This window comes from Deltaproteobacteria bacterium (genome assembly GCA_016874755.1).
GTDB lineage: Bacteria > Desulfobacterota > Binatia > UBA9968 > UBA9968 > DP-20.
Window position 1 is genome coordinate 1 of record VGTH01000013.1, and the last position, 57671, is coordinate 57671.

Below are 57671 nucleotides of genomic sequence, written 5' to 3' on the forward strand. Positions count from 1 at the left end.
CCTCAGTGTGCTTTTCTCTCATCGGCGTATCCTTTCCTGCCTGCGCCAACAGGCAGCCTTTCGTTTTTAGATTCGCGAAAGGGTACGCCTACCTATTTCCTATTTCCACACGCTTTGATCATAGCTCCTATGGAGGTCTTATGGAAAGCTCGATGCAATCGACTTCCCAAGCGTCTTCGGCGAGCCGAACTCAGGAGCGCTCGCTGGGCGTGCTTGAGGACGGCATCTTGACCGGTATCGTCGGTGCAGCTGTTGTCGCCCTCTGGTTTCTGATTCTTGATACCGCGCGCGGCCAGATGTTCTTCACTCCTGCGCTGATTGGCAGTGTTATCTTTCTTGGCCAGAGCCCGGACCAGGCGGTCTCGATCAACCCTTACATCATTCTCGCCTACACCGGTTTGCATGGCGTGCTCTTTCTGATCGCCGGTTTGATCATCGCGCGTATGTTTGCGTTGTTCGAGCACAACCCGCAATTCGGCATCGTCATCCTGCTTTTATTTGTGCTCTTCGAAGCGCTGCTATTTTCTGCTGCGGCTGCGGTTTTCCCTTACTTAATCGGCACCCTTGGCGCCGTGGCCGTGGGTGGTGGCAATCTCTTCGCCGCCATCGCAATGTTCGCGTTCTTGATCCGGCGCCATCCCCAGGCCATGTCGCAGTTGCGACTCGCTTGGCATGAACCATAGCAGAACAACAACCCAAACCCGCTTCTTGTGATTCCTTTCCGGGGCGTCTCTTCCTCGGCCGATGAACAGGTCTGCCTTTGCGCGTCGATTTATTGCGCGATAAAGTCACGGAATCACGACACGCGCTTTACCGCAACGACTGGCGCTGCTTCTTTACAGCTTTGCGATCGGTTTGCTGGCGACAGTGATTGCACCACCGGAATCCCTTTCTGGCTGCCGCGACCCTGAGGTCGCGCGCAAGTCAGGCTCGGTCGCCTATGCCGCGAGTCCCGACGCGACGATCCAATACTTCGGTCACAATTTTTTTCTGATTATTAGCAAGTCCGGCACGGAGCGGCGTTTGTCTACGACCTCGGCACCCTATGTATTGCCCATCTCGGCGACTTGAGTCAGAAACTCAACGCGCAACAGCTCAAAGCCACGCCTGTTGGCTATGATCAGGTGGTTGCAGGTCCGTTTCGCTCTGTTTGGACTGCGCCCGTCTGATGCGCCCCTGCCTTCGGACCTCTTCGAACCGATAAACGAGCAAACTAAGCATGCTTCGAGGTAAAGTCCCCGCACTTTTTTGCCGATAAGATGACAAAGGGGACTCCGATGAATTTACTGCAGGAATCACCTAAGCGTGAATGGCTCGGCGCGCCCATGTTGGTGCTGGAAGTTATGACTTCCAAGTTGATTACGCTAACTCCAGAGCAGACTTTCGGTCACGTCGTCGAACTGCTGACGCAACATTCTTTCCGTCATTTTCTCGTCGTCAACCCGGACCATACCCTGGCTGGCGTGATATCTGACCGGGATGTCCTGTGGGCGATTGCTGGCATGTCCGAGTGGCAGACCAAACCCGTGTCGAGCGTGATGGCACGGCAGCCAACCACCGTTAGTCCTGAAACACCGCTCTCGGCGGCCGCTGAAATCATGACGGCCCGGCGCATCAACTGTCTGCCGGTGGTCGACGCCAGCCGCATCGTTGTCGGCATCGTGACATCCACCGACCTTTTGAAAAACTACAAACAGTTGCAGCGTTCCATAGAACATCGCGCTCAGCTCTGACCGCCGCTGGCGCGCTGCTCGCGGAGCGTAGAATCGGTACTTCTTGGGTTGCGGTTGACGACCGAAGATGCGGTCGTAGAAACGAAAATCGAAGAGTTCTTCGGCGGGCACCCGGGTTCGCGAAAGCCCCATGCTCACCTAAATACGGTTGCAAGTTTCAGCTCCTTGCACGAGAGCGTAGGGACTGCTGATCCAGCGGAGCGCGGGCGAGTCGAGGGCTTCGCGGGCCACATGCACCGGCAAGACGACGGCGCCGATTTTCCTGGAAATTAGCCGCGCGGCCTCTTCCCGCTCTTCGGGAAAACCACAAAGGGGTTGCGTCCATGCTTAGCTCACAAGGCGGGCAAATGGCAGAAATTGCTTTTGGGGTCCGATTGACTCTAGTTAGATGAAACGATGCGCTCAATCGTCTGTGGTCATTTCTTTAAGGATCTGACATAGGGACATAACGCTGCTGACTAGCTGGACTAGCTTGAGTTTGTCCAGCATATCAACAGCGTCCGCCATCGGGCCCGTGCTTTTTTGGCTTCAGCGGCTTGTTTGGCTGATGTCGATAATGCCCTGCACCTCAGCAGTGGCGCCACGCCCAACGCATGTGCGTTGAGGCGTGGTCTGAGGCCGGTGTGTTGGCTCGCTGGTTTCAGCGTCCGAAGACCTCGGTCAGGAAGCCGCGCACTTCCAAGATTGCTGCGTCGCGCGCCTTGTCGTTGCCTCCGAAGCGGGCCCCCTTCTTGCGGCACTCCCGAAGCCAAGCGTCGGTCGCCTCCTTCGTGGCCAGAGTGATGCCGCTGTCCACTCGCCGAATAACGCGCGTGTCCACGTCGTACACTGCCTCGCAGGCGTGGATGCCGACGTAGTTCCGATCAAATACCACCGGCGACTGCCGATCGAATCCATGATGAGCATCGGGGAACACGACCACCCGCACCGACACTCCGCGTTGTTTCAGCTCGGCCGCGTAGTGCTCGCAGGCTACTGGTTCCGTCATCTCGTCGGACCCGCCAAGCAGCATCAGCATCGGCGCGGTCGCGAGTCCTTTCCCCTTGTGCCGGAAGTTGCAGTACGGATACAGAGGGATGTAGGCCGCGAACCGGTCAGGCGCGGTGCCGAGTACGACCTCACGGAAGCGCTCGAAGATCGCGTTCACTGCCACCTCGCCTCCGCGCGAGAAGCCCATGATGGCAACGCGCGAACCGTCGATCTGCGGGTGCGTGCCGAGGAGCTGCAGCGCCACGTAAGCGTCGAACAGGTGGGCGACGAAGTGCGTGAACCCTGGTTGATCGGAGTAGATCGGCGGCTTGATTCCGCGTCCTGTGAAGCTGTCCAACACGAAGGCGGCGATACCCCACGAGTTGAGGCGCTTCGCCCAGGCGCCCTCGCGCTCGTCGGAGATGCCGCCGACCCCGTGCGCAAGGATGACGGCCGGACTCTTGCCCTCCCGCTCCAACGGCCCGCCAGCCTTCGGCATGGAGAGCCTGCCGCTTACCACGACTGGTGGCCCACTCAGGTATGCGCGGGTGATCAGCGGCGCCTGCGACGTGGGTGTGTAGGTACGGAACTCGATCCTGCCGGTCGCACCGTCGGCCAGCGTAGTGCGCGGCTCGGCGTGAGCCAGCTGGCTTCCGGCACACAGCACCGCCACGAGGCCACACGCCAGGATGTTGACGCCTCTCATCGTGTAACTCTTATCAGACCATTCCACGCTTTGATGTTTCACCGTGGCGACACTTCCAATCAGATGGCCTTCTACCGGCACGCGCGCGTCATTTCGAACCCTTCGGCGCCGCCTCACGATGACACGTTGTCGCCCTCCGAACTTTGCGTCCTTGGCGCCTTTGCGCGAGGAATATCTTACTTGGCTTTTTTGTAACTCTCCGGATCGAACGCCTCGCCGTTCAACTTAAACTCCCGCGTCACCGGCGTCGGATTCAGGATTGTCTGCATGATGTAGCAGCCGGCCTCGGCGTTGCGCATCAGTGCGGCAACGCGGTCGGGCGGTGCGCTCGATGAAATCTCGCTCTTCATCTCGACGCCGACGCCGCCTGATTTGATCGTCTCGCGCAGCACCGAGCCCTCGGCTCTGAAACGCGTGGTCACGTAGATCTTCATCTTATCGACTTTCACCTTCATCATTTCCCCGTACCGGGAAACTTGGGTGAGTAGTCAAAAGGCCACCGATAGGGCGAAGTACCCCATCGGCGATGGTGCCGAATTGTCGCCGCCGGTGCGCGCCTGCTCGTCGCAAAATACCGTAAAGCCACGCACGTGGCCTTCCTTGCGCATGCGCTCGATGGATTCGGCATCGGCTTCGATCACAATATCTCGACTCACTTGCATCTCGTCTGTCATTCGCATCTCCTCTTCTGAAATTTAGTGGTCTTTTTTCAAACGCCGATCGATCACAAACGGGCCGAACGGCAGCAGCGCCGCAACGAACACCAACGCCGTCCACCGCAGCGGCCAGCGCCGCTCATCGTGCGCCACGTAGAGACAGACGCAAAACGCCATGAACAACAGTCCATGAATCCAGCCGGCGACTTTCACTGCCTGCGGCATGCCGGCTAGATACTTCAGCGGCATCGCCACCCCGAGGAGCAGCAGAAAGGACACTCCCTCGGCCATGCCCACCGCGCGCAAACGCCCAACAGTCGTTGTCAACATCGTTTAAGATCAGTTCTCGCAGGGTAAATCGGCTTCGTTAGTCGAGACAAAGGGAACGCGGCTGCTCCAGTGGCCGTGCACCGCGGGCTTGCCCGGAGGCAAATCGTCCAGCGTTCCCGACGGCACAATCACCCGCGTGCCGTCGCGCGACGCATGAGGGATCGGACAATTGCACGTGCTGCAAATCTGCCGCGCAAAACTCTTGGCCTCCGGCAGATCGTAGCGCTTGATCAAATTCTCCCCCTGGGTCCACTTGAACTGCGCGATCGGCACGGCGATGTTGGTCGAACGCACCCCGCCGGTGGCCTTGCGACAGCGCGAGCAATAACAATGGCCAAAGCGCATGAACGGCGTCGACACCTCATAGCGCACAGATTTACACAGACAACTTCCTTTCAAGGTTTGTTCCGCCATAGAACCTCCTCGTAATGGTTGTAATCGCACCTTGTGGTTGCCCGGAGTCTATTTAGATTGGCGGGTGATGGCAAGGAGAAAGAGATTTCACCACGAATCGTGCTCGTGTTCGTGGCTCGTGCTCGCTTTTCGGCGCTGTCCGGCGAACACGAGCACGAGCGACGAGCACGATCTCAACTCTTTCCGAACTTCGTGACCTTCGTGTGCTTCGTAATGAGGTAAGTCTTCTGCTCCACCCTTTCACGCTATCGCCGACTAACCGATGGCGCCGCGCACGCCGGTGTAGAGCAGTTGCAAAGCGAGCACCGTCAAGGTGACTTTGAGCGCCATGCGAAAGACCGGTTCGGGCAAACGATTGAGCGCTAGCTTGCCGGCGTAGCTGCCCAAAAAGCTCAATGAAACCAAACCCACGAGCAGCGCCAAGTAAGGGCCGAAAGCAAAACCGATCAACGCAAACGTGATGATCTTCAAGCCATGCTGGATCGTCATGACAACGGAATGCGTGCTGACGAACTGATTTTTCTCCGGGCACGCCGGCGATACGAAGGCGCCGACCAACACGCCGGTGCCGCCGACGAACATGGTGACGATTGTCGTAATGATGCCGACGAAAAAGAATTTCACTTTGCTCGCCGAGCGGCTCTGCAAATTCGGCAGCCAGGTCGACGCCAAGATAAAAACCGCGATGATGGTCTGCAGCAAATACTTTGGCAACGCGACGACAAACTGCGCGCCGATGGCCGCGCCGATGATCGTGCCGACGAGAAACGCCGGAATGATCGACATCAGGGTATAGCGCCAGCTCAAAATCGCCCGGCTAAAGTTCGATGCCAATTGCACCACGCCGTGAACCGGCACCAGGGCGATGGGCGGCAGCAGATTGGCCATCGTCGCCAAGACGAGCACACCGCCACCGAGACCCAATGCACCGGCGATGAAGCTGCCGAGAAACGACACAGCGCAGAGAATCAAAAAACCGGTGAACGAAAGGTTAGTGCCAGCAATCAAGAAATCTATCAGGCTATTCAAGTCACCCTCAGCGCGATGGATTCCAGCTGGTCTACTGCGTTTGGCGCGACTTAACAACCGCAGCGGAGCCGGTTGCCAGCCCCCGCCCAGCCAGCGCGCGGTCGAGCTTGGCGCGGTAAAGCTGCATCAATTGCGCCTTGACGTGATCGCCTTCGATGACGCCCAGGCCGTGAGCGATCGCTTGCAGCGTCGCCATGCCTTCGGGGCGATGCTGCGCGCGCAGCGAGTACATCACCGCGTCCGGCTTGGCGATCTTCACCCGCGGCACTCCGGCCAACTCAGTCTGGCGGTAATGGACTTTGCTGGCCTGGCGCCAGGTGCCGTCGGGAACGATCAGCTGGATCGGCACCGGCGATTGACGAACCAACTCGCCGGTCAACTCCACCGCGTCGGGCGCGGGATAAAACAGAAACGTACGATAAGGAGATGCCACCAAATCGACAAGATCGAGACCCTCTCGGCCTTCGCCGCGCACGCGCATCTCGCTGTTCACCAGCGCGCGCAGCGCCAACAATCCGGTGTTGCTACTGCGCAACAACTCGCGATGGTGAATCACCAGACACACCCGCGTCGTTAAGTTTAAGCGCGGGATTTCATCGCACAGACATTGCGGTTGGGTCGAATGGCAGTTGGGACAGATGTCCTGGGGCTTACGCATTTTGGCTGTGAACCTTGCGCTGGCGTCGAGACTTGCGCTAAGGCAGAGACTCCGCCGCGGCTGAGCTTGCGAAATGAATTCTATCACAGGAAGGACGAAACCGGCATGGCAGTGAAAAAATGCCCGGAGTGCGGCCAGAGTCCGAGCGACCACGAGTACGAAGAAGCGTTGCGCAACGTCATGGTGCCGCACCTGAAGAAAGACCCCAACAAGTGCGGCGTCTGCGGCAAGTCGCGCGAAACACGGCACCAATGATGGGCCTTAGACAACTATTGCAAGAGCTGCTGGCCGGCGCTGCGCGCGAGCAGCCCCAAGCGGCGCCCGATCCGCAAACCGAAAAGCTGTTTGCCGAGACCGTCTGGCTGGAGGTGCAGAAACAAACCTTGCTCGGCGCAGTCAAGAAAGTCGAAGACGGCGCCTAGCAAGTGATCACCCTGGCGACCTTTCTCGGCGGCGCCTATTTTGCCGCGGTGTCGTTTGCCAAACTGGGCGCGGTCGAGAGCCCCTACCTGCGTTGCCTCTTGATCGCGCCGCTCATATCCTGGCTGATAGCCATCGGCTGCGCGATACCGGCCATTGTGCCAACCCGGCTGCATGACTTGAACTTGGGCGACTCGCTATCGAGCAAGCTGTTTTTTGTCCGCTTCGTCGGCAGCAACGTCAAACTTCTTCGTTGCGCGTTGTTGTTTCAGTTGCTCGGCATCGCCGCCACCATGCTGGTTTTGTGGGCCGTGATTTCCGGCTGGGTAAGCTACACCGTTGAGCCCGTGCGATTGAGCTAGATTCCCAATATCCGCAGATCCAACTAGCCGCCCGGCATCGGTGGACGCCAGAAATAGCTGCCGCTGATCGGCCGGTGTATTGCAACAGACCGTCGACCATCCCGTCTGCGGCAGTTGCCCGGTTCGTTCGAACCAAAGCGCCATTTCTGTCGACGGAACCGCCAAACCTCCGCGTCTTTCAAGCAACGAACTCGGAATAGAGTACCAACAGGGAGAGGCAACACAGTCAGCGTTTCTGTTTTCGTGATTTTCGTGTGTTTCGTGGTTAGTTCTTCTGTGTTTCGCGCTTTTCGTGTTTTTTTTCTTGAATTTCGACGTTGAATCGTAAACACCCAAATTTGACAGACCCTCCACTCGGTCGAAATCAAGGTTGAACCAGCAACCTTTGCGTGCTTCGCGACATCTAAGAACCGTCACGCTGAATCACTCGGCGGCACCGAAATCTTCACGGAGGTTCTGTAACTATGAACAAGCGAAACGCTGCAATCGGATTAGGAGTCATCGCTCTTGCGCTGGCCTGGTACACCTTTCGGCCCGAGTTGTTGTTTGTCGATAAGCAGGTCAACGAGCAACTCCCAGCGACCCAGGCTGCAGGCCGCCAAGCGGCGCTCTCCGTCGGCCAGTTCAAGAGTTTTGCCCACGAGACCCGCGGTTTGGCATCGATCTATCAGCTGGCTGACGGCAAGCGGACCTTACGGCTGACCGATTTCGAAACCTCCAATGGCCCCGATGTCCATGTTTACTTGTCCGCTGCCATCGTTGAGAAGGGCGGTGACGCCATCGCGGCCGCCGGCTTTGTCGATCTGGGCTCGATGAAGGGCAACAAGGGCGATCAGAACTACGATATCCCGGCCCACGTCGACTTGAACAAATACAAACATGTGACTATCTGGTGCGCCCGCTTTGGCGTTAACTTTGCCAGCGCACCGCTGGGCGCGGCACAAAGTTAATTAAACCGCGCGGCGCATCGCTTTGGCTTTCTCAGGCATCTAACAGTCGAGACATTGTCGCGGAGAGACGCTCATGTCGAACAACCACTACGACATCATTATCATCGGTTCTGGCGCGGGCGGCGGAACCCTGGCTCATAAGCTTGCTCCTTCAGCGAAACGGATACTGATTCTTGAGCGCGGCGACTACGTGCCGCGCGAAAAAGACAACTGGAATCCGCGTGCGGTCAACCTCGAAGGCAAATATCAAACTAAAGAGAAGTGGCGCGACAAGGACGGCAGGGAGCTGCATCCGCACGCCAATTACTACGTTGGCGGCAACACTAAATTTTTCGGCGCCGCGCTATTTCGCCTGCGCAAGGAAGACTTCGGCGAGATCAAGCACCAGGGCGGCATCTCACCGGCATGGCCGATTGGTTATGACGAATTAGAACCGTTCTACGGCGAAGCCGAGAAACTCTATCACGTCCACGGTCAACGCAACGAAGACCCCACGGATCCGCCAGCATCCTCCCCCTACTCCCACCCTGCGGTCAGCCACGAGCCGCGCATCCAGCAGTTGTCCGACGATTTTACGCGGCTCGGACTGCACCCATTTCACACGCCTTTGGGGGTGATGTTGGATGAAAAGAATCCGCGCCAAAGCAAATGCATCCGCTGCGAGACCTGCGACGGCTTCCCTTGTCTAGTCTACGCCAAGTCCGACTCGCAAGTTTCTGCCGTCGACCCAGCGCTCACCCATCCCAACGTTTCGCTCATGACCAATGCCTATGTCGAGCGCCTCGAAACCGACAACTCAGGACGACGCGTCGAGAAGGTGATCGTGCAACACAATGGCAACCGCGCAGAGCTATCGGCCGACATCGTGGTCTCCGCCTGCGGCGCAATCAACTCCGCGGCGCTGCTCTTACGCTCGGCCAGCGACCAACATCCGCGCGGCCTGGCTAACAGCTCCGACGTTGTCGGGCGCCACTACATGGGCCATGTGAATTCCGTGTTAATGGCGTTGTCGAAATGTCCCAACCCGACGATCTTTCAAAAATCCCTATCGATAAACGATTTTTACTTCGGATCGGCCGACTGGCACTATCCGATGGGCCATATCTCTTTTGTCGGCAAGCTCGACGGCGAGACGCTCAAAGGCGGCGCGCCGGCATTCACACCGGGCTGGACCCTCGACAAAATGGCGCAGCATTCGCTCGATTTCTGGCTGACCTCGGAAGACCTGCCCGACCCGAACAATCGCGTGGCTCTCGATCGCGACGGCGGCATCGTGTTGAGCTACCGGCCCAACAACGAAGAAGGCCACAAACGTTTGATCGCAAAGCTCAAAGAGCTCATGCAAAAGCAGACCAAGTGCGCCGTCCATGGCCACGAGTGCCACGAAGGATTGTTCTCACGCAACCTATTCGTTGGTCAGCGCATCCCCCTCGCCGGCGTCGCCCATCAGGTCGGCACGGTGCGCTTCGGCAAAGATCCGAAAACCAGCGCGCTGGATAGAAACTGCAAAGCGCATGATCTTGATAATCTTTACGTCGTCGACGGCAGCTTTTTCGTCTCCAGCGGCGCGGTCAATCCGGCGCTGACGATCATGGCGAACGCGCTAAGAGTCGGCCAGCATATTATCGAAAGGATTCGATAATATGCTGGCTGACAAATTCAAGATTACAATTTCACAATCACAAATTTCGGAGCGACGATTCGAAGGTTCGTGCTGGCTGGCAGTCTGCTTTTTTAATTTTTGCTTTTTAATTTTTAATTCCCCTTCCCCCGCACAGCTTGTGAAAGCGGTCGATGCCGTCGGCATGACCGTCGCCGACATGGACCGCTCGATAGACTTCTTCAACAAAGTCCTTTCTTTCGACAAGATCTCCGATGTCGAACTTCATGGCAGCGATTATGAAAAACTCCAAGGCCTCTTTGGCTTGCGCATGCGCGTGGTGCGCATGAAACTCGGCACCGAGACAATTGAGTTAACGCAGTATCTGGCGCCGGAGGGGCGCCCGATTCCACCGGACTGGCGCAGCAACGATCACGCCTTCCAACATATCGCCATTGTCGTTAGCGACATGGACAAGGCATATCAACACCTGCGCAGCCACAAGATTCGCCACGCATCGACCGGTCCACAGACGATTCCGGCTACGAACAAAGCCGCCGCCGGCATTCGCGCTTTCTATTTCAAAGATCCCGATGGCCATCATCTGGAGATCATCTATTTCCCGCAGGGTAAAGGCGACCCGCGCTGGCAGCAGAAAAACGACCGGCTCTTTCTCGGCATCGACCACACGGCCATCGTAGTTTCGAGCACCGCCAATAGTCTAAAATACTATCGTGATCTGCTCGGACTGAAACTTGCCGGTGAAAGCATGAATTACGGCGTCGAACAGGAACATCTGAACAACGTCGCCGGCGCGCGCCTGCACATCAGCGGCCTGCGCGCTTTGAGTGGGCCGGGCATCGAGTTTTTGGAGTATCTAACACCGCGTGACGGGCGTCCGGCGCCACGCGACACGCGCGCCAACGATATTTGGCATTGGCAAACTACGCTGACGACAGATAATGCGCTCGGAGCCTGGCATAAGCATCCGTCACTGTCGCGCTCCGCTGCAACGCGAAACCCGAAACGCGAAACCCGAAACGCTCTCCTCGCCTCCCCTGGGGTTGCCGAGATCAAAGAAAAACAACTAGGATTCGTCAGGGGTTTCCTGGCACGCGATCCAGACGGGCATGGGCTACAGTTCGTAGAAAGATGAGTAGGGACGACCGGCTGGTCGCCCGCGCCCTCACCCCTACCCTCTCCCGTCGAAATGGGCGAGGGGGTCGGAAAATTGTCATTGACGAAACGACTCCAGAATGAACTTCGATTCAAACCGAAAGATGCACGACGAGTGGCTCGAAGCCGACGGCCTAGGCGGTTTCGCGTCGGGCACTGTCAGCACCATGCGCACACGCCGATACCACGCCCTGCTGCTGGCGGCGACGCAGCCTCCGTCCGGTCGTATCGTGCTCGTCAACGGCTTCGATGCCACGATTGAAACCGCCAACGGAACGACGGCACTTTCTTCACAAGCCTACCCAAGCGAAATAGTGCATCCGGACGGCGCGAACAATATCGTCGAATTCTCCCACGACCCTTGGCCGCGCTGGGTTTTCGCGCTTGCCGATGGCAAGCGTGTCCAACAAGAGATTTTTGCCGTGCACAATGCGTCGATCGTCGTCGTCTCATGGCGGCTGCTCGGCCCCGCGACAAAGGCGCAGCTTTCGATTCGACCGTTTTTTTCCGGGCGTGACTACCATTCTCTGCATCACGAAAACGGCGGCTTTAACTTCCAACCTTTGCACAATGGCAAGCGGTTGGTCTGGCAACCCTACGCGGGGGTTCCGGGTATCATCGCGCTGCACAACGGCGAGTACAGCCAGCAACCCGATTGGTATCGGGATTTTGTCTATGCCGAAGAACGGGCGCGCGGCTTGGACTTCGCTGAAGACCTCGCGGCCCCCGGCGTTTTTCGTTTCGATCTCACTGCCCAAGAGGCAACGTTAATTTTCGCCGCCGATGGCTTTGACGACGGCCGGCTTGCTCGCGCCGCCGCTGCGGAGCCGCTGCTCCAAGAGCTGCGCGCGAGCGAACAACGCCGGCGCAATCAGTTTGCGACCCCGCTGGATCGCGCCGCGGACAGCTATCTGGTCAAGCGCGGCAAGGGCAAAACCATCGTTGCCGGCTATCCCTGGTTCACCGACTGGGGGCGCGACACGTTTATCTCGCTGCGCGGTTTGTGTCTCGGCACTGGCCGCTTCGACGAAGCGCGCGATATCTTGCTCGAATGGTCCGGCGTGGTTTCCGAAGGCATGCTGCCCAACCTGTTCCCCGATCGCGGCGATAAGCCCGAATACAATTCCGTCGACGCGTCACTCTGGTTCATTGTCGCGGTGCATGACTTTTTCGCTGCCATGAAAGCGCACGGACGCATGGTGTACGAGTGGCAGCGCAAGTCCTTGCAAAACGCCATCGAGGCAATCCTCAGCGGTTACTCGCAGGGAACGCGCTACGGCATCCGCATGGACAACGATGGCCTGCTCGCGTGCGGCGTGCCGGGAGTCCAACTCACTTGGATGGATGCCAAAGTAGGCGATTGGGTGGTAACACCGCGCATTGGCAAGCCGGTGGAGGTTCAGGCGCTCTGGCTCAATGCTTTGTGGATCGCCAGCCAGTTTGCCTCGGCGTGGCAAGATCCCTTGGCGCGTGGTTTGACGGCGTTCCAACAGCGCTTCTGGAATCAAGCGAGGCACTGTCTCTACGACGTTGTCGACGTCGATCATCAAGCCGGCCAACTGGATGGGAGCTTTCGCCCGAATCAGATCTTCACGGTGGGTGGACTGCCGCTGCCGCTGTTCGATGACGCGCGCGCCAGGGCTATCGTCGATGGCGTTGAGCAAAAACTCTGGACTCCCTTGGGCCTACGCAGCCTGGCACCGGGAGAAAATGGCTACGCCGCGCGCTATGAGGGCGGCGTCCGCGAGCGCGACGGCGCCTACCACCAAGGGACAGTTTGGCCGTGGTTAATCGGACCTTTCGTCGAAGCCTGGCTGCGCGCGCGCAATAACAGCGCCGAAGCCAAGCGCGAAGCGCGGGCGCGGTTTGTTGCACCGCTAAAAGACCATTTGCAGCAAGCCGGCCTCGGCCATGTCGCCGAGATCGCCGACGCCGACGCGCCGCACACGCCGCGCGGTTGTCCGTTCCAGGCTTGGTCGTTGGCCGAGTTGGTGAGAATCGAGCGCGTTGTTCTTGCAGATGATGGGGCTCCGAACTCGAGCCAACGTTGAAGCCTGAATTTTCACTTCCTTTGTAAAAGGGGAGATGTGAAAAAATCAAATCCCCCTGTGTCCTCCTTTTTCAAAGGGGGGAGTCTAGGGACAACACAAAAACGCGCACCTAAAGCGCGACAACTCGCGTCCAAACAGTCATGCAAATCGTTTCCATCAACGTCGGTCAACCGCGCGAATTTTTCCACGAAGGCCGGTTGATCCGCACCGGGATTTTCAAAGAGCCGGTTGCCGGTCGCGTGCGCGTCAATGCGCTCAACATCACCGGCGATGAACAGGCCGACCTCGCCGTGCATGGCGGACCGAGCAAGGCGATCTACGCCTATCCCTCCGAGCATTACGTCTATTGGCGCAAGCAACTGCCCATGATCGAATTTCATTGGGGCATGTTCGGTGAAAACCTTACCACCGAAGGCATCCTCGAAAAGGACTTGAACGTCGGCGATCGTTTCTGTCTGGGTCCCGTGGAAGTGCAAGTCACCGAGCCGCGGCTCCCCTGTTACAAATTGAACGTGAAGTTCGGCCGCGACGACATGGTGAAGCGGTTTTTGAAAAGCCGCCGCACTGGTTTTTACTGTGCCGTGCTGCGCGAAGGCGAGATCGCCCCGGGCGATCGCATCGAATTTCTCAGCCGCGACGAAGAAAAAGTTACCATCGCCGATATCACTCGCCTCTACGCTTTCGACAAACACGACGTTGCGGGCATGCGTAAAGCGGCCCAGGCGAAAGCCCTGTCAGAAAATTGGCGACAGTATTTCCTGGCGCAGAGCGAAAAACTCACCGCGCCGTCGAGGACGTGATATAATGGCCGCTGCAAATCGAACCGCGACAAGGAAGCGCCGAAACTTGACTCAAGAAGAACTCCGGCTCCAAGAGGATCGCCTGCGCAAAAAGAACTGGAAGCGCTGGGGGCCCTATCTTTCCGAGCGCCAGTGGGGCACCGTGCGTGAAGATTACAGCGCCCAAGGCACCGCCTGGGACTATCTGCCCCATGATCAGGCTCGCAGTCGCGCTTACCGCTGGGGTGAAGACGGCCTGGGCGGCATCTCCGACCGTCACCAATTCACTTGTTTCGCGCTTGCTTTATGGAATGGCAAAGATCCGATTATCAAGGAGCGGCTCTTCGGCCTCAACGGCAACGAAGGCAACCACGGCGAAGACGTCAAGGAATACTATTTTTATCTTGACAGCACACCGACCCATTCCTACATGAAGTTTCTCTACAAGTATCCACATCAGGAATTTCCCTACGGGAAACTCGTGGAAGAAAACCGCCGGCGCGGCAAGCCAGCGTCAGAGTACGAGCTGATCGACACCGGAGTGTTCGATGAGAACCGCTACTTCGATGTTTTTATTGAATACGCCAAAGCTTCACCGGACGATATTTTGATTAAGATCGAAGCGATCAACCGCGGCTCCGCAGCGGCGCCGTTGCATCTGTTACCGACGGTTTGGTTTCGTAACACCTGGTCGTGGGGCCTAGACGAACGGCGGCCGCGGCTGCGCCGCGAAGAGTCCGTCGAAGTGGCGGCCATCAAGCTAGCGCACTCCTACTACGGCAACCGTTGGCTCTATTGCGATGGCGCGCCGGAGCTGCTCTTCACCGAGAACGAGACTAACTTTCACAAACTCTTCGGCCTCGCCAACGAAACGCCTTACGTCAAAGACAGCATCAACGACTATGTCGTCCACGGTAAGAAAGACCGTGTCAATCCAGCGAACTCGGGCACCAAAGCCGCAGCCCACTATCAAACCACAGTCGCGGCCGGAGACCGCGTCACGTTGCGTTTACGGCTGAGTCCCACTGAGCCGAGCGGAGGCTTGGCACTGGACGGCGAATTCGACAAAGTAGTCGCCCAGCGGCAAGCCGAAGCCGACGAATTTTATCGCACCGTCATCCCCGATACCCTCACTGAAGATCGCGCGCACATCATGCGCCAAGCGCTGGGTGGACTACTCTGGAGCAAGCAGTTTTATCACTTGGACGTCAATCGCTGGCTCAAAGGCGACCCCAGCCAACCGCCGCCGCCAGCCGAACGCGCCAAGGGGCGCAATCGCGAGTGGCGCCATCTGTACAATGCCGACGTGATCTCGATGCCGGACAAGTGGGAGTATCCTTGGTACGCCGCCTGGGACCTGGCGTTTCACTGCGTTGCGGCGGCCATCGTCGATCCGGACTTCGCCAAAGAACAGCTCCTCTTGATGACGCGCGAATGGTACATGCACCCGAACGGCCAGTTACCCGCCTACGAATGGGCCTTCGGCGACGTCAACCCGCCGGTGCATGCCTGGGCCGCCTGGCGCGTTTACAAAGTCGAAATGAAGCGACGCGGCGAAGGCGACCGCAAATTTCTCGAACGGATTTTTCAGAAATTGATGTTGAACTTCACCTGGTGGGTCAACCGCAAGGACGCCGAAGGGCGCAACGTCTTCCAGGGCGGCTTTCTCGGCTTGGACAACATCGGCGTCTTCGACCGCAGCGCCCCGCTGCCCACCGGCGGCCACATCGAGCAATCCGACGGCACCAGCTGGATGGGCATGTTTTGTTTGAACATGCTGGCCATCGCACTTGAGCTCGCGAGAGGAAACTCCGCCTACGAAGACGTGGCGAGCAAATTCTTCGAGCACTTTGTCTACATTTGCGACGCCATGAACAACCTGGGCGGCGAGAACATTGAATTGTGGGACAAGCAGGACGGCTTTTACTACGACGTGTTGACCCTTCCCAATGGCAAACGAACGCCACTGAAAGTGCGCTCGATGGTGGGTCTGATCCCGCTGTTCGCCGTTGAGACCCTCGACCCAGTGCTGATCGACAAACTGCCGTCATTCAAGCGGCGCATGCAGTGGTTCATCGAAAATCGCCCTGAAATGGGCGAACACATTGAGACCGAAGCCACCGACGATGGGCCAAAGCGTTTTCTCTCGCTGGTCAATCGCCATCGTTTGAAACGGGTGCTGAGTTACATGCTCGACGAAAATGAGTTCTTTTCGCCCTACGGCATCCGCGCTCTGTCGCGCTACCATGCTAGCAACCCTTACAAATTCGGTGTCAACGGCACCGAGTACCGCGTCGACTATGAACCATCGGAATCGAGCACCGGTCTGTTCGGCGGCAACTCCAACTGGCGCGGCCCGATCTGGTTCCCGGTAAATTTCTTGCTGATCGAATCGCTGCAAAAGTTTCACTTTTTCCTCGGCAACAGCTACAAAGTCGAGTGCCCCACCGGTTCCGGCAACATGGCCAACCTCTGGGATGTCGCCGGCGAAATCTCCCAGCGGCTGACCCATATCTTCATGCGCGACAACAATGGTCGCCGCCCGGTCTTCGGCGCCAACGAGCTGTTTCAAAAGGATCCCCACTGGCACGATCTCATCCCCTTCCATGAATACTTCCACGGCGACAACGGCGCCGGCATCGGCGCCAGCCACCAGACCGGTTGGACGGCGCTGGTAGCCAAGTTGATACAGCAGTATGGAGAGTGAGGTGGAACCGGGCGTCCCGGCGGCTCTTACAAGCCCGTCGCTTCGTGCTATATTTATTTCGATTAGGGAAGCGCAGTCTCATGAATTATCCCATCCTCGTACGAGTTGAATCCGAGCACCGCTACGTTGCACCGCCGTGGGGCATACCCGATTGAACAAGAAACAGTTCATGCCCCAAGCGGAGGTTTGAGATGCGCACACCATCATCGCTGATCACCCTCGGTACGGCCGGAGGCCCTTCGGCCCGCCCGGGCCGGGCACAGTGCTCAAATCTTCTCACCGTCAACGGAACCCATTATGTCATTGACGCGGGCGACGGCGTCTCCCGCCGTCTGTCGCGCGCCGGTATCGACTTTCGTAATATCGGCACGATTTTCATTACGCACCACCACGACGATCATACAGCAGGCCTCGGTACGCTTATTTCGCTGTCTTGGGATCGCCAGCGCACGCAACCGATCAATGTTTACGGCCCGCCGCGCACAGAGGAATTGGTACTGGCGGCGATCCAGTATTATGGCATCAGCGCCGAAATCAGAATCGCCGACGGCGGCCGCAGCAAGCCAATCGCCCAAGTTTTCTGCGGCCACGACAAAGGCATCGGCAAGTTCTACGAAGACGAAAACATCAAAGTAACCGCCATCGAAAACACCCATTTCAGCTTTCACAAAGGCGCCGCCGCGGGCAAACACAAGTCCTACTCATACCGCTTCGAAACCCCAGATCGCGTCATCGCCTTCACCGGCGACACCGGCCCCTGCGCCGCCGTCACGGCCCTGGCCAAAGATGCTGACATACTCGTCACCGAGACGTCATCATGCGAAGACCGCAAACAAGCGATGATCGCCGACGGCCGCTGGCAGGCGATGACGCCCGCAGAGCAAATCGGCATCATGCAGCAAGCCACCCAAGGCCACATGTCGTTGGAAGCCATCGGCAACACCGCAAGCCAGGCAAAAGTCAAAACAGTCGTACTATCACACCTGACCACGCGCCCAGGCCTAACCGACTACTCGCCCTGGGCCGACGAAGTGAGAAAGTATTTCGCCGGCACCGTCGTGGTGGCAAATGATTTGATGGAGTTTTGAGCTTGGTTTTGGCTGGTTCGCTGCCAAGACGTCAGGAGCGACTCGTTTTGGCTTGGGCGGAACTGCACCAACAGGAGTTGGAGGCGGCCTGGCAGACGTTGCAACAAGGTCGTGCGCCGATTAAATTTGATCCGTTGACGCAAGAGCGTTCAATCAGGACCCACGAAACGGGAACGCAAGCCGGCAAGCAGGCAACTGTATACAAAGGTTTACACACTATGCACGATTGGATACACCCAGCTTTACCTAGCGACACGTTGACAAGGCGCTCCGAGCGCAGGGCTTACCAAGGCAGGACTGCGCTGAGCCACGGTTTCGGCCAGGGTACATGCAACAAGTAATCGTAGATGCCATAGAGAAATCCCCAGGTCAGAGCGGTGAGCACAATCGCGGTGAGCCAACCGCCGCCGTAGAATTTTACATAGGCAAACACAAACAGCGGCAACGCGATCGGAAAACCGATCAAGTGAATGGCGAAATAGAGCCCCCACAGCCAGGCCCAGATTTCCAGGCTGCCCCATTTGCCTTCGTGCTCGATGGCAGCGACTTCGAAAGTCGGCCGCACAATGCCAACGCCTTCGGCATGAATGGCACGGTAGTCTTTGAAGAGCTGCACGGCGGCCAGTACGACACCGAGGCCGCCAAGCAAGAAGATAATAATCGCGGCGCGCACCGGCCAATCCTTCGCCACCCACAGTGCCGCCAACATGACCAGGGTGATGAAAGCAGTAAAAAAAATCGCTTCTCTCCCGCGCGTCATGCTCAATCCTCAGCCGGCAATGCGGCGGCGCGCCGCTTGCTCGTATATATCGGATACAAAACCGACGCCAGCAGCAGTATAATCAGCACGATCACTGCCGGGCGTGCCAGCCATTCAAACCCATAGCGCGTGTACGACAGCCAGAGGTAAAGCTCCATCTTGTCGCCCAGCACCATGCCTAAAACCAGCGGCGCGCGCGGCCAACCGTAGCGGCGCATGAAAAATCCGAGCGACGAAAACATCATCAAGCCCAACAAGTCGTAGTTATGAAAATTGGCGGCAAAGGCGCCGATGAAAACAAACGCGACGATGGGCGGCACAATGGCGTAAAACGGCATGAAGCAAATCTTGGCGATCGGCCGAGCGAAGACCATGCAGATCGCGGTGGCGATGATGTTGGCGATCACCAGCGTCCAGATCACAGCAAACGTAAGGTTCAACTGCGAGGTCAACATGTCGGGCCCGGGCTTGATGCCGACGGCGATGAACGCGGTCAGCACCAGAGCCGAAGAAGTGCCGCCGGGTATGCCGAAGGCGAGCGTCGGAATGTAGTCGCCGCCCTCTTTGGCGTTGTTCGAGCCTTCGGAGGCGATCACGCCGCGCACGTCGCCGCGGCCGAAGTTCTCGCGATTTTTCTCGGTCTGCACCGCATGCGCGTAGGCGAACCAATCCGCCACCGAGCTGCCCAGGCCCGGCAGGAATCCGACCCAGACGCCGATGATCGACGTGCGCAGCAATAGCCACCAATGCGTGAAGACGTCGATGATCCCCTGCACATAGCCGCGGCCAAACTCCTCGGCCTTGGCGATGGTGCCCTTGCGGCCGGCCAGATCGATCACTTCGGGAATCGCGAAGATGCCCAGGGCGACGAGCACAAGATCGATGCCTTCCCACAAGTACGAGACATTGAACGCGAAGCGCTCGACGCCGGATTTGGCATCGAGGCCGACCGTGGAGATAAACACGCCGAGGATGCCGGCCAACAAACCTTTGATCGGCGCGTTGCCGCTGAGAATGCCGACCATGCTGACGCCCCAAAGCGTCAAGATGAAAAACTCCGGTGAGCTAAACGATAACACCAGCGGCCGCAAGATCGGCAGCGACGCGAACAAAACCAGCGCGCCAAAAATACCGCCGAGCAGCGACGCGACAAACGACGCACTCAGGGCGCGCGCGCCTTCGCCATTTTTCGCCATCGGGTGGCCGTCGAGAATCGTCGCTTGGGAACCGGAGCTGCCGGGCACGGAAATGAGAATCGAAGTAAACGCGCTGGCGGTGTTGCCGACCGCATCCAGGCCGACGAGCAGTGCGATCACCAGCAGCGGGTCCTTCATGGTCATGACGAAGGGCAGCATGATTGCCAGCGTGCTCGGTCCGCCGATGCCGGGGAGAAAACCAACCAGACTGCCGATGGCCACACCCAGGCACATGAACATGAAGGCTTCGGGCTGGAGGACGCCGATCAGACCTTCAAGCGCGGCTTCAAACATGGAGGGTCTCGTCTCGTTTCAGTGGCGCAGTTCAAAGACGGATTGCGATTTATAGATTGCAGAGCGTCAGGAGGCTTTTTCGCCCAGCGGCAAATTGTATTTCTGGCGCAGCTTGGTGATGAAGCCCTTCGCGTCTTTGGGTATGTCGATCTGCTCGCGAATCAACTGTTCGACCCGCTGCGCCGAGATCGGCTTCCAGCCGTCGCCAAAAAACTTGTCACCCTCTTTGTCGACTTCGGGATCTTTCATCACCTGGGTGAACGCGTCTCGTAAAGCCTTGAGCAGCGGCTCGGGCGTGCCCGGCGGCGCGACCAAGAATTTATCGAAGTCCGGCGAACCGGCCCAACCCATGAACGCTTGCCACGACAACCCTGACGGCTTCTTCGCGCCGAGGGTTTCAACGAACGTCGGCACATCGGCAAAATCCTCGCGGCGCCGCTCGTCCTCGGCTAGGACGATCTGAACGATGCCCTCTTTCTGCAAATCCTTGACGAGCTTGACGTTGGCCGTGGCCCACATGTCGATCTCGCCCTGGCGAATCGCCAGCTGCAGCTCGCGGCTGCCCGGGTAGCCGTAGATCCAGCGCAGGTTCCAATCGAGATACTCCGCGCCCCACACGGTCATCGCCACCCAGGAGCGAATGCCATCGGAGTCGCCAACCACCACCGGTTTCGCGCTCTTGTTGAGCAGGCGCGCGCGGGCATCGTTGCGGATCACCAGCAGGCTGCCCGAGCGGGCGACGCCGCCGAGCATGTTGTTCTTGCGCGGGTCATATTTAATGGTCGGCCCGCCGCGCACGAAATTGCCGATGGCCGACGAGGAGTCCTGTAGAATGGTCAAACCATCGGGCTTCACTTCGCTGCTGAAATAATTGTTGGCGATGGTGCCGCCGCCACCCGGCATGTTTTGCACCAGCACGCGCGGATGTCCCGGCAGATACTTGCCGATGAAGCGCGACACCAACCGCGCCGTCGTGTCCGTGCCGCCGCCGCTGCCGGAGGAGACCAGAATGCGCAGCGTCTTGCCGGCGTAGTAGGGGGACTCAGCGGCGTCGGCACCGCGATTGTCGCTGAGCACAACGCAACAAAGAGCCAGTAATCCGAAAAGGACAAATGTGATTCTCATCGCTGACCTCTCCGTCGGCACAGGAGCTTACGATTTGCTGTCACCCACCGGCAAATTGTACTTCACGCGCATTTTGGTGATGTAGTCCTTGGCTTCCTTCGGTATCGCGATGTGATCGCGAATGATCGCTTCGAGTTTTTCGTGACCGTGGGGTTTCCAGCCGTCGCCAAAAAACTTATCGCCCTCTTGGTCGACCTCAGGATTTTTCATCAGCCTGGTGAACGCCTCGCGCAGCAGTTTGACCAGCGGCTCGGGGGTGCCTTCGGGAGCGACCAGATATTTATCCAACTCTGGCGCGCCAGCCCAAGCCTGATAGGCCTGCCACGAAACCCCGCCCGGTTTTTTGTTGCCCAGCAGTTCCAGAAATGTCGGCACCTCGGAAAAATCTTCGCGCCGCGCGCTGCCTTCGGCGGCGAGCACCTGCACGACATTTTCTTTCTGGAGATCTTTGACCAGCTTGGCGTTCTGCGTCGCCCACATGTCGATCTCGCCTTGGCGAATCGCCAACTGCAGCTCACGGCTGCCCGGATAACCGTAAATCCAGCGCAGGTTCCAGCCGAGATATTCGGCGCCCCACACGGTCGTGGCGATCCAATCGCGGATGCCATCGGTGTCACCCACGACGACGGGCTTGGCCTCTTTGTTCAACAATTTCGGCCGCGCATCGTTGCGAATCAGCACCAAGCTGCCTGGCCGCGCCACACCGCCAATCATTTTGAACTTGCGCGGATCGTATTTGATCGACGAGCCGCCGCGAACGAAACTGGCGACGCTCGACGACGAGTCCTGCAAGATCGTCAAGCCGTCCGGCTTTACCTCGCTGGCAAAATAGTTGTTCGCGATGGTGCCGCCGCCACCGCCCATGTTTTGAACGATAATTTTAGGATTGCCAGGCAAGTATTTTGGCAGATAGCGCGCCACCAGCCGGCCCGCCGTATCGGTGCCGCCGCCGGGCGCCGAGGCGATCAGAAACCGGATGGTTTTGCCTTCGTAAAACGGCGCCTCGGCAGCGGTAAGTTGGGCAGGGCCGAAAAGCAACCCGCTCAGCATCCAAACCTTCAAGGCAACCAACACCACTCGCAGCATCGGAACCTCCCTTGGCAACTCACTCTCTGCAGGTGGGCGATTTCTACTCTAAAAAGCTAACCGTGGCAAGGAAATTTCGCGATAGAGTTATTCGGCTCGCTGCATCGTTGTGGCTTTGACGCGCATCTAAGGAGACGAACCCTTGTGTCGCGGAACTTTATGCCGACACAGTGGTTATCACAGAGAACTTTCCATGGGCTCGGTGGAAACCCGAAAAATCTTGTACCCTGCGCTCGCCCTCGGTCTGACCACCGCGGCGTTTATCATCGCCAAGACCGGTCGCGACGCCTTGTTCTTTCAAGGCAAGGGGATTTTCCAGTTGCCGGTCGCCACCCTGATGCTGGCGAGCGCGTCGCTGCCTTTGGCGCTGCTCTTCGTCAAGGCGATGAAGCTCTGGGGCGCGCGGCCGGCGCGGCTCGGCATCATGCTGTTCGCGGCTGCGGTGATCGGCGCGACGGCGCCGTTTCTCGAACCCGGCGATTCGTCGCTACTGTTTAACATCTTTGTCTTCATCCCCGCCGTCTTCGCATTGATCTTTGCCAGCCTCTGGTTGTTGGCCAGCGATATTTTCGAACACACCCCCAAGCCCGAAGCGGCGCGCGCTTTTAGCAAGATCGGCGCAAGCTCACTGGCCGGCGGCATGGTCGGCGGCCTTTTCGCCAAGGCGCTCGGCAGCTATCTGCCACCACAAGGACTGATCTTGTGCGCCGCACTGTTTCTGCTCGCCGTGATCGTATTGATCGTCAGAACCCACCGGCTCTTTCCCAGCAACTTCGTCGCTAAAAAAACGACTGCGTCGCAGCACGGCGCTTTAGCGCCCATAACTAACCCGTACGCTGCGACGTTGATGTTGATCGCCATGACCGGCGCGCTGGCCGGCTTGTTGATCGATGTCCAATTTTACATCTCGGCCACCAGCGCAAGCATGGGTTCCACGGGCAACGCGAACTTTTTTGCCAACTTTTACATCATGCTCAATTTCACCTCGCTGCTCCTGCAACTTTTTGCCACACCCAAGATTCAAGACAAGATCGGCATCCGCGGCGGCCTGATGGTCTTGCCCTTTGCGTTGATCGGCGGCGCCGGCTTCGCCACTGCCGCCGCCACCGCTTTTAGTCTATCGGTATTGCGTGTCACCGAAGGCGGCCTGCGCTCGTCGGTGCATCGTTCGATCTGGGAACAGGCCTTTATCCCCATCGAATCGGCCGACCGCTCGGTGGTTAAGATCGCCGCCGATGGCATCGCCGCGCGCATCGCCGAGGGAATGGCGGCGCTAGCGCTCTATTTTTGGGTGCAACGGGTGGCACCGAACGGCGTCGTCGCGGGACCTTTAGATACCCGCTGGATGGTGTGGCTGACGCTGGCGACGGTAATTGTCTGGTTGGCAATCACCCAAAGCCTCAAAAGCCAAACGCAAAAAGAAACAGCGCCACTGCGCCCGCGGGAAATCGACTGCGAGCGCTTTCCCGACCAGTGCCCGTGCACGACGGAGCTGGGAAAGGGCATCGCGTGAAATTGTGTTTTGCAAACTTTCCGGTCTAAGCTGCATCTAATGAAGAAAGCGGAGCTATCATGGAAACTGCAGCGCTCGTCTATCGTCACAACCGCATCACCCGCTTGACCCACTGGATCGACGCCATCGCCTTGATGATCTTGTTCATGAGCGGGCTGATGATTTTCAATGCCCACCCGCATCTTTATTGGGGCAATAAGTCCGATCCCGGCACCGCGTTTCTGACCATCGGCGCCCAAGGCAGCCGCGGCTTTGTGCAAATCTACGGCAACGAAATTCCCACCACCGGAGTGCTCGGCTTGCAGCACAGCGCCAGCGGCAATCAGCAGCGCGCCTTTCCCAGCCGGATCACCGTGCCAGGCTACTATTCGCTTGCCGATGGGAGGCTCTGGCATTTTTTCTTCGGCTGGCTGTTTGCCCTCAACGGCCTGCTCTATGTCATCTACAACGTTGTCACTGGCCACATGCGCAAATTTTTCTTTACTCCGCATGACGCCAAGCTGATTCCGGCGATGCTCGCCTACTACTTGAAACTGCGCAAAGATTCGCCGCAGGAGGGCGAGTACAACCCATTGCAGAAAATGGCTTATACCAGTGTCTTCGTCATTCTTACTCCTCTCGTGCTTTTGTCGGGGATGGCGATGTCGCCGCAACTCAACGCCGCGTTCAATTGGATGCCCGCCATGTTTGGCGGGCGGCAATCGGCGCGGACGGTTCACTTCATCCTTGCCTTCAGTTTTCTGTTTTTCGCCATGGGTCATGTCTTCATGGTCATCACCCAAGGCTTCTTTAACAACATGCGCTCGATGATCACCGGTTGGTACCGCGAGAAAGTTCCGGCGCCGGCGCCTGTAAAGAAACCGGTCGTGCGGCCGCCATCGAATCGCCCGGACATCGCCGCCGCTCTGTTGGCCGAAGAAAAATCTGCCGCACCGGCCAAGCCCATCGAGTTGGCGGAAGGCGCTGTGGTGAAAGTGGTGAAAAAGGAGAGCGACGAAAATGTCTAATCTGACGCGACGCCAGTTGCTCCTCAATGCCGCCAGCGGCGCAGGTTTTTTGCTGCTGTCGGGCTGCGAAAAAGTCTTCAATGCGCTAAGCGAGAACGACACGTTTCGCACGATGCTTTCGTCCGCCGAACAAGGCAACCGGCGCATCCAGCGTCTGCTAGCGGGCCGGCACAAACTCGCCCAGGAGTTCAGCGACAAAGATATTTCACCGTACTTCCGCCCGAACGGACTGCCGGCACCCAAGACTGACGACTATCGCGCCAACACTGCTAAAAACTGGACGGGATGGCATCTCGAAGTTGCCGGTTTGGTGCAAAAGCCTGGCTCTTTTACCATCAATGAGTTGAGGGCGATGAAGTCTCGCACCCAAATCACCCGCCACGATTGCGTTGAGGGTTGGAGTGCCATCGCTAAATGGAAGGGCGTGCCGCTGGCTGAACTGCTCGCCCGCGTGCAGCCAAGCACGAAAGCCAAGTACATCGTCTTTTATTGCATGGACACCGACAATCGCGGCAACGCCTACTATGAAAGCATCGACATGACCGACGCGCGCCACGCGCAGACCATTCTTGCCTACGAGATGAACGACCGCGCCCTGCCCATCGACCACGGCGCGCCGCTGCGCCTGCGCGTCGAAACCCAACTGGGCTACAAACACGCGAAATACATCTACAAGCTCGAATTCGTCGAGAGCTTCGAAAAAATCGTCCAGGGCAAAGGTGGCTATTGGGAGGACCGCGGCTACGAGTGGTACGCGGGAATCTGAAATTTCTCGGCGAGCACGCCCCGGGGATGCGCCGGTTAAGACATGAACTCTTTTCGGTAGCATAAGCGGCGCAGTTAAGTTATTGATCGACCATGCGCATCTGCTCCCTGCTGCCTGGCGCCACGGAAATTGTTTACGCCCTCGGCCTTGAAAAGGAGCTCGTCGGCGTCACCCACGAATGCGACTACCCTGCCGATGCGCAGTACAAACCCATCCTGGTCAAAAGCGCCATCGACCCTAAGCGCATGAGCAGCAGCGAGATCGACCGCAAGGTCGGCGAAATTCTCCAGGGCGGCAAACATCTTTACACGCTCGACCAGGAAACGTTGCGTCAAAGCGCGCCGGATCTGATTTTGACTCAGGGCCTGTGCGAAGTGTGCGCCTTAGATTACAACGAGGTGGAAAAAGCAGCGGCCAGTTTGGCACGCAAACCGGAAATCCTCTCGCTCAATCCGCATTCTTTGAGCGACGTGTTCGACGACATTTTACGTATCGGCGTCGCCACCAGCCGCCTGCTCGTCGCGCAAGCGCTGGTGCGCGACCTGCAAGAGCGCGTCGAACGCGTCGCGGTGCCATCATCGGGACGCCGTCCGCGCGTGGTCGGTTTGGAATGGTTCGAGCCGCTCTTCGTCGCCGGCCACTGGGTGCCGGAAATGATTTCCCTTGCCGGCGGCGACGACGCGCTGGCGCGCGCCGGCGAGCCCTCGCGCAAGGTCGAATGGCAAGAGATCGTCGCGGTGCGCCCGGAAGTGATCTTTCTCATGCCCTGCGGCTTCGACGCCCGCCGCGCCGTCAAAGAAGCCACGCCGCTGCGTGCCCTGCCCGGCTGGAACGACCTGCCCGCGGTAAAAACCAACAACGTCTTCGCGCTAAATGGCAGCGCCTACTTCAGCCGCCCCGGCCCGCGTTTGGTCAACGGTCTAGAAATCCTCGCGCACTTGATCGACCCGACAAAGGCCACGCTGCCCTTCGCGCCGGCCGATGCGACGACCTTCAATTGACTCAGGCGCTGACCGTGACCACACCCGGCGCGATATCGCTTGCTTCGTGACAGTCAGGGCGCCGGACCCCGATGCCGATGGGCTTATCACACGCCCCGGCTTTGGCACTCGAGTACATCCCAGTGTCCGGTCAGCTATGTAAAATACCGACGACCACACCGACAAACTGGTTGCCACCGCTGAGCGGAACCGACACGGAAATCTCCGGTTCTAACCTCGCCTTCAAGCACCTCCCCAATCAAGACAATGATGGGGGCCTTGGCCTTGTGCGCCTCGGTGATTTGAAAACGAAACCTCATCGATCCCGGTCTAGCACCGTCGCGAAAACTTATTCTTGTCATCAACAACTTGTCAATTCTCGCAGGTGTTCGTATATCCTATCTCAAATCTCATTTATAGATTTCCAAAAACGCGCATCGACGACGCGTTTTTCTCGGGCATCTTCACCTTGACGACTTCGCAAATATTAAAAGAAATACTCCGCCTCGCCATCCCGGCGATGCTTGCGTTGGCGAGCACGCCGCTTTTGAGTATCGGCGAGACGGCGATGATTGGCCGGCTCGGGGCGGAGCCGCTGGCGGCGCGCGCCATTGGCGCGGCACTCACGGGCGCGATCTATTGGGTGTTTGCCTTTCTAACCTTCGGTTCGACGACGTTGATCGGCCACCATTATGGCGCTGGGGACGTGAAAGCGTGCGGCGAAACCTATCTCCACGGATTATTCTTGGCAGTGATCGGCGGCGCGGCGATCGCCGCGGTCTGCATTGTTTTCGCGCCCGAGCTCTATCGTCTGATGGGTGCCGACGACAAAGTTGCCGAGCTCGGCGCGCGCTATTTTCGCGTTTACATCGCCGGCGCGCCGTGCACGCTGATCATGCTCGCCTCGGTCGGCTTTTTTCGCGGCGTGCAGAACACCCGCACGCCGATGGTGCTAGCGTTTTTCACCAACGGACTGCAGCTGATACTCGGCTATGGCTTGATTTACGGACACTTCGGTCTACCCAGACTGGAGCTGCTCGGCGCTGCCGTTGCGGCGGTGATCGCGCAGAGCGCCGGTGCGTTGACCTACGTGGGAAGTTTTTTCTTGGGGCGCGAGACGGCGCCCTATCGGCAGATCAGCTCGCAGATCTGCAAAGAGCGGCTTGTTCCGCTGTTTCGCATCGGCCAGGACCTCGCCATCCGCACCGGCGCGCTGCGCGGCTCGCTGGTGTTCGCCACCGCCACCGCGGCGCGCATGGGCGCGGTGACGTTGTCGGCCTATGAAATCGCGTTCCAGCTTTTCATGCTTTGCTCGGAAGTGATCGACGGCTTGGCCGTCGCCGGCCAAGCGCTGGTGGCGAAATACTTAGGATCGGGCCAAAGATCAACCGCCTTCCGCATGGGGAAAATTGTCACCGCCTGCGGCGCCGTCGTCGGAGTTGGCTTTGCGCTCTTCTTTCTCGCGACGCGCGAGCCAATTCTGCAATTTTTCACCAGTAGCACCCAGGTGCACGCCACACTAACGTTTGAGTTATTCGTCTTGGTCGGCCTGATGCAGCCATTCAACGGCATCGTTTTCGTCCTCGACGGGCTGCTGATCGGCGCCAAAGACACGCGCTATTTGATGTGGGCGATGCTTGCCGGCGGTCTGGGATTGTTCGTACCGATCGCCTGGCTGTCATTGCGCCAAGGCTGGGGACTGACCGGCTTATTGATCGGCATCAGCGCGTTGATGGCGTGGCGCTTACTCACGAATGGCTATCGCTTCGGCACATGGCGGCGAAGCGCATGAAACTGCACCCACCGCATTGATTCCGCACAATCACTAGTGATAGCGTCGGGCCACAATCAAATTTAGGAGTCATGCGTTATGGCTAAAACCATTGTTGTCACCGGCGGCGCCGGCGGTATCTGCTCTGAAATCAGCAAAGCCTTGGCGGCCGACGGCTTGAACGTCGTCGTTGCCGACTTCGCCCTCGACGGCGCGGAAAAAGTTGCGGCGGACATTCGCGCCGACAAGGGCAACGCGATCGCGGTCAAGGTCGACGTCGGCGATCCGAAAAGCGTCGCCGCCATGATCGACGCCGGCATCGCCAAGTTTGGCCAGGTCGACAACATCTTTTGCGGCGCCGGCGTCATGGACCGCGTGCCGATCGTCGACATGCCCGAAGAGATGTGGGACCGGCTCATGCGGATCAACTTGAAAGGCGTGTTCCTCTGCGCTCAGGCCGCGGCACGCCACATGATCCCACGCAAAGAAGGACGCATCTTGAGCATCGCCTCAGGCCGCGGCGTCGCCGGCCAGCCGCGCTCGGCGCACTACGCGGCCTCGAAAGCCGGCGTCATCGCTTTTACCAAATCGCTGGCAGTCGAACTTGCGCCGGACAACATCACCGTGAACTGTGTTTGCCCCGGCGCCACCGACACACCGATGTCGCGCATCGGCTTTACCAACGAAGCTTTCAAGAAACGCGAAGAGATTCCGCCGCTGATGGACGGCTTGACCCACAAGTTCGAGATCGTCGGCCTAGTTCGTTACCTACTCTCCGACGCGGCGAAATACATCACCGGCCAGACTTATTTTCTGCGCACACCGAAGTAAGTGTCTCCAAGCATGGGGGCTGGGAAGCTTGGCTATCTCCGGCTCCCTGCCCCCATGCTCTTGGCTCCCTGCCCAATCAGTTGGTTTGGCCGGTGGTACTATTGTAGGTAAAACTTGCCTGCGTGCCGCCGGGCTTGGTAGCCGTGACGTTAAAATCCGTTGGCCCTGTAAAATTGATGACCAGGTTGACCCCATCCGTTTGACGAAAGCCGAAGTTAGATATCTGCGCCACTGTGGTCGGATAGGTAAAGATCGTGGAGTAGTAGCTTTCCATCGCCATCACCGCATTTTTGATATCCGATTTCATCTGGGTATCGACGCCGCGTGCGCGATGAACCGAGACCTGCGGAATCGCTATGGCAACCAGGATGCCGATCACGGCGAACACGACCAAGAGTTCGATCAACGTGAAACCCTTCGTCTGCGCCAAGATTTTGGCGCCACCGTTTTTTTCCCTACCGTTCCGCATCGAACTTTGACGTTGTCCTGAGGCAAGACCCTAGGATATTACCGAAACCTCCCTAACCTCTGCCCATGCCGTACATGAGTCCACAGCACTGTGAAATACTGAGCACGAATGCAAAAAGGGCGCCGAGCCGTTCGGCCCTGCGCCCTTTCATACAAGCTGCGCTGCTAAGACCTATTTGTCGAACATCGGCATGCGCGGCGTGGCGCCGCTCTCGTTGCATTTCTTCAAGAAGAACTGGTGTATCTCGGGGTTCTGATCCTGATACTCGATCTGCGCGCCGCCGTTCTTGACGTCCTCGCCGGTGTCCTTCAAGTCTTCGACTTTGTATTTGAAGCCCCAGGGTTTCAGCGCTAAATAGCGCGCCGGCTCGGCGCCCGAGTTGAAGTGCTGGTGCCACCACTGCATGGGCGGTGTGAACATGCTCATGCGGCCCCACTCGACGTGGCGCTTAGTGCCATACTCGCCTTCGGGCCAAAGGAAGGAGTAGCCGGAGCCGGTGAGCATGACAATATGCGCGCCGGCGCCGTGGCGATGCGCTTTTTTGTATTTGCCGACGGGAAACTCTGACAGGTGCGCGCTCATGGTGTTGTCGACGAATTCAAACAATGTCGTGCGATTGTCACCGCCGCGCTCTTTGTAGTCCTTTGGCTCGAATGCCCAGAGGTCGGCGATAAAGTTCGACTCCCAGACCCGGCCTTTCTTGATATCCGGTCCCAAGTAGCGGCCACCCGCGGTGCTCCAGGCGTCGGCACCGCCCTCGTAGCGATCGGCGAAGGTGAAATTGTTGCTGAAGATGTAATCCAGATTGCGATAGCGGTTGATGATCACCGGCGCATCGGTGAGCGAAACCATCCGCACCGGTTTGTCGCCTTGGGCGTTGAAGTGCTGGTGCCAGGCATTGAGCGGCGTCGAAAACAGACTACCCCTCTGCCATTCGAGCGTGTGTTTCTTGCCGCCATCGTTCCAAATGGTCGTCGCTCCCTGCCCTTCCAAGATAAATACGGCTTTTTCATACATGTGGCGCTGCGGCTTTAACTGTTTGCCCGGCGCGATCTCTTCCACCACCGTGTCGCACATGCCGCCGGCGCCGTCCTGATTGACAAACGCCGCCTTGCCGCCGTTGCGCCCCCAATCGCCCAGCTCGAGCTTAAGCAGGTCAGGAACGATAAATCCTTTGTGAACGGGAATCTGTTCCCATTCCTGGTAAATCTCATAGGGGCTCTTCTGCGAGTAGGCCGACGCTTCGTTCAAGTTTTTCATCTTAAGCTCCTCCGAATTTCTTGGCGTATTGGACTACTGGAGTGATGGAGTATTGGGCTCGGAGTTCGGAACCCGTAACTCCAGTACTGCAACACTCCATCACCCCATCACCCCATTCTTACTTAATCTGTTCCATGTAATAGCCCAGGGCGCCGCGATACGCTCGATCGATGGCCATGGAATCGCGCGCGCCTTGCAAACACAGCTCGACGTCCTGCGGCGTCTTCACATAGCGCTCGAAGATCTCCGAGATATTCTCCGAATGATCCATGTCGGCAACCACGTGCACATCGAGGGAGATCATTCTTTTCAAGTTAATGCCCAGGTCGTTCTCGAACTTCTTGCCGACGCGAAACGACATGCCGCCGCCCTTGACGATCTTACCGTTGTTGCGCCGCTCGAGCATATGCGACGCGGCGTAGGCGGTAAGCCAGTGGCTGCGCATGGCGACATGATGCCAGGCGTAGAAGCAAGTCTGCACCATCGCCGGCACGGCGGCGTTATCGAAATCCTCGCGCTTGAGACCGATCACCTCGCCCTGCTTCACCGTCAGACTGAAATGATCCATGCCGGCGCGCGGGTCGTTGATCAATTCATCGCTCTCATGTTCCCAGACTTTGCGCTTCACTTCGAGGGGCGCGCCGCCTTGGACGTAACCCCAGCAGTCGCGTCGATTGGCGGTATACAGGGCATTTTGCACGACGTAGAACCGGCCGCGCTCCATGGTCAGCGGCACAGCCAAAAAGTTTTTGAACTCGACACTATCAAATTGATCGTTGACCATTTGGTCAAACTGCTTTAACAAACCGTCAACTAAGCTCATGATTCCCCCAAGGGCTTTGAAAATCCCAACGCACAGAAGATGCGGAACATGCTTCGGCAAGCATGAACGGATACGGCAATCATTTGCGCTTGTGCTCCGTTCGTCCTGAGCCTGTCGAAGGACTCCGAAATTATTTGCAACCTTTCTCTTACGCCAACTCTGCCAGCATATCCGCCAGGTGCCCGCGGTAGACCCGGTCGATCATCAAACTCTCTTTGGCGCCGCGCAGTATCGCTTCCTGCGCCGCTTCGCTGGTCGCGTGCTTGCGCGCGATCTGCAACAGCATGTGGGCGTGCTCGACGTCCATCACCACGTGCTCGGCGTTGTTCACCTGTTTTTTCATCGGGATGCCGAGATCGCGCTCGAAGATTTGCCCGATCCGGCGCGACAATGAGCCGCCCTTGATCAACTCGGCGGAATTGCGGATTTCCAGAATCGCCGACGCTGCTATCGCCTCCAACCAATTTTTCTGCGCTAAACGAATCCACGAGCTGAAGCAAACTTCGCCGCCCTCATTGCGCGCCGTGCGTTCAAACGCCTCGGCCGTAAGACCAAACACTTCCCCTTCCTTAACTGCCAACGTGATATGATCGGTCTTGCCTTCGCTCTTGCGGCCGATCAGCTCGTCCTCTTCATGCGCCCAGATCATCTGTTTCACATCGAGCGGCGACGAGCCCTGCACGTAGCCCCAGCAGTCGCGCCGGTTTTGCACGTAATAGGCCATTTGAATCGAATAGTGCTGCGCCCGCGCTTTGGTAAATTTCGCATTGAGCAATCTTTTAAAAGACGCCGACTCGAACTGCTCATTGCACAAACGAACCAATTCGCCCCATAACTTGTCTACGCCAGTACTTTCCGCTCCCATGACTTACTCCTGGTCCGAATTCTCTATCCGAGCCTGTTGCCTCGCGCCTGCTGCCTTCCCAATTACCTACAATTCGCGTCATCATTCAAACGCCAAAGGCCAGGCTCTTGATCACCACCGGCACAAAGCCTTCTTCCGGTACGACTTCGCCGACGTCGATGAAGTCCAGCTCCGACAAGGTCACCTCGTCGATGCATGGCATGTTCCACTTGGCCGAAAGCATATTGCCCATCACCTGACCGACGTTCTGGCCGAAGACCAGCGCGATCGGCCGATCGTCGGCGTTCATGCGCGCCAACGCGGCATCGATGCCTTTGGCCATATCTTGCACGGCGCCGTAGCCGACGAAAGGCGGCGTCGAAAAAGCCAAAGCGAACGGCGTGCCGCGCACTTCGGCATCGCGCTCACCGAGCACTTTGGCAACCGTTTGTTCGACGCGCTCCGCCACCGGCGCCTGCCAATCGGTCTCCGCGACGAACACGCGCAGGTTGCGCACCGGCAGCGCAAACGTCGGCGGCACGAAGATGGTCTCGCCGCTCAACTGCACGGTGTATTGCGACGCGCCGATCACCGTGGCGCGAATCCCTTCGCCGGCTTCGTAGATGTCGAAGCCGCGCTTCTCAGCCTCACCGCGAATCTCCCGTCCAAGATAGGGACCAAGATCGCCGAAGGCGGCCGCTTCGCGCGCATAAATGTATTCGGAGACGCCGCCGGAAAACAGCAAACCGTCGACTTTAGCCAAACTGCCGAGCGCCGGCGTGACATAGAAATCATCCCACGGTTGCTGCCCAGTCGTGACCGCCTCGAACAGCGCCCGCGCCATGCGTTGCGCCAAGCGCGCGCGCAGCTCGGTCGGAACCTTGGCGCCGTAGTCGAGATTTTGCCCCAAGTCGGCGAGAAATCTTCGTCCGCCTTTTTCTAGCCGGACGATCTCGTCGCTGCCGTTGTGCGCCACCAGACGCGCGCCGATATTGACCGCCGTCGTGGCGCGAATCCTCCCCTCTACGATCAAACTGATTTTGGTCGTGCCGCCGCCGATGTCGATGTTGAGGAGCGTCAGCCCTTGTTCGCGGCTTTGCTGTACCGCGCCGGAGCCGTGCGCCGCCATGATCGTCTCAAGCGTCGGCCCTGCCGTCGCGCAGACAAATTTGCCGCTCTCGTCGGCGAACAGCCCAGCGATTTTCGCCGCATTGTCACGCCGCGCCGCCTCGCCGGTGATGATCACCGCGCCGGTGTCGATATCGTCCCGCGACAAGCCCGCTTCCTGGAACGTGCGCTCGACCAATTCACGCAGCGGCCCGGCTTCGATATTCCAATCGCCGGAGAACGGCGTCAGTAAAATCGGCGAGCGGGCAATCACGTTGCGTTCGAGCACCACAGGTTTGCGCTGCAACATCGACGGATAGCCGATCAGCAAGCGCGAAAACATTAAATGCGAAGTCGAAGAACCGATGTCGATACCGACGCTGGTCAGATGCGTATGCGGCCCGACCGCGCCTTCATGATCGTGGCCGCGGTCGCCGTGACCGCCGTGTTGATGGGTGATGATCGCCATGAACGAACTCTCAAATTCTGCAACGAGTTTTCTTTAGAGAACCCATTCTTTGCCTCCCCCTTTGAAAAGGGAAGCTGTGAAAAAAACAAATCCCCCTGTGTGCGCCTTTTTCAAAGGCGGGAAACGCCGTCTAGCCTGGTTCATCGATCTGAACAAACAAATCGCTCAGCGTGACCTTCTTCGCCAACAGCCCCTGCTCCTCCGCGTAGCGCACAATGGTGTTCAAGACCTTCTCGTTCCCTTTGATGCCAAACTTCCACGGGTCCGGCCCCATCACCGCGCGCTGCTCTTCCCACACCTGCCGGTTCCAGACGAAGTTCGAGTAGGTCGCGTCGGCGTCGTCGCGCAGCGCGAGGTTTTTCGCCTCGACGCAGGCGTCGAACATCTCCTGGGCCGCGCCAGGATGCTTTTGCAAATAGGCCGCATGAAACGTGATGGCATGGCTGGTGGGAAAGATTGCCGTGCGCTTGAAGAAATCCTGCTCCACCGCTTTGGAGTCGCGCAGCAATCGACGCCAACCTTTCTCTTCGGGAAAGTCCGGCACAATGATCGCGTCGAACTCTCCCTGGAGCATGCGCGCCGCCAACGAAACTTGGCCCGCGACGAAGTCGAGCCGGGTGCCACTCGGCAACGTAATGTCGACCTTGTTCGCTCGCGGCATCACCCAGTGAATGTCGGCCGGCTTCACACCGTATTCGTCGCCCAAAATACCGCGTGCCCAGAGGCCAGCGGTGTTGAGCCAACTCGGAATGCCGACTTTTTTGCCTTTCAATTCTTTGGGATCTTTGAGGGGCGAGTTTTCCGGCACAAACATGTAGGACTGGCGAAACTTGCGATTGGGAAATACCGGGATCGCCATGTAGGGCGCGCCGCGGCTCTTGAGCGCCAGGTACATGGCCAGTGAAAACTCGCCGGTGTCGAACTTACCTTCGAGAAACTGGTCATGGCCGAAGCCGTCGTCTTCAAACGCAATTGCCTTCAATTCAAAGTTTTTCAGCTTCACGCGCCCATCGCACAGCGCCTTGGCGCGCAAATGATAGCCAGCCGCCAAAGATAGCACCGGCTTGTTCGCTTCACTCATCGCAGACTCCTCAACACCGAGGCTTCCAAGGAATTTTGCTGCAAGCCGACCATGCTGACGATCGTGCTGCCGGTCTGAATGAAAGTAATCTTCTTCACGTCGACGCCGCTCTGCGACAACATCCAGACGCCGGCGTTATGACTCTCCGAACCGATGCGCGGCACGCCGACCTTTTTCCCTTCCAAATCCTTCGGCCCCTTCATCGCCTTGCCGCCGACCAAGGAAAACAACGGCGCCCGGTACAATACCGCCGTCACTTTCAGCGGCGCATTCTTGCGCGCTGCGTCGATCGCCGTGCCCACGCCGGACATGAAATCGAGATCCCCCGACACGACACCGGCGACCTGCAAATTGCTGCGAATCTGGATCAGCTCCGGCTTCAACCCTTCGCGCTCGAAGTAACCCTTGCCCTGGGCAAAATAGCAAGGCATCAAGACAACGTTGCGAACCGAGAGGCCGACTCGAACCGTGTCTTGAGCATGGGCCTGGGCGCCGAAGAGCGAAAGCGCGAAAAGCAAAACTCTGACAGTCATGAGCTACTTCAGATTCCTGACCAACGAAAGATCGAACATGTCCGCCACCGAAAGCGGCTTGGGGAGCTCGGCGCCTTGATAGGAGGTTTCGAGATATTTTTGCAGCTGATCATTGTGCATCGTCATCGAGTCGATGATCACGCCGTTGATGTCCTCATAGGACTCGGTGGCATTGGTCTGGCTGACGCTAAAGTTTTTCGCGATGTACGAAACCACCGCAGGCTTGTCGCGTTTAATCGCGGTCAACACGTCGCGCATGGCGCGCAGCATGTTGCGCACTTGATCGGGCTGGCGCTCCAACTTTTGCCGGCTCGCCACCAGTCCCAGCCAGGGCGAGTCGATCAATTGCCGGTTGCGCACTAGAACTTTGTAGCCCTTCTCCGCAACGATGCCGGTAAACGGCGGGCTCAGAATCGCCCCGTTCACCACGCCCTGCTGGAGCGACTGCAGGCTTACCGTCGTGCTGCCGGTCTGAATAAACGTTACCTTCTTCGGATCGGCGCCACCGATCTCGAGTAGCTGCGAGCCATAGCGATGGCTATCGGAACCGATGCGCGAGACCGCGACTTTTTTGCCTTCCAAATCTTTGGCATTGGCGATCGCCGGCAAGCCAACCAAGGAAAACAGCGGCGCCTTGTACATCACCGCCACTGCTTTGAGCGGCGCGCCATTGGCAATCGGATAGGCGGCCGGGCCAATGGCAGGCGTGTAGTCGATCTCGCTAGACACCACGCCCGTCAATTGCAGGTCGCTGCGCATCTGAATCAACTCGACGTTCAAGCCGTGCTTGTCATAAATCTTCATGTCGCGCGCATAGTAGAACGGCAAGAACACCACATTGCGCACCGACAAAGCCATGCGCACGCGCTCCTGGGCGAACGCGTTGGGCAGCGCGCTTGCTATAAAAAAAATGATGAGACCTAAAATTTTTCGCATATCCTATCCCTGTCCCCTCGCCCTTGAGACGGTGTCGCAATGGAGAAAATCAGCCGTTTTGTCATCGAGCGTGAGCGAAGGATCTGCTCTTTCGTGCGCTTGCATTCAGCAGATTCTTCGGGTCCGCCTCAGAATGACAATTGCGACACAGTCTCCTTAGAGAGAAAGCCTACGCCACCGCCTTGGCCGCCGAGCCAATGATCTTCAACTCCGTAAACAGATCTCTTATCTCATCATAAGCCTCGCGAGTCAGCGGCTTGGACGGCCAGCGCGGATACATTTTCACATCGAAACCGCGCAGCCGCATGCCCTCGCAGTAAATCGTCCGGCCAAACGGCCCAGCTAAACGCAAAAAGATATCGTGGATACGAATGATATCTTTCTGCAGCGCCAACGCTTTCACCGCATCGCCGGCGTCGATCGCCTGCACCAATGTAACACCGATCTCCGGCGTCACCGCCAACGGTGGGCTGATCGTGCCGGCGACACCCACGGACATTGCCGAAACCAAGTTGCTCGCTAAAGCATAGGGTGCGAACGGCGCTTTGACCAGTTTCATATACGCCATCGCCTCGTCAACGCTACCCATCGCCAGCTTAGCGCCGAAAATATTTGGCACCGCTTCGACCAGCTTCGCCATGAAAGCGGGATGGATGTTGTAACCCGAGTAGCGCGGATTGTTGTAAACCAGAATCGGCATGCCGAGGGCGCGGTCGACCATTTTGAAATGTTCTATGACCTCGTACTCCGAACGATCGGCGTAGTAATACGGTCCGACATGACCAATGGCGTCCGCGCCGATCGACTTGGCGTGCCTCCCTAAATCAATCGCCGTGTAGGGATCGATGGCACCGATGTGGACCACGACCGGGACACGCTTCTTCACTTGCTGGATCGTAATCTCGGCAACTCTCTTGCGCTCCTCTGGATTGAGCGCGGGTCCCTGTCCATACGAACCCAAAATAAAAAATGCCTGCACGCCACAAGCGACGAACCACTCCGTCAACTCACGCATCATCTTCTCATCGATGCTGCCGTCCTCACGAAAGACGGTCGGAGTCGGCAAAACAATTCCTCTCACCAGGTCCTTCATCAAAACCTCCGAAATTATCCATTTTCAATTTTCCATTATCCTTTAATTCTTTCCGCTTCTTCCAAGGCGGCTCGCAACATCGCGCCGTGCAAATCGACCGAGGTCATGGCGCAGTACTCCAAGCCGTAAGTCGGCCGCTCCTCGGCCATGCCATTTTCCAGCAATCTTTGCAGTGCCAGGCGGTTAAAGCTCGCATGACCCATTACACCGTCTTCATGTTCTTCGAGATCGGCCTCGACATGGGTCGCAAAATAAGTCGCCTTGGCGCGATCGAAACCGTAGTGGGTCGTCAAAGCTTTGTAGCACGCGGCCGACCAGTGGCCGATCTGCTCTTCCGTGGTCGTGGCGGAATACCACTCTGCGGCGCTGCCCTCGTAGACTAGGCTGCGCATGAAATCGATCTTGCCGCGAAACTCGGACAACATCGACGAAGTAAAGACTTCTTCTTCGGTCAGCCCGAACGCCTTGGCCGTCTCCATCATCACCAGAAAATGGCCCGGCGGCTTGGGATGGATAAACTCATCGGCGATCTTCTCACCGATGGGCCCCATCAAATCGCGGTTCACTTTTAAGAATGTGATGTTCTTATGATAAGTGCAGGCGGTCAGCGTATTGATCTCGATGGTAAAGGCACCCCAATTGCGAAAAAAAAGCTGCAGCGTCTTGAGCGGCAGCTTGCCGGCCATCAACTGCTGCATGAACGGTTTTTGATTGACCCGCGCTTCCCAGCGCTCGCGCACTTTGCCATAAAGCTGGTCGACAATCGCTTTGGCATCCTGACTAGAATATTTCTTGCCGCGCTCGATGCTGACGGACATCTTCTGCCTCCGAATATTTGTTCTTTCCCCTTCCGGCTACCTAACACGATGACGGGCGCGGTGAAACCCTGGAGGAACGAACGCATCAGCGCCAATCTTTCAGAAAAATTCGTATGGCTTCGCATAAGATCTCGACCCTTGCAGAGCCCATCAAACGGCAAAGGCGACCGGCCGGTCGCCCCGACAGGGCGGCTTCAATGCGATGCCCTGTTGCGTTCGTTCCGGAAGGGTTCCACCGCGCGCGACGCTATGGCACGGACACTTCAGCGAATCTTCAATTCTGTCTCACGCTGATTGTACCTTATGCCAAGTTTGTGGCGGGAGCCCGAAGGGGGATTTTCACCACGAAGGGCACGAAGTACACGAAGGCAAGAGAAGAAAACAGTGAATTCTTTTCCGACCTTCGTGTCCCTTCGTGATCTTCGTGGTGAAAAACATGCGAGCGTGTCACAACGATAAGCGTGTTTATTAGTGAGACACTACACTAGTTGAACCGCCCCGGCGCAAACGCCTCTGCCTTCTTTCCACGTCCAGCAATCAACAAATCCGCCGCCAACTCCCCCACGGCCGCACTGGTGGTCATGCCATGACCGCCCAGCCCTGCAACCCAGAATAGACTTTTCACGCCTTGGTCCCAGCCAATGATAAACCTGCCGTCACTAGTGAGCGTGCGAAAACCGGCCCAGCTTCGGCTGATGCTCACCTCGGACAGTGCCGGCATGTGGCGCTGAATTTTTTCCGCCAAGACTTCCTGCACGAAGCCATTCACCGGCGGATCGCCGGGCGGCAGCTCTTCCTGATCGCAGGCGCACAGTAATAAACCGTCGCCTTCCGGCCGGAAATAAATATCGTGGGTGGTGTCCCAAACAAACGGCCAACCTTTGTCGACCCACGAAAGCGCGCCAGAGACGAAAAGATGGCGCCGGCACGGCCGCATCGGCAGCGTTTTGGCGCCGGCTAGCCCGGCCAGCTGATTAGCCCAGGCTCCAGCGGCGTTGACGATCACCTTGGCAGTAAATCGATCGCGGCTGGTAACGACCTCGCAGTCGCCGCTCGACGCACGCAACTCGCGCACGGCGTGGTTGTACTGCACTCGCGCGCCACTTTTCGCTGCCGCTTTGAGATAGCCGGAGAGCAGCGCGTGAATGTCGACGATGCCGTCGCTGCCGCACCAGAGCGCGCCATCAAACTCGGCGCGCTCAAGGATCGGCACATGTTTCTTAGTTTGCTGCGGTGTCCACAACTCCAGTTCGATACCGGCTTGGCGGCCGATCGCGGCATCGTTTTGCAGCTTGGCCCAACCGGCACCGGCGCCCAACAGGAGCGAGCCGGTGCGTTTGAAAGAAACCGGTTCAGGAAAATCGTCGGGCACATTGCGAATAAAGTCAGCGCCCTCCAGGGTCAAGCGCGCGACCTCGGGCTCAGGCACACACTGGCGCACGATGGCAGCGTTGCGGCCGGAGGCATGAAAACCGGGGATGGCTTCTTGGTCGATGATGAGCACATCCCGCACGCCGCGACGGGTCAATTGATAGGCCGTGGCCGCGCCGGCAAAGCCGGCGCCAATGATGAGGTATTCGAAGCGCTCCATGATCGTCGAAACTCTTATTTCATATCCTATTCACAATCGTTCATCCACCCCGTGGCCTCGCTGGCGCTCGGAATTTCAGATGACAAATTTCAGATCTCACACTTGACGGAAACTAGGCTCAGGCATCCTCAAAAAACTGTTTGAATCACCCCTGATCTGCGCTATAGTCCTGCCAAATGCGTATTCACCGCTACACTGAGTGGGACGGCACGCAAACGGTGCAGTTCCCCACCACCGACGATCTGCTCAAGCAGCTCTCCGACAACTTGCTCGAAGAAGAAGGTGTGCGGCGCGCGTTGCGCGACCTGATGCGGCGCGGCTTTACTTCGGAAGACGGCCAGCGCTCGGTCAAAGGCTTGCGCGATTTTCTCCGCCAGGCCGATGAAAAACGGCGCGAGTTGCTCAATAAATATTCCCCCGATTCGTTCAAACTGTCGCCGGAAGAGCAGCAAAAGATGATGGACAAGCTCGGCAACATGGCCGAGAAGCTGGAAGCCTACCACGAGCAGATGCGCAACTTCATGGAGCGCATGTCGGGCCAGCACGCCGACCGCATGAACGAGATGCAGCAGCGCATGCAGGAAGCCTACCAGAAATACCAAGAGCTGCAGAATCGGTTGAAGCATCAGATCAGCGACCGCGGCATGCCGCAGCCGCAGCCCGGCAGTCAAGATTTTCAGAGCATGATGGACATGCTCGACCGCATGAACCAACTGCTGCAGGACGAGAACTTTCTCAAGAACCTTCCGAGCATGATCGACCGCGCCGCCGACGATCTGGAAAACATGCTCGACAATCTCGATTCGATGACGCAAGACCAACTGCAGCAGTTGAGCGACATGATGCACCAGATGCAGCAGTTGGAACAGCTGATGAATCAGTACCCGTTCCAAGGCTCGCAGAGAATGGGCATGGGCGAAGCCGGCCAAATCTTGGGCCAGCTGCGCGGCCTCGAACGATTTCTGCGCTGGGGCCAGCGCGGCATGGGCGACCCGTCGGAATTGGACATCGAAGAGCTGCGCGAGCTGTTGGGTGAAGAAGCCTACGAGCAGCTAAAATATTTGAAAGGCGTCGAGCAGATGCTCGAAGAAGAAGGCTACATCCAACGCACTAGCCACGGCTTAAAGCTCACGCCCAAGGGCATGCGCAAGATCGGCGATAAGGCGCTGCGCGAAATTTTTCAGATGCTCAACAAAGGGCGCTGGGGCAACCACAACATGTCCAAGCGCGGCTCCCAGGGCGAGCGGCTCGAAGAGACCAAGAAATACGAGTACGGCGACCCGATGAACGTCAACATCACCGAGACGTTGATGAATTCGTTGGAGCATAAAAAACCCGGTGAGCCGGTGCGCATCGGCCCCAACGATTGGTCGGTGGACCGCGTCGAGTACTCCACCGCCAGCGAGACCGCGCTGTGCATCGACGTCAGCTATTCGATGCTGATGAACGACGCGCTCCACGCCGGCAAGAAAGTCGCGCTGGCGCTGCACCGCCTGATCGAGACCAAATATCCCCAAGACACGCTGCATCTGGTCGCCTTTCGCTCGAACGCGAAATTGATCAAAGCCGAAGATCTGCCCAACATCGTTTCGCTGACTTATTTCATGGAGCATGGCACCGACATCAAAGAAGCGCTGCGCTTTTCGCGCCAACTATTGGGCTCGCATAAAGCTACCAACCGGCAAATTATCTTGATCACCGACGGCGAACCGACAGCGGCGAGCTTAGACAAAGGCGGCCGCCTGCACAGCGGCTGGGGCTCGGCGCTCTTGCACAGCCGCATCGTTCACGAGACCTTGAAAGAAGTGAAGCGCTGCACCCAGAGCGGCATCAAGATCAACACCTTCATGTTGGGCGCCGACTTTTATCGCCAGGGTTTCGTCGACCAGCTCTCGCGACTCAACACCGGCCGCGTCTTCTACACCACCCCCGATCAGATGGGCAACTACATCATGGTCGACTACATCGCCAACAAGCGTAAGCGCGTCCGCGGCTAGCCTGCCCCGCTACCTCCACCCTCGCTATTTTGGATTTTGGATGGTTCGGACGGGGGGCTATGAAATATCAAATCCCCCTGTGTGCCACTTTTCCAAAGGGGCAAGATGCAGCTGGATTCCGGTTGCCCCTCTTTGGAAAACAGGGGCTAGAGGGGAGATTTGTGGGATGGGGCTGGAGAGGCTCATGATTTTTTCACATGCGCAGGGATCGAGAGGGCCTTGGCTAGCGTCGGTTCTTTGCTAGTATTCCAACAAGACTTAGAAAGGTGGATGGTTTCATGATCAGCAAGCTTGTCCAGGTGCTCGCCGTTGTTGTTTTCGCCGCTCAGGCTCAAGCGGCCGGCGATGATTTTTATCGCGGCAAAAGCATACGCATCGTCGTTGGATTCTCCGCCGGTGGCGGCTTCGACACCTACGCGCGCACACTGGCGCGTCACATGGGCAGGCATATCCCTGGCAATCCGAGCGTAATCGTCGAGAACATGACCGGCGCCGGCAGCTTGATCGCCGCCAATCACGTTTACAAAGTCGCCAAGCCCGACGGCCTGACCATCGGCCATTTCATCGGCGGCTTGTTCCTCGGCCAAGTTTTGGGACAAGCGGGCGTCGAGTTCGACGCGCGCAAGTTTGAATTTATCGGCGCGCCCATCAGCGATCATGTGGTCTGCGCCATGACCAAAGCAAGCGGCATCACCAGCGTTGAACGATGGATGGCGTCGAAGACGCCGGTCAAAATGGGCGGCATCGCCCCCGGCACCTCGACCCCCGACAACGCCACGCGTATTCTCAAAGCGGCGCTCGGCCTGCCGACCCAACTGGTAACCGGCTACAAAGGCACTGCCGACGTTCGTCTGGCTGCAGAAGGCGGCGAAGTCGCCGGCGGCTGCTGGGGCTGGGACTCGGTCAGCGTCACCTGGCGCAAAGCGCTCGACACCGGCGACGCCGTCGTGGTGCTGCAAGCCAACCGAAAAACCCATCCGGATTTGCCCAACGTGCCGCAAGCGAGCAAACTCGCCAAGAGCGACGAGGCGCGCCGCCTGATCGAGGTCGGCATCCACGCCGACAGCGACATCGTCCGCACCTACACGCTGCCTCCAGGCACGCCGAAGGACCGCGTTCAGGCGCTGCGCAAAGCGTTCGACGCCACGCTCGGCGACCCCGAGTTTCTCGCCGACGCGAAAAAGTCGCGGCTCAACGTCGAGCCCGTTTCGGTGACCGAGTTGGAAAAGGATATCGGCGGTCTGTTCAAGCTCGACCCGGCGCTGGTGAGCAAGCTCAAAGAGGTGCTGTACAACTAAGTTTAACTAAAGCGGACTTTTGCCCCACAGCTTGGTGAAAAACCCTTCGTCGATCAACTCCTGCACCAGGCTGTTGTCGTAGAACTGCTCCGGCTTGGCGGTTTTAGCCTTGGGATTTTTCTTGGCGCTGTCCTCGATGCTTATTTGAAAGGCCGGCGGTTTCACCAGCGGCACTTTTTCGATGAAGTCGTAGCCATAGACCAAACTGCCCTCGAGAATAGCCGGATCTTTGATCTTGGTGTATTTGGAAATAATCGCCTTCGCCTCTTCCTTGCGTGTGTGCATGAAATGAACGGCGCGGCCGTAGGCGCGCAGATAGGCTTTGGCCTGGCTGCGCCGCTCGCGCACGAACTTGCGCGTGGTGGTGATGCCGACGTGCAGGAACGGAATATTTTCTTTCGATAAATTCGCGATCATATGCGCGCCGCCCTGCTGCGCGTGGTAGGCCATCGGCTGGGAGAACGCCGCCGCATGCACGGTGCGCTTCGACATCGCCGTGGCGATTTCCGGCAGCCCGCCGAACTGCACCAACGGCACGTCCTTGATCGGTTCGAGCCCATACTTGGTCAAGAACATGCGAATGCCGACATCCCCGGACGAGCCAAAGCGGGTCACACCGACGGTTTTGCCCTTCAGGTCGTTGACGGTTTTTATCTCCGGCGTCGCCATGATGTAGAACGCCACCACGTTCGTGATGCCGCCCATGGCGACCAGATCGCCGCCCTGTAAACCGACGTCAACGATGACCTGGCCGTTGGCCGGTGAGATCATCACTTCTCCGGCTAAGGTCGCCTGCGCCACCGTCGACGAGCTCGGAATGTAAACCAGCTCGGTGTCGATCCCCTCCTGCTTGGCAAAGCCCGCGTCCTGGATGGTCCAGAACGTCGCGTTTAGCGCGCTGATCGACGAGTAAGCCTGAACGAACTTTTGCGCCTGCAAACGCGCGGGCAATAAACACAGCAGCGCGAGTAAAGTAAGACTGAAAATTTGTCTTCGATTCGTCATATCCGTCCTAGCCGTCCGATCCGTCCAATTTCTGTTCCAGCACAGCTACCGGCACTAGCCACGAGTGTCAAGCCGTGCCTCGCCCGGCCTGATTCTCACTCTTCGGCGGCCGCGTTGACAATCAACTGTAACAGCTCGCTCGCCTTTTGAATGATCGGCGCTGCCATCGGCTCGTCCTGCATCACAGCGAACGGGCCTTCGCCAAAATACAAGCCGTCTGAAACCAGAAACGTCAATCGCACGTTGCCCGGTTTCGGCGCCGGCAGACGTGGCATGTCCCACGGACCGATTTGATTGACGGCCACCTGCGCAAACTCGACGGCTTCCTTCGCCTTCGCCGCCAGCTCCGGCGGCGCGCCTTCGAAGACTGCGACTTTGCCGCTGTGGTTGATATAGCGCACGCGCCGATCGGCATAGGCCGCCAAAACATCGAGCCCACCCGGCAGCGCCACTTCGACAACCAGCCCGAGTATCGTGCGCGCCGGCACGGCGTGGCCTTGGGCGCGCAGCAAATTATAGGCGAGCAACCGAATGCGGCTCTCTTCGCCGGCATCGTCGGCAAGGCTCCTAATCTGGCTTTCTTGCGCCGCGGGATTGAACAGCACATCTTGCCACGCCAGCGTGGCTTCCATTGTTTTAGGCTTGAAAAGCGACGGCTCGTCACAAAACAACAGGTTGTAAAACATGTTCAGTGCGGCTTCCTGATACGGTGCCGGCAATTGGGGCGCTTGCATAAGCCAAGTCTCTAAGCAGAAATGCCCGACTTAAATTCCGCCGCGTCGATTGTGACCGCTTGGCCGAAGCCGGCAATCAAACGCGCCGACAGAGCTCTAACGACGAACAGCTTAAAATCGGAAAATTCGAACAGCGGCGCCGCGTCGGGAAAACGTTCAGCGTAGGCTGCCCTCGCGGCGGCGTAGCCTTTGTGATCACGCTCGCGCACGCGCGCCCGGCCTTGTAGGGTCACACGCGCCAACGCCTGCGCCATTTTCTCCGAGCTTTCCGACTCCGCGATCAACATACTGACTTCAGGGTTTTTCAGCATATCGCGGGTGTGGGAGGCAAGTTTGCTCACGTGGATCACCAGCGCGCCGTCGGCGGCGACGGCAAACGGCACCATCGAGACGAACGGCTTCCCGCCGTGGAGCGTTCCCAAGGCCGCGACCTTTCGACCGCGCACCAGCTGTTGCAAAACATGGGCAAAATCAGAATTCATGTGATCCCCATTCCTCCCAGATCATGAATCGTTAACACCACAAAACTCGTAAGAATGCTACGACAAGCTCAGCATGAACGGATCGTTCCCAACGATTTCAACCTCGGGTCCATTCGTCCTTTCGGCAGGCTCGGGGCGGGCTCTCAACCCTGTCGAAGGGCTCCGAAGAGTTTTCGGTAGCCTGCTAGAACTGCACCAAAAATTCTCCCACGGTCTCGCGCCATTTTCCCGGCGTCGCGGCAACGATCGGCGTATGCGGCACGCCGGCAAACAAGACGAACTTGGCGCGCGCGCCCATGGATTCGGCGATGCGCCCCGCCTCGGCAGCCGAGACGCGGGCATCCTTGTCGCCATGGAGGATCAACGTCGGGCATCGAACGGCGCGCGCATAGTCGGCCGGATTGTGGGCAAAAAAGTTGAAGCGTTTCTGAACGCTGCCCCAAAACAGCAGCAGCTCGGCAAGCGGCCAGCTCGGCAGTCCCATCGCCCGGAAGCGATTCCTGCCGGTGTTGAGCAAACTGTCGAAGACCGCCTCGATAATAACGCCATCGGGCTGAACCCCATTTGCCGCCACCGCGCGCAGCACCGCCGCTCCTCCCATCGACATGCCGTACAGGACAAGCCTTCGATCTGGCCAAGCTCGCTTCGCATAGTTCACAACAGCAGCCACATCATCAGCCTCCTTCACCCCAATCGTCGTGCCGCTCCCCGACGAATCGCCCGAACCGTAGAAATCCACGAGCAGGGCCGACGCACCAAGAGCATGGAATACGCGCGCCGTGCTCACCAGCGTCGATTTGCTGACCGCGTAGCCGTGAAACATCAGGATCAACGGCCGATTGTCTTTGCCCGCAATGTGCCAAGCATCGAGGACAGCGCCATCGTTGGCAGGAATCCGGTGCGTCGTAAACGGCAAAGCAAATTGCGCCGGTGTATTGCCGTTGCGCGGCCGGGGGACGTTGACGCCGGCAACGACAACACCGAGTTTGTCCATTAGGCCAAGCTGTTCCGGCCGGGCCGTGCGCTCGCCGCCTTCGACAAAGCGCGTCATCGCCCGCGCCTGCATAAAGGCAACGATGTTGATGGCCACGACGGAGCCAAGCACGGTAACGACGAGAAGTTTGCTGAAGAACTTCAACGCGGGGCGCCTGCTACCTAATACGGCGTTGCCACTCCCGTGGATTTCGACTGAGGTGCAGGACCGCGAGCACGACGATCTTTCTATCCTTCGAGCCGCATCATAGCGCAATGCTTACGCACCCGCTAGCGACACTCGTCCTCAGCCAATGCGCTCCGCTGTTTATCGGCGAGAATGTTCCGCGCAATCGCCGCCGCCTGCGCGACGAGCGATCCCATCTTCGGCGGCGCTGCCTCGACATCTGGTTTGATCCCAACTTGTTCCAGCACTTCGGTGCAAACCGGACCGACTGAAGCCACGACGATTTTCTTGAGGGCGGCTCGCAACGGCACCTCGGCTTTGTCGTAGGCGGCAATCTTGAAAAGATGATCGACCTGCGCGCCGTTGGTAAACAGTACAACGTCGACGGTGCCGTTAAGAATATTGAACGTTGCGTCTCTCAGCGGGGCGATATCTTCCGGCAACGCCCAGCGATAGATCGGCATCGAAGTAACTTGCGCACCGCGCTGCTCCAGCGCCGCGATCAATTGCGGATTGGCGATGCCGTATTCTTGAATCGCGATGCGCTTGCCCGGCAAGTCTAAGGCGCCATCCAGCGTCGCCAACAATTCACGCCAGGTATTGGGCGACGGCGCCACGAGCGTGGGCTGCAACCCGAGTTCCTTCAGGGCTGCCACGGGTTTGGGGCCGCGCGCGACCAGTTGCACCTGCCTGAGCGCAGCGACGATTTTCTCTTGTGGATATTGACCGAGCAGCGTTTCGTTGAGCGCCTTTGTGCCGACACCTGTGAGAAGAATGAGCAGATCGAACTTGCCGCCTTCTATCTGTGCGAGAAGATCTAAAGCCGCGCGGTTTTCGCTGAGCGGTACTTCGCGCATGGACGGAGCGACAATCGGCTCGCCGCCGTAGCGGCGAATCAGCTCGCCCATTTCCACCGCGCGCCGGCTCTCCAAGGAAACGACGCGCAACCCGCTTAATCCTTGCCGTGGGCCAGCTTCCACCGAATTACAGCTGAACGTTCAAGTCTTTGAGAAACATCGCCCGCGCCTTGGCTTGATCACCGCGCATCAACAGCTGACGCACCTCGCCGCCCAGCGCCTTTTGCCAACTTTCGAACGGCAGGCTGATGCCTCTCTGGTGCAGCTCTGCACGCACCTCGGCCGCAAGTTTCACCAAGGCTTCGTATTCGGCGGTGAAATAAAGCTCTAACTCCTCCCGGATCGTGCGCGCCAGCGCGGGACTCTGGCCACCGGTGGAGACCGCCACGGTCAAGTCGCCGCGCCGCAGCACCGAGGGAAGAATAAAGTCGCAGCGATCTGGGTCGTCCGCCGAATTGATCAAGGTGCCGCCGTTTTGGCATTCGCGATAGACCGCCTCGTTCAAATCTGGGTCGTCGGTGGCGGCAAAAACAATATTGAACCCGACGGTGTCGCCGGCGCGATAACGGCGCGCCAAAAGTTTCAGCAAACCTTGCTTGGACCAGCGCGCGACGTTGTCCGTCACTTCGGGGCTGACCACTGTCACCTCGGTACCGTTTTCAAGCAGAGCGGCGATCTTGCGCTCCGCCACCGTGCCGCCACCCACCACTAAGCAGGGGCGCCCGTTCATTTCGACGTAAATCGGTAAATAACCCATTGAACTTGTCTGCCTCTCGCGCCACGTTGTCGATCATAGTGTTATTTACATTTAACCCGTGAAACGCATCACAGACAAACGGTTCGTCGCTGAAATATTTCATTTCCTCCGCCCAGCGGAGCAATTCTTCGGCGAGCTGTCGCTCGCGCCACTCAAACAATGGCTCATCCATAGGCTTATCTCTCCGTCATTCGATCCGTATCCGGCCGTTGCGCAACCATCTCCTGCACGAGCTCCCGGTCTGACATGAACCAAGCCAACGTTTGTCTCAGACGTACCACTTCGCCGACCACGACCAGCGCCGGCGATTTGATGCCAGCGCTTCTCTCGACGATATCGGCCAACGTGCCGACAACGGTTTCCTGTTTGGCTGTCGTTCCCCGGTGAATTACCGCCACCGGTGTCGCCAGCGGCCGGCCATGGGCTAGCAGTTTTTCGACGATGGAGCGAATGTTGTGCAGCCCCATGAGAATCACCAGCGTATCGACCGCCGTGGCGAGCTTGGCCCAGTCCACCGACGATTTCGACTTGATCGCTTCATGGCCCGTGACCACCGCGAAAGAGGAGGCATAGTTTCGATGCGTCAGCGGAATCCCCGCGTAGGCCGGCGCCGCGATGGCCGAGCTGACACCGGGAACGATCTCGAACGGAATTCCCGCGGCCGCTAGCACCTCCGCTTCTTCGCTACCCCGACCAAAGACAAACGGATCGCCGCCTTTGAGGCGCACGACTTGGCAGCCCTGCAACGCGTAATTGATCAGGACTTCGTTGATGTCGTTTTGCGCGATGGAATGGCGACCAGCCTGTTTGCCGACAAAGATCTGCTGGGCGTCGGGCGCTGCCTCCTGCAACAACACGGCATTGACGAGTTGGTCGTAAACGATAACCTGCGCGGCGCGCAACAACTTCAAGCCGCGCACCGTCAATAGGTCCGGATCCCCCGGACCAGCGCCGACAAGATAGACTTTGCCTGTTGCCATCGAGATTTGCTCTGCTAGGTGCGCGCCAGATTGGCGAGCAGCGCCGCGGCGTCGAACGGCTGCTGCGCTTGGAGCGTAACATTGAGTCGTTTGCGCGGATCAGTGTCGCGCTGTACGGTGAATGCCGCGCCGGCGAACAATGCGTGCGCCAAACCTTCGACCTCTGGCTTCAACTCGGCAAATGCAGCTTCGGTATTCGGTCCCAATAATCGGTCGTTCACTGCGATCTTGATCTCTCGGCCGGAAAAACTCAGCTCGCCTTTGAGCCTGGCATCGCTCTCCAGTTTTCGGCAGCTCTCCAACGCGGCACGTAGGGCGGCTTTGACGACTTCGCCGCTCGATCCTCGTACCGGAGCTTTCTGGGTAAACAGCAAGCCGCGGCGATTGTCGGTCTCGTCGATACCGACGTTGGCGCCGTTAGCCACCAGCACGACCCCCGGTCCGGCGGCCATGTGGCTGTAGTCGGCGACGTCGTGGTAGACGCCGTCGGTGGCCTGAATCCAACTGTGAAAGACGTCGATGAAATCGGTCAATGGGATGCTGTTGGGTTTTTCGGTGAAAATTTTGACGGCGAGTTTTTGTAGTTCCATGTTCATAGCTCCAGAAAATCCCCCTGTGTCCTTTTTTTCAAAGGGGGAAAATCAATCCACCTTCTGAATCCGGTTCCCCTCCTTGGCAAAGCCTGTCCTGAGCCTAGTCGAAGGGAGGGGTTAGGGGAGATTTTCCCTCACGCCACCGGCTGCGCCACGGCAATCTCCACCGGACTCTGCACCTTAGCGACCAGTTTATTGTGGCAATCGTGCGCCGCGTCGATAAATAGCTGCGCCTCTTGCAACAGTTGCGTGGCGCGGTCGCCATCAACATTGTCGCCGTTACCCACGAATTCCTTGGCCTTAAAAATATACTCGGCGAACTTGCCGCCGGCGTATTTGTCCCAGAAAAGCTGCGTGCCGTAATAGCGCCGCGTGAACTCGCCGATGATCTGATCCTCATTTTCACCAATCGCCGGATTCTGCGCCTGCACCAAGCCGCGCGCGGCGCGCACCATGGATGCGTACGCTGCCTTGGCCGCCGGTTGGGTGTGGCCGGCGTCGAGCAAGAGCTGCGCTTCGAACAGCTCGCGTTCGCTCGCCGCCAAAGAAAACTCCGCGGCGCTGACGACTTCGCCGGCACATTCGCCGACGCCGATGTCAGCGAGGGTAAACTCGCGCGGGTCGCCCCAGTCGCTGTAGTAAGACCGGTCGACGTCAGGCGATGGAATTTTGGTCAAGTCTTCGAGCAAATCCTTGATCTGTTTCTTGCCGACACGAGCAACGAACGCCTGAAAGCGCTCGCCTTTCTGCCGCGCGCGCACATAGAACTCGGTGATCGACGCCACCGCTTCGGGGATTCTTTTCGACGGCACGGCGCCGATCGGCACGCCGTACTCGCCGGCGTTATCGTGAAATTTGCCGCCCAAGATCACTTGAAAATGCGGCACGGCAAAGCCTTTGATGTTGCGGTTGATGCCATAAAAACCGATGTCCGCGACGTGATGTTGGCCGCAGGAGTTGAAGCAGCCGCTGACTTTGATGCGCAGACTCTTCACCGCCTCGTCGAGCTCCAAGCTCTTCTCGCCCAAGCGCTGGCGCAGCTCGCGCGCCAGACCGCGCGAGGAGGCGATGCCAAGCTTACAAGTGTCCGTGCCGGGGCATGAGGTCACGTCAATGATCGTCGCCGCATCGGCGGCCCCCAGCCCGATCGCTTTGATCGCCTGATAAAATTCCGGCAAGTCCGCCCCGCTCACCCAGCGAAAAAGCAGGTTCTGCTCCACGGTCGTGCGCAGCGTGTCTTTGACAAAGCGGCGCGCAATGTCAGCCAGAGCGCGCAGCTGGTCCGCGCCGGCGTCACCCAACGGCAGGCTCACAGTAGCGGCAACATAACCAGGCTGGCGCTGCCTGTAGACGTTGGTCTTATACCAAGCGTCGAATCCATCTGGCCGCGCGTGGCCGTTCAAACTAATGCCTGCTTTGAGCGGTTGCTCCGATGGCTCGTTTACCGAAGCGAGGAATTCCGTCCAGCGTGGATCGTGCGGCAGCTTCTGCCGCTCCTCGGCAACCAGCTTTTTGAATTCGTCGATGCCCAACTGGGCGACTAAGAATTTAATCCGCGCCCGCGCCCGGTTGCGCTTCTCGCCCAGCCGCGCAAACACGCGCGAGATCGCCTGCATGGTTGGCAGCAACTCCGCTTCGGGCAAGAATTCATCGAACAACTTCGCTTTGTAGGGCACCGAGCCCAAACCGCCGCCGACGTAGAAAGCAAAGCCGCGCTCTTTCCGACCGTCAACCGTGCGCACTTTGGCGATGGCGCCATAGTCGTGCATGGTGACGAGCCCGCAGGGATTTTGCTCGCAGCCCGAGAAAGCGATTTTGACTTTGCGGCCGAAGTCCTGCGTGTCGGGATGCCCCATCAAGAACTTGGAGCAGGCTTTGGCGTAGGGCGTCGTGTCGAAGCTTTCTTCATGGCAGATACCCGCCAGCGGGCAAGCCGTCACGTTGCGCACGACGTTGCCGCAAGCTTCGCGCGTCGTGATGCCGACCGCCGCAAGCCGCCGCATCAGCGCCGGTGTGTCGTCGATGTGCACGTAATGAAATTGAAAATCCTGACGCGTTGTTACGTGCGTCACGCCATCGGCGTATTCTTCGGACAGATCGGCGAGAGTCTCCAGCTGCTCCGGCGTCACGCCGCCAAAGGGAATCTTGATGCGCATCATGCCCGGCGCATCCCACAACGTGTCGGGGCCCTTGATCAAGTCGGCGTTGAGTTTCAGCTTTTGCACGCGCTTGCCGTCATGGCGCTGGCCGTTGTCGTAGCGCTGGCCATAGATGCCGCGGCGCAGGCGCGTCTCGGCGAAGACTTTCTCGTCGATCTTCCCCTGCTTGCGCAGCTCCATCTGCTGCTCGAAAACATCGATCTCGCGGCCCAGCTCCGCGGGGATTTCGTCGCCGAGTTTTTCTTTCCAGCTCGTTGTCATGGCTTTCCTCCATTATTTCACTGCCAGCAGATAAAAATACTATTTTGATTATTTCACTCAGAAATAGGGCAAAAAATTTTTAAATGTAGTACATCAGCGCCGGCTCTTCAGGCTTGCACAGATCGGCCAGGGTGGTTTCCTCCAACACAGTTTCCATCGCGCGCAAGCCGCGCGCCCAAGTGTCGAGCAGCCGGTGCGTCAACAGCGAAGAATAGGAACGGCTTTCTAGCTGCGCTTTCATCTCGAAGTCGGCCGCCGGCCCTTCCAACACGTGAATCACTTCTTTGACAGTAATTGTCTCGGGCGGGCGCGCCAACACGTAGCCCCCCGACGGACCGCGCGCGCCATGCACCAGCTGGCCGCGCTTGAGCAAGACCATAATCTGTCCAAGGTACTGCGGCGGAATATTGCGGTTGACGGCAATCTCTTTGACCTGCACCGCCCGTCGGAGCTTGTAGTTTTCGACAAGCTCGGCGAGCGCCAGCAAACCATAGTGGCCTTTGGAGCTAAGCTTCATGACTATTTGTCTCGGGAGCCCTAACCTAAGTAAATCAATCAGGAATGTCAAGAATAGTTTGAGTCGAATAAATTCCTAGGCTTGCTTGGGTGTTTTTGAGATCTGAGATTTGAAATCGCAGACTCCGAGCATCGGCGTGGATGCGTTGATCTCAAAACGAGGGATTCCCAGTTGCATCGCCAAATTCGTTGCAGCTATAGTCCGAGTCATCGGGGGGACTTTTCATGAAGACCCACATCGCGCCAGTTGTTATCATTGCGTTGCTGACGATCGTTGCGATCGGCGCCGTCGAATGCCGCGCCGGCGCGGCTCCCAGCGAGGTGATCATCTCCCACGCCAGCATGAGCACCTCGGCGATACCGCTGTGGGTCACCCAGCGGCAAAATTTCTTCAACAAGTACGGCGTTCGATCGAAGCTCGTCTGGGTGCGCGGCAACCCGGCGCAGATCGCGACGCTGGTCTCCGGCGATACCCAGATCGCCTATGGCGGCGCGCCCACGGCAATACAAGCCGCGGTCGGCGGCCGCGACATGAAACTGGTCGGCAGCCTCTCCAGCCGCGAAAGCCTCGACCTGGTCGCTCGGCCCAACATCAAAAGCCCGAAGGAAATCGCCGGCAAGCGCTTCGGCGTGCAGAGCGTCGGCGGCGGCGTCTGGAAAACCGCCACCGTCTGGCTGGAGCACTTCGGCATGGACGAAAAGCGCGACAACATTCAGATGATCGTCATCGGTGATGTCACCGTGCTGGCGCAATCCATCGAAGCCGGCCTCATCGATGTCACGGTGGTGCCGCCCTTTTTAAGCCGTCGCTTGGCAGAAAAAGGCTTCACCATCCTCGGTCGCTGCGAGCAAACTAAACTACAATCGGTTGGCATGACCATTCTCGTCGAAGCGCCCTATCTGCAAAAGAACGCCGAGACGTTGCAGGGCGTCATGATGGCCCTCATCGAAGGCATGGCCTTCACCGGTCATCCGCGCAACAAGCCCGCCGTATTGGAGACGCTCGCTAAACAATTTCGTTTGTCCGACCCCGCCGCCGCCGAAGGCGCATATCAAGACGTCACCACACTCGTCCGCCTGGAGGAAGGCCGCAAGCCCTACGTTTCCCTCGAAGCCATGCGCACCCTGCAGCGCTTGCTAGCGTCGGGCAATCCCAAGATCGGCGCGCTCAAAGTCGAGAGCCTGATCGATTCGACGGTCATGAAGCGCATCGACGACAGCGGCTTTTTTGAAAAGATCGCGGCGGAGTACGGCAAGTGAGATGAAGATAGAAACACAACTTTTGAGTTTTCGGACCAGCGACAACGAAACGCTGCACGGTTTGCTGTTTACACCACGGGAGCAGAAATCCGACCTCGCGTTGCTGATGGTCCACGGCGTGGCGATGAATTTTTATCTGCCGCCGCTGGCAACATTCGGACCAGCACTGGCTGAGCAAGGCCATCACTGTTTTGTCATCAACACGCGCGGCCACGATTGGATCAATCGCGCCGGTGATCTGACCGGATTTTGCGGCGCCACCTATGAAAAGTTCGAAGACAGCACGAAAGATTACGACGCGGCGCTCGCAAGACTCAGCCAGCTTGGCTACCGCCGCTTCATTCTCGTTGGCCACAGTCTCGGCTGCGTCAAGTCGCTCATGTACCAAGGCACGCGCCAGCGCAAAGACGTAGTCGGCGTGGTTTCCTGCTCCTGTCCGAAACAGTTCTATTCGGCCCGGGCGGCCGACCAAGCCGATTTCACAGAGGTCATGGCGCAAGCCGAGTCCATGATCGCAAACGGCAAAGGCAAAGAATTTCTCTGGGCCAAGGCGAGCGGCGCGCTGGCGCTGTTTTCAGCGGAAACCTACGTTAATAAATACGGCAAGCACGAACAGAACGACGTGCGCCCCCACGCTGGGCGCTTAGGCTGCCCGCACTTGGCCATCGCCGGCGGCGCGGAGCACAAATACTTTCCCGAGTACGCGGCCGAACTGGCCAAAGCCGGGGGCGCCAGCGCCGCGTTTAAGATCGTTCCAGGTTCGGACCACTTCTACCACGGCCACGAATCGGAGGTGGTAGAAATCATCGCCGCGTGGCTGAAACAAGTCGCCGCCTGAATGCCATAGCTGGCTGCTATTCCTGCTCTCTGGTCATAGTTTCCGTTTGAATTTTCCATCTCAGCGCTCTACCTCTAGGTTTTCCCATGAGCTACACAACCGAAATCTGTACTTTCAGAACTTCTGATCACGAACGCTTGCATGGTGCGCTCCTAACGCCAAAGGAAAAATCGGACCTGGCGTTGATCTTCGTCCACGGCGTGGCGATGAACTTCTACCTGCCGCCCATGTTCACCTTCGGCCAAGATCTCGCGACGCGCGGCTATCATAGCTTCGTTATCAATACCCGCGGCCATGATTGGATTTCGCGAGCCGGCAACCTTACCAAGTTCGGCGGCTCGGCCTATGAGATGTTGGAGGATTGCGTCGCCGATCTCGACGGCGCCATCGATTTTCTCAAGACGCGCGGCTATCACCGCTTCATCTTGATTGGTCACAGTTTAGGCGCGATCAAATCGATCATTTATCAGGGCACCCAACAGCGCAGAGACATCGTCAGCATCGTCTCCTGCTCAGCGCCGAAGCAGTTTTACTCTGAACGGGTCGAGCGCCAGCCGGTCTTTCGCGAGTTGATCGCCCAGGCAGAACGCATGGTCGACGAAGGCAGCGCCGAAGCGCTCATGTCGGTCAACGTCGGCGCCACACCGGGCATCTTCACTGCGCGCACGCACTTGAATAAGTACGGCAAGGACGACCGCAACGACTGCCGGCCGCATGCGAAAAACGTCGGCTGCCCATTGCTGGCCATCGCCGGCGGCGCCGAGCCGCCGTTTTTTCACGAGTACGCCAAGGAAATCGTCGCTGCCGCGGGTGCAGGATCCAAATACGAGTACGTCGGCGGCGCCAACCATTTTTACAATCGTCACACACCGCAAACGGTCAGCGTCATCGCCGCATGGCTCGAACAATTTCCCAAATGATGCTCCGAGGTAGGGGCGCGATTCATCGCGCCGCTGCCGTCCGTCGAAGGCTTGCGCAACGTGCAGCGGTTGTTAAAACTGCGCAACCCTAAAGTCGGCGATGTAAAACTTGAAGAGGTCATCGACAACCGCGTCGCCCGCCGGTTAGGTGAGAGCGGCTTCATCGAAAAGACGTCCGCAGCTCATGGCGCGAGCTTGAAATGACTGACAAGGCACGACCCGTCATTTTCCCAAAAAGATCTGGCGAAACTCGGCGCTAAGTTTTTTGTATTCCTCCGCCGTCGGGTTATCCATAAATATGCTGTTCGCGGTCACTTTGTCCGCGTCCTTGATCGGCGGCAAAATCCCCGGCGACAGGACAAACTCTCCAAGATCGGCCAGGATTTTCTGCCCTTCGGCTGAGCAAAGATAGTCGATGTACAGCCGGGCCGCGTTGGGGTTGGCGGCTTTGCCGCTGAGACCGAGATCGTTGGTGTCGGTCAACACCTTATCCATCAAGACGTAGGCGAGCGGCCCTTTCACCTGGGGCACGTACTGGATGTAAGTGAACCCCAGCGGCGCCTCGCCGCGCACGATGTCGTTCGGCACCGGCGCAAATGATTCTTTGAGCAGCGGCGCTTGCTTGCCCAGCGCTCGGACGTAGTCGAGCCAGCCGTCTCCCATGATTCTTTTCAAACTTACCAGAAACTGCGCCGTGCTGGTGTGGCGCGAGGCATCCGGCATAACGATCTTGCCTTTCCACTTGGGGTTCAACAGATCGTCGAAATTCCTCGGCGCCTCTGCCGGCTTTACCAATTCGGTGTTGTAAAGAAGGCCTATCGGCGTGTGGCGCCATGCCGTCAACAAGCCGTCTTTGTCTCTGAAAGCCGCGGGAAATTTCTCCGCCGACGGCGGCGTAAACTTGGCAAAAACACCGGTCTGCTTGAGCAGCGCTTGCGCGCCATTGATAGCGAAGGTCAAATCAAAGCCCGGCTTGCCCGCCAGCCATTCGGTTTGTGCCCGCTCCACCACGGCCGTCGCGCTGGCGCGCCAGTACTCGACTTTGACGCCATATTTTTTTTCGAAGCCCCGGTGCAGCGGGTCCATGATCTGCGGCAGGATGGTGCCGTAAGCGACGACCTTTCCCTCCTTCTTGGCGGCGTCGACGTTAAGCACCTGCGCTTGCGCCAACCCACCGCCAAGTAGCAGCACCGCCGCAATCAACGGCTTGGACAGTTTCATATTGCACACCTCTTTCGAGCTTGGTTGGCGCCGTTATACCATTTGCACCGACCATCGCATAGCAGCTATTTCTGATCGCCCAATCTATTGCTCGAAGTTGCATCTCGACGCCATAGTCGGGGCCCGCTCAAAGAGACAAGAGATTTTTCAATCTTTCACTATTTCGCCCCCGAGTTGATCGACGAAATCAAGCAGCACGGCAAAGCGCTTGGCATCGAATACTTCGCGCCAAAGAACGCCAAGGACAGCCCGCTGCACCACAGAAAGCCGTTCAAAGTGCCTTCATTGCCTTTTCTGCCATTTGGCACTAGACTCTGTGCCATAGGAGTGATCCATGCTCTCGACAGAACTGCTTGTAGATGCGCTCGGCGGAAGAAAAGTTTTTAAACGTCGCATTTCAACGTTAGAAGATCTGCGAAAAACGGTCAAAGAGGGCCTGCCCTATGCCTCTTTCGAAGCACTGTCCGCGGGACTCGGTCTAGATCGCGATGAAGCCGCCAACGCTCTGCACCTGCCCCATCGCACAATTGCGAGACGCAAGAAACAGCAAAAGTTACGCGCTGACGAGTCTGATCGAGTATTGCGCCTAGCACGAATTAGTGCCCAGGCCACCGAAACCTTCGGAAGCAAGGCGAAAGCCGCTGAATGGTTGC

The 57671-nt window shown here is 58.2% G+C and carries 56 protein-coding genes (1 of these 56 running past the window's edge); 23 read left to right on the top strand and 33 right to left on the bottom strand.

Annotated features, from left to right (window positions below; genetic code table 11):
- The first annotated feature begins 140 nt into the window (after window positions 1-140).
- Both FJ145_09870 and FJ145_09875 read left to right on the top strand, forming a co-directional pair.
- Window positions 141-683, top strand: a complete 543-nt coding sequence (locus tag FJ145_09870; protein ID MBM4261725.1) for a hypothetical protein — start codon at window positions 141-143, stop codon at window positions 681-683.
- A gap of 576 nt (window positions 684-1259) precedes the next feature.
- Window positions 1260-1733 carry a CBS domain-containing protein gene (locus FJ145_09875; GenBank protein ID MBM4261726.1) on the top strand — a complete coding sequence of 158 codons (474 nt, stop codon included), beginning with the start codon at window positions 1260-1262 and terminating at the stop codon, window positions 1731-1733.
- 640 nt (window positions 1734-2373) lie between these two features.
- On the opposite strand, the gene FJ145_09880 is transcribed toward FJ145_09875, so the two are convergent.
- From FJ145_09880 to FJ145_09910, 7 genes are all read right to left on the bottom strand, one after another.
- Window positions 2374-3489, bottom strand: coding sequence for a hypothetical protein (locus FJ145_09880; GenBank protein ID MBM4261727.1), 1116 nt, complete (start codon window positions 3487-3489; stop codon window positions 2374-2376).
- Between the two features lie 95 nt (window positions 3490-3584).
- A complete protein-coding gene (locus FJ145_09885) occupies window positions 3585-3866 on the bottom strand; it encodes a hypothetical protein (protein MBM4261728.1) in 282 nt (93 codons plus the stop codon).
- Window positions 3867-3896: 30 nt separating this feature from the next.
- Entirely contained in the window at window positions 3897-4082 is a 186-nt protein-coding gene (locus tag FJ145_09890) for a hypothetical protein (protein MBM4261729.1), read from the bottom strand.
- A gap of 21 nt (window positions 4083-4103) precedes the next feature.
- The gene (locus FJ145_09895) at window positions 4104-4394 is read right to left on the bottom strand and encodes a DUF3817 domain-containing protein (protein MBM4261730.1); all 291 of its coding nucleotides are present in this window, start codon (window positions 4392-4394) and stop codon (window positions 4104-4106) included.
- Window positions 4395-4403: 9 nt separating this feature from the next.
- Window positions 4404-4808, bottom strand: a complete 405-nt coding sequence (locus FJ145_09900; protein ID MBM4261731.1) for a GFA family protein — start codon at window positions 4806-4808, stop codon at window positions 4404-4406.
- A 255-nt stretch (window positions 4809-5063) separates the two neighbouring features.
- Window positions 5064-5927 (bottom strand): sulfite exporter TauE/SafE family protein, encoded by an 864-nt coding sequence (locus tag FJ145_09905; GenBank protein MBM4261732.1) that lies wholly within the window; start codon window positions 5925-5927, stop codon window positions 5064-5066.
- Entirely contained in the window at window positions 5869-6495 is a 627-nt protein-coding gene (locus tag FJ145_09910) for a DTW domain-containing protein (protein ID MBM4261733.1), read from the bottom strand. Before FJ145_09910 ends, FJ145_09905 begins: the two co-directional genes overlap by 59 nt.
- A gap of 425 nt (window positions 6496-6920) precedes the next feature.
- Between FJ145_09910 and FJ145_09915 the strand changes: the two genes are divergently transcribed.
- From FJ145_09915 to FJ145_09955, 9 genes are all read left to right on the top strand, one after another.
- On the top strand, window positions 6921-7277 hold the full coding sequence (locus FJ145_09915) for a hypothetical protein (protein ID MBM4261734.1): 357 nt from the start codon (window positions 6921-6923) through the stop codon (window positions 7275-7277).
- A 464-nt stretch (window positions 7278-7741) separates the two neighbouring features.
- Window positions 7742-8227: a DM13 domain-containing protein gene (locus tag FJ145_09920; GenBank protein ID MBM4261735.1), complete on the top strand. Its 486-nt coding sequence runs from the start codon at window positions 7742-7744 to the stop codon at window positions 8225-8227.
- A 73-nt stretch (window positions 8228-8300) separates the two neighbouring features.
- On the top strand, window positions 8301-9869 hold the full coding sequence (locus FJ145_09925; protein MBM4261736.1) for a GMC family oxidoreductase: 1569 nt from the start codon (window positions 8301-8303) through the stop codon (window positions 9867-9869).
- A 1-nt stretch (window position 9870) separates the two neighbouring features.
- Window positions 9871-10983, top strand: coding sequence for a VOC family protein (locus FJ145_09930; GenBank protein MBM4261737.1), 1113 nt, complete (start codon window positions 9871-9873; stop codon window positions 10981-10983).
- A 100-nt stretch (window positions 10984-11083) separates the two neighbouring features.
- A complete protein-coding gene (locus FJ145_09935; GenBank protein ID MBM4261738.1) occupies window positions 11084-13054 on the top strand; it encodes a glycogen debranching protein in 1971 nt (656 codons plus the stop codon).
- A gap of 140 nt (window positions 13055-13194) precedes the next feature.
- Window positions 13195-13854: an MOSC domain-containing protein gene (locus FJ145_09940; protein MBM4261739.1), complete on the top strand. Its 660-nt coding sequence runs from the start codon at window positions 13195-13197 to the stop codon at window positions 13852-13854.
- 4 nt (window positions 13855-13858) lie between these two features.
- Window positions 13859-16540 carry a glucosidase gene (locus FJ145_09945; protein MBM4261740.1) on the top strand — a complete coding sequence of 894 codons (2682 nt, stop codon included), beginning with the start codon at window positions 13859-13861 and terminating at the stop codon, window positions 16538-16540.
- A 191-nt stretch (window positions 16541-16731) separates the two neighbouring features.
- Entirely contained in the window at window positions 16732-17628 is an 897-nt protein-coding gene (locus tag FJ145_09950) for an MBL fold metallo-hydrolase (protein MBM4261741.1), read from the top strand.
- Complete coding sequence (locus tag FJ145_09955) at window positions 17625-17969, top strand: DUF4160 domain-containing protein (protein MBM4261742.1); 345 nt, start codon at window positions 17625-17627, stop codon at window positions 17967-17969. Before FJ145_09950 ends, FJ145_09955 begins: the two co-directional genes overlap by 4 nt.
- Here the strand turns inward: FJ145_09955 and FJ145_09960 are convergent.
- From FJ145_09960 to FJ145_09975, 4 genes are all read right to left on the bottom strand, one after another.
- A complete protein-coding gene (locus FJ145_09960; GenBank protein ID MBM4261743.1) occupies window positions 17912-18388 on the bottom strand; it encodes a hypothetical protein in 477 nt (158 codons plus the stop codon). The two genes, FJ145_09955 and FJ145_09960, sit on opposite strands and share 58 nt — an antisense overlap.
- Before the next feature lie 2 nt (window positions 18389-18390).
- Window positions 18391-19878 carry a tripartite tricarboxylate transporter permease gene (locus tag FJ145_09965; GenBank protein MBM4261744.1) on the bottom strand — a complete coding sequence of 496 codons (1488 nt, stop codon included), beginning with the start codon at window positions 19876-19878 and terminating at the stop codon, window positions 18391-18393.
- Window positions 19879-19944: 66 nt separating this feature from the next.
- A complete protein-coding gene (locus FJ145_09970; protein MBM4261745.1) occupies window positions 19945-21003 on the bottom strand; it encodes a hypothetical protein in 1059 nt (352 codons plus the stop codon).
- Between the two features lie 27 nt (window positions 21004-21030).
- Window positions 21031-22089 (bottom strand): hypothetical protein, encoded by a 1059-nt coding sequence (locus tag FJ145_09975; protein ID MBM4261746.1) that lies wholly within the window; start codon window positions 22087-22089, stop codon window positions 21031-21033.
- 193 nt (window positions 22090-22282) lie between these two features.
- Between FJ145_09975 and FJ145_09980 the strand changes: the two genes are divergently transcribed.
- From FJ145_09980 to FJ145_10005, 6 genes are all read left to right on the top strand, one after another.
- Entirely contained in the window at window positions 22283-23602 is a 1320-nt protein-coding gene (locus FJ145_09980; protein ID MBM4261747.1) for a hypothetical protein, read from the top strand.
- Between the two features lie 59 nt (window positions 23603-23661).
- Window positions 23662-24609: a hypothetical protein gene (locus FJ145_09985; GenBank protein MBM4261748.1), complete on the top strand. Its 948-nt coding sequence runs from the start codon at window positions 23662-23664 to the stop codon at window positions 24607-24609.
- Window positions 24602-25375, top strand: a complete 774-nt coding sequence (locus FJ145_09990; GenBank protein ID MBM4261749.1) for a molybdopterin-binding protein — start codon at window positions 24602-24604, stop codon at window positions 25373-25375. Before FJ145_09985 ends, FJ145_09990 begins: the two co-directional genes overlap by 8 nt.
- Window positions 25376-25467: 92 nt before the next feature.
- Window positions 25468-26376 (top strand): cobalamin-binding protein, encoded by a 909-nt coding sequence (locus FJ145_09995; protein ID MBM4261750.1) that lies wholly within the window; start codon window positions 25468-25470, stop codon window positions 26374-26376.
- Window positions 26377-26824: 448 nt separating this feature from the next.
- Window positions 26825-28147, top strand: a complete 1323-nt coding sequence (locus FJ145_10000; protein MBM4261751.1) for an MATE family efflux transporter — start codon at window positions 26825-26827, stop codon at window positions 28145-28147.
- Window positions 28148-28225: 78 nt separating this feature from the next.
- The gene (locus FJ145_10005) at window positions 28226-28957 is read left to right on the top strand and encodes an SDR family oxidoreductase (protein ID MBM4261752.1); all 732 of its coding nucleotides are present in this window, start codon (window positions 28226-28228) and stop codon (window positions 28955-28957) included.
- 76 nt (window positions 28958-29033) lie between these two features.
- Here the strand turns inward: FJ145_10005 and FJ145_10010 are convergent, their stop codons facing one another.
- The 11 genes from FJ145_10010 to FJ145_10060 form a co-directional block, all read right to left on the bottom strand.
- On the bottom strand, window positions 29034-29426 hold the full coding sequence (locus tag FJ145_10010) for a prepilin-type N-terminal cleavage/methylation domain-containing protein (GenBank protein MBM4261753.1): 393 nt from the start codon (window positions 29424-29426) through the stop codon (window positions 29034-29036).
- Window positions 29427-29597: 171 nt separating this feature from the next.
- Window positions 29598-30686, bottom strand: coding sequence for a cupin domain-containing protein (locus FJ145_10015; GenBank protein ID MBM4261754.1), 1089 nt, complete (start codon window positions 30684-30686; stop codon window positions 29598-29600).
- Between the two features lie 118 nt (window positions 30687-30804).
- Entirely contained in the window at window positions 30805-31509 is a 705-nt protein-coding gene (locus tag FJ145_10020) for an iron-containing redox enzyme family protein (protein MBM4261755.1), read from the bottom strand.
- Window positions 31510-31657: 148 nt separating this feature from the next.
- Window positions 31658-32374, bottom strand: a complete 717-nt coding sequence (locus tag FJ145_10025; protein ID MBM4261756.1) for an iron-containing redox enzyme family protein — start codon at window positions 32372-32374, stop codon at window positions 31658-31660.
- Between the two features lie 85 nt (window positions 32375-32459).
- Window positions 32460-33929, bottom strand: coding sequence for an ethanolamine utilization protein EutA (locus FJ145_10030; GenBank protein ID MBM4261757.1), 1470 nt, complete (start codon window positions 33927-33929; stop codon window positions 32460-32462).
- Between the two features lie 130 nt (window positions 33930-34059).
- A complete protein-coding gene (locus FJ145_10035) occupies window positions 34060-35010 on the bottom strand; it encodes an ABC transporter substrate-binding protein (GenBank protein ID MBM4261758.1) in 951 nt (316 codons plus the stop codon).
- Window positions 35007-35543 (bottom strand): hypothetical protein, encoded by a 537-nt coding sequence (locus FJ145_10040; GenBank protein MBM4261759.1) that lies wholly within the window; start codon window positions 35541-35543, stop codon window positions 35007-35009. Before FJ145_10040 ends, FJ145_10035 begins: the two co-directional genes overlap by 4 nt.
- A 3-nt stretch (window positions 35544-35546) precedes the next feature.
- Window positions 35547-36479, bottom strand: coding sequence for an ABC transporter substrate-binding protein (locus tag FJ145_10045; protein ID MBM4261760.1), 933 nt, complete (start codon window positions 36477-36479; stop codon window positions 35547-35549).
- A 169-nt stretch (window positions 36480-36648) separates the two neighbouring features.
- Window positions 36649-37572 (bottom strand): dihydrodipicolinate synthase family protein, encoded by a 924-nt coding sequence (locus FJ145_10050; protein MBM4261761.1) that lies wholly within the window; start codon window positions 37570-37572, stop codon window positions 36649-36651.
- A 35-nt stretch (window positions 37573-37607) separates the two neighbouring features.
- Window positions 37608-38390 (bottom strand): hypothetical protein, encoded by a 783-nt coding sequence (locus FJ145_10055; GenBank protein ID MBM4261762.1) that lies wholly within the window; start codon window positions 38388-38390, stop codon window positions 37608-37610.
- A gap of 484 nt (window positions 38391-38874) precedes the next feature.
- The gene (locus FJ145_10060) at window positions 38875-39981 is read right to left on the bottom strand and encodes an FAD-binding oxidoreductase (protein ID MBM4261763.1); all 1107 of its coding nucleotides are present in this window, start codon (window positions 39979-39981) and stop codon (window positions 38875-38877) included.
- Between the two features lie 176 nt (window positions 39982-40157).
- On the opposite strand from FJ145_10060, the gene FJ145_10065 reads away from it, so the two are divergent.
- Both FJ145_10065 and FJ145_10070 read left to right on the top strand, forming a co-directional pair.
- Entirely contained in the window at window positions 40158-41978 is a 1821-nt protein-coding gene (locus tag FJ145_10065) for a VWA domain-containing protein (GenBank protein MBM4261764.1), read from the top strand.
- Window positions 41979-42256: 278 nt separating this feature from the next.
- Window positions 42257-43276 (top strand): hypothetical protein, encoded by a 1020-nt coding sequence (locus FJ145_10070; GenBank protein MBM4261765.1) that lies wholly within the window; start codon window positions 42257-42259, stop codon window positions 43274-43276.
- A 6-nt stretch (window positions 43277-43282) separates the two neighbouring features.
- Here FJ145_10070 and FJ145_10075 read toward each other — a convergent pair whose 3' ends face one another.
- The 10 genes from FJ145_10075 to FJ145_10120 form a co-directional block, all read right to left on the bottom strand.
- Window positions 43283-44281 carry an ABC transporter substrate-binding protein gene (locus tag FJ145_10075; protein ID MBM4261766.1) on the bottom strand — a complete coding sequence of 333 codons (999 nt, stop codon included), beginning with the start codon at window positions 44279-44281 and terminating at the stop codon, window positions 43283-43285.
- A 95-nt stretch (window positions 44282-44376) separates the two neighbouring features.
- Window positions 44377-45015, bottom strand: a complete 639-nt coding sequence (locus FJ145_10080; protein MBM4261767.1) for a hypothetical protein — start codon at window positions 45013-45015, stop codon at window positions 44377-44379.
- 11 nt (window positions 45016-45026) lie between these two features.
- Window positions 45027-45497 (bottom strand): hypothetical protein, encoded by a 471-nt coding sequence (locus tag FJ145_10085; protein ID MBM4261768.1) that lies wholly within the window; start codon window positions 45495-45497, stop codon window positions 45027-45029.
- A gap of 184 nt (window positions 45498-45681) precedes the next feature.
- Window positions 45682-46635, bottom strand: a complete 954-nt coding sequence (locus FJ145_10090; protein MBM4261769.1) for an alpha/beta fold hydrolase — start codon at window positions 46633-46635, stop codon at window positions 45682-45684.
- Between the two features lie 125 nt (window positions 46636-46760).
- Window positions 46761-47564 carry a uroporphyrinogen-III synthase gene (locus FJ145_10095; protein ID MBM4261770.1) on the bottom strand — a complete coding sequence of 268 codons (804 nt, stop codon included), beginning with the start codon at window positions 47562-47564 and terminating at the stop codon, window positions 46761-46763.
- A 76-nt stretch (window positions 47565-47640) separates the two neighbouring features.
- Complete coding sequence (locus tag FJ145_10100; protein ID MBM4261771.1) at window positions 47641-48270, bottom strand: bifunctional precorrin-2 dehydrogenase/sirohydrochlorin ferrochelatase; 630 nt, start codon at window positions 48268-48270, stop codon at window positions 47641-47643.
- Window positions 48271-48446: 176 nt separating this feature from the next.
- Complete coding sequence (gene cobA / locus FJ145_10105; protein MBM4261772.1) at window positions 48447-49250, bottom strand: uroporphyrinogen-III C-methyltransferase; 804 nt, start codon at window positions 49248-49250, stop codon at window positions 48447-48449.
- Between the two features lie 14 nt (window positions 49251-49264).
- On the bottom strand, window positions 49265-49840 hold the full coding sequence (locus tag FJ145_10110; protein ID MBM4261773.1) for a hypothetical protein: 576 nt from the start codon (window positions 49838-49840) through the stop codon (window positions 49265-49267).
- A gap of 137 nt (window positions 49841-49977) precedes the next feature.
- A complete protein-coding gene (locus tag FJ145_10115) occupies window positions 49978-52263 on the bottom strand; it encodes a nitrite/sulfite reductase (GenBank protein MBM4261774.1) in 2286 nt (761 codons plus the stop codon).
- Window positions 52264-52342: 79 nt separating this feature from the next.
- Entirely contained in the window at window positions 52343-52780 is a 438-nt protein-coding gene (locus FJ145_10120; protein MBM4261775.1) for an Rrf2 family transcriptional regulator, read from the bottom strand.
- Between the two features lie 224 nt (window positions 52781-53004).
- Here FJ145_10120 and FJ145_10125 point away from each other — a divergent pair, with 224 nt between their 5' ends.
- From FJ145_10125 to FJ145_10135, 3 genes are all read left to right on the top strand, one after another.
- Window positions 53005-54039, top strand: coding sequence for an ABC transporter substrate-binding protein (locus FJ145_10125; protein ID MBM4261776.1), 1035 nt, complete (start codon window positions 53005-53007; stop codon window positions 54037-54039).
- 1 nt (window position 54040) lies between these two features.
- Window positions 54041-54877: an alpha/beta hydrolase gene (locus FJ145_10130; GenBank protein MBM4261777.1), complete on the top strand. Its 837-nt coding sequence runs from the start codon at window positions 54041-54043 to the stop codon at window positions 54875-54877.
- An 86-nt stretch (window positions 54878-54963) separates the two neighbouring features.
- Window positions 54964-55797 (top strand): alpha/beta hydrolase, encoded by an 834-nt coding sequence (locus tag FJ145_10135; GenBank protein MBM4261778.1) that lies wholly within the window; start codon window positions 54964-54966, stop codon window positions 55795-55797.
- Between the two features lie 222 nt (window positions 55798-56019).
- Here the strand turns inward: FJ145_10135 and FJ145_10140 are convergent, their stop codons facing one another.
- Window positions 56020-57018 (bottom strand): extracellular solute-binding protein, encoded by a 999-nt coding sequence (locus tag FJ145_10140; GenBank protein MBM4261779.1) that lies wholly within the window; start codon window positions 57016-57018, stop codon window positions 56020-56022.
- 334 nt (window positions 57019-57352) lie between these two features.
- Here FJ145_10140 and FJ145_10145 point away from each other — a divergent pair, with 334 nt between their 5' ends.
- Window positions 57353-57671, top strand: the 5' portion of a protein-coding gene (locus FJ145_10145; GenBank protein ID MBM4261780.1) for a DUF2384 domain-containing protein. 116 nt of this gene lie beyond the right edge of the window; 319 of the gene's 435 nt are visible here — the first part of the coding sequence; the start codon lies at window positions 57353-57355; the stop codon falls past the right edge of the window.

What these genes read in the sequence shown, in the direction of transcription:
- FJ145_09965 (MBM4261744.1), bottom strand. Translation starts at nt 19,878, where the DNA reads ATGTTTGAAGCCGCGCTTGAAGGTCTGATCGGCGTCCTCCAGCCCGAA.
- FJ145_10135 (MBM4261778.1), top strand. Translation starts at nt 54,964, where the DNA reads ATGAGCTACACAACCGAAATCTGTACTTTCAGAACTTCTGATCACGAA.
- FJ145_09990 (MBM4261749.1), top strand. Translation starts at nt 24,602, where the DNA reads ATGTCTAATCTGACGCGACGCCAGTTGCTCCTCAATGCCGCCAGCGGC.
- FJ145_10055 (MBM4261762.1), bottom strand. Translation starts at nt 38,390, where the DNA reads ATGTCCGTCAGCATCGAGCGCGGCAAGAAATATTCTAGTCAGGATGCC.
- FJ145_09895 (MBM4261730.1), bottom strand. Translation starts at nt 4,394, where the DNA reads ATGTTGACAACGACTGTTGGGCGTTTGCGCGCGGTGGGCATGGCCGAG.
- FJ145_10070 (MBM4261765.1), top strand. Translation starts at nt 42,257, where the DNA reads ATGATCAGCAAGCTTGTCCAGGTGCTCGCCGTTGTTGTTTTCGCCGCT.
- FJ145_09940 (MBM4261739.1), top strand. Translation starts at nt 13,195, where the DNA reads ATGCAAATCGTTTCCATCAACGTCGGTCAACCGCGCGAATTTTTCCAC.
- FJ145_10085 (MBM4261768.1), bottom strand. Translation starts at nt 45,497, where the DNA reads ATGAATTCTGATTTTGCCCATGTTTTGCAACAGCTGGTGCGCGGTCGA.
- FJ145_09925 (MBM4261736.1), top strand. Translation starts at nt 8,301, where the DNA reads ATGTCGAACAACCACTACGACATCATTATCATCGGTTCTGGCGCGGGC.
- FJ145_10035 (MBM4261758.1), bottom strand. Translation starts at nt 35,010, where the DNA reads ATGAGTGAAGCGAACAAGCCGGTGCTATCTTTGGCGGCTGGCTATCAT.
- FJ145_10100 (MBM4261771.1), bottom strand. Translation starts at nt 48,270, where the DNA reads ATGGGTTATTTACCGATTTACGTCGAAATGAACGGGCGCCCCTGCTTA.
- FJ145_10095 (MBM4261770.1), bottom strand. Translation starts at nt 47,564, where the DNA reads ATGGGCGAGCTGATTCGCCGCTACGGCGGCGAGCCGATTGTCGCTCCG.
- FJ145_09980 (MBM4261747.1), top strand. Translation starts at nt 22,283, where the DNA reads ATGGGCTCGGTGGAAACCCGAAAAATCTTGTACCCTGCGCTCGCCCTC.
- FJ145_10080 (MBM4261767.1), bottom strand. Translation starts at nt 45,015, where the DNA reads ATGCAAGCGCCCCAATTGCCGGCACCGTATCAGGAAGCCGCACTGAAC.
- FJ145_10075 (MBM4261766.1), bottom strand. Translation starts at nt 44,281, where the DNA reads ATGACGAATCGAAGACAAATTTTCAGTCTTACTTTACTCGCGCTGCTG.
- FJ145_10045 (MBM4261760.1), bottom strand. Translation starts at nt 36,479, where the DNA reads ATGCGAAAAATTTTAGGTCTCATCATTTTTTTTATAGCAAGCGCGCTG.
- FJ145_10040 (MBM4261759.1), bottom strand. Translation starts at nt 35,543, where the DNA reads ATGACTGTCAGAGTTTTGCTTTTCGCGCTTTCGCTCTTCGGCGCCCAG.
- FJ145_10140 (MBM4261779.1), bottom strand. Translation starts at nt 57,018, where the DNA reads ATGAAACTGTCCAAGCCGTTGATTGCGGCGGTGCTGCTACTTGGCGGT.
- cobA (MBM4261772.1), bottom strand. Translation starts at nt 49,250, where the DNA reads ATGGCAACAGGCAAAGTCTATCTTGTCGGCGCTGGTCCGGGGGATCCG.
- FJ145_09970 (MBM4261745.1), bottom strand. Translation starts at nt 21,003, where the DNA reads ATGAGAATCACATTTGTCCTTTTCGGATTACTGGCTCTTTGTTGCGTT.
- FJ145_10125 (MBM4261776.1), top strand. Translation starts at nt 53,005, where the DNA reads ATGAAGACCCACATCGCGCCAGTTGTTATCATTGCGTTGCTGACGATC.
- FJ145_10065 (MBM4261764.1), top strand. Translation starts at nt 40,158, where the DNA reads ATGCGTATTCACCGCTACACTGAGTGGGACGGCACGCAAACGGTGCAG.
- FJ145_09995 (MBM4261750.1), top strand. Translation starts at nt 25,468, where the DNA reads ATGCGCATCTGCTCCCTGCTGCCTGGCGCCACGGAAATTGTTTACGCC.
- FJ145_10060 (MBM4261763.1), bottom strand. Translation starts at nt 39,981, where the DNA reads ATGGAGCGCTTCGAATACCTCATCATTGGCGCCGGCTTTGCCGGCGCG.
- FJ145_10050 (MBM4261761.1), bottom strand. Translation starts at nt 37,572, where the DNA reads ATGAAGGACCTGGTGAGAGGAATTGTTTTGCCGACTCCGACCGTCTTT.
- FJ145_10005 (MBM4261752.1), top strand. Translation starts at nt 28,226, where the DNA reads ATGGCTAAAACCATTGTTGTCACCGGCGGCGCCGGCGGTATCTGCTCT.
- FJ145_10130 (MBM4261777.1), top strand. Translation starts at nt 54,041, where the DNA reads ATGAAGATAGAAACACAACTTTTGAGTTTTCGGACCAGCGACAACGAA.
- FJ145_10015 (MBM4261754.1), bottom strand. Translation starts at nt 30,686, where the DNA reads ATGAAAAACTTGAACGAAGCGTCGGCCTACTCGCAGAAGAGCCCCTAT.
- FJ145_09920 (MBM4261735.1), top strand. Translation starts at nt 7,742, where the DNA reads ATGAACAAGCGAAACGCTGCAATCGGATTAGGAGTCATCGCTCTTGCG.
- FJ145_09935 (MBM4261738.1), top strand. Translation starts at nt 11,084, where the DNA reads ATGAACTTCGATTCAAACCGAAAGATGCACGACGAGTGGCTCGAAGCC.
- FJ145_10010 (MBM4261753.1), bottom strand. Translation starts at nt 29,426, where the DNA reads ATGCGGAACGGTAGGGAAAAAAACGGTGGCGCCAAAATCTTGGCGCAG.
- FJ145_09900 (MBM4261731.1), bottom strand. Translation starts at nt 4,808, where the DNA reads ATGGCGGAACAAACCTTGAAAGGAAGTTGTCTGTGTAAATCTGTGCGC.
- FJ145_09890 (MBM4261729.1), bottom strand. Translation starts at nt 4,082, where the DNA reads ATGACAGACGAGATGCAAGTGAGTCGAGATATTGTGATCGAAGCCGAT.
- FJ145_09985 (MBM4261748.1), top strand. Translation starts at nt 23,662, where the DNA reads ATGGAAACTGCAGCGCTCGTCTATCGTCACAACCGCATCACCCGCTTG.
- FJ145_09870 (MBM4261725.1), top strand. Translation starts at nt 141, where the DNA reads ATGGAAAGCTCGATGCAATCGACTTCCCAAGCGTCTTCGGCGAGCCGA.
- FJ145_10030 (MBM4261757.1), bottom strand. Translation starts at nt 33,929, where the DNA reads ATGGCGATCATCACCCATCAACACGGCGGTCACGGCGACCGCGGCCAC.
- FJ145_09875 (MBM4261726.1), top strand. Translation starts at nt 1,260, where the DNA reads ATGACAAAGGGGACTCCGATGAATTTACTGCAGGAATCACCTAAGCGT.
- FJ145_10020 (MBM4261755.1), bottom strand. Translation starts at nt 31,509, where the DNA reads ATGAGCTTAGTTGACGGTTTGTTAAAGCAGTTTGACCAAATGGTCAAC.
- FJ145_10025 (MBM4261756.1), bottom strand. Translation starts at nt 32,374, where the DNA reads ATGGGAGCGGAAAGTACTGGCGTAGACAAGTTATGGGGCGAATTGGTT.
- FJ145_09950 (MBM4261741.1), top strand. Translation starts at nt 16,732, where the DNA reads ATGCGCACACCATCATCGCTGATCACCCTCGGTACGGCCGGAGGCCCT.
- FJ145_10110 (MBM4261773.1), bottom strand. Translation starts at nt 49,840, where the DNA reads ATGGAACTACAAAAACTCGCCGTCAAAATTTTCACCGAAAAACCCAAC.
- FJ145_09930 (MBM4261737.1), top strand. Translation starts at nt 9,871, where the DNA reads ATGCTGGCTGACAAATTCAAGATTACAATTTCACAATCACAAATTTCG.
- FJ145_10120 (MBM4261775.1), bottom strand. Translation starts at nt 52,780, where the DNA reads ATGAAGCTTAGCTCCAAAGGCCACTATGGTTTGCTGGCGCTCGCCGAG.
- FJ145_09945 (MBM4261740.1), top strand. Translation starts at nt 13,859, where the DNA reads ATGGCCGCTGCAAATCGAACCGCGACAAGGAAGCGCCGAAACTTGACT.
- FJ145_09960 (MBM4261743.1), bottom strand. Translation starts at nt 18,388, where the DNA reads ATGACGCGCGGGAGAGAAGCGATTTTTTTTACTGCTTTCATCACCCTG.
- FJ145_09885 (MBM4261728.1), bottom strand. Translation starts at nt 3,866, where the DNA reads ATGATGAAGGTGAAAGTCGATAAGATGAAGATCTACGTGACCACGCGT.
- FJ145_09975 (MBM4261746.1), bottom strand. Translation starts at nt 22,089, where the DNA reads ATGCTGCGAGTGGTGTTGGTTGCCTTGAAGGTTTGGATGCTGAGCGGG.
- FJ145_10115 (MBM4261774.1), bottom strand. Translation starts at nt 52,263, where the DNA reads ATGACAACGAGCTGGAAAGAAAAACTCGGCGACGAAATCCCCGCGGAG.
- FJ145_09910 (MBM4261733.1), bottom strand. Translation starts at nt 6,495, where the DNA reads ATGCGTAAGCCCCAGGACATCTGTCCCAACTGCCATTCGACCCAACCG.